Raw genomic sequence first — 57671 nt, forward strand, 5'->3', positions numbered from 1 at the left:
TCGCAGTAGGCCAGGTAGAACTCCCAGATGTGCAGGAAGCGCTGGTCAAACCCGAGTTGCAGGATCTGCGCGCGCTGCGCCAGAAAGCGCTCGCGCCAGCGCTTGAGGGTCTCGGCGTAGTCCTGGCCAAACGCAAACTCGTCCACCACGCGCAGCCCTGCCGCCTCGGCCTCGCGGCGGAACTCGCGTGGGCAGGGCAGGCAGCCGCCGGGGAAGATGTACTGCTGGATGAAGTCGGTGGAGCTGATGTAGCGGTCAAACAGGCTGTCGTCGATGACGATGCTCTGGATGCAGGCCTTGCCGCCGGGCTTGAGCAGGCGGTTCACCGACTGGAAGTAAGTGGGCCAGTATTCGCTGCCCACGGCCTCGACCATCTCGATGGAGCAGATGGCGTCGTAGGGCCCGTCGTGGATGTCGCGGTAGTCCTGCAGGCGCAAATCTGCCTGGGCTTGCACCCCATGCGCCGCCATGCGCTTTTGCGCGAACGCCAGCTGCTCGGTAGACAGCGTCACGCCGGTGAGGGATGCGCCGAATTCGGTGGTCGCCATCTCGGCCAGCGCGCCCCAGCCGCAGCCAATCTCCAGCACGCGGTCGCCCGCCTGTACGCCGGCCATGCGCAGCGCGCGGCGCACCTTGGCGTGCTGGGCGGCGCGCAGGTCGCCGCCTGCATCGCCCTCGAACCAGGCCGACGAATAGTTCATCGTGTCGTCCAACCACAGTTCGTAGAAGGCATTGCCCAGGTCGTAGTGGGCGTGGATGTTCTTCTGGCTGTTGGCGCGCGTGTTGCGGTTGAGCAGGTGCTTGATGCGGTACAGCAGCCGCCCGGCCCAGGTGCCGTAGATCACGCCTTCCACCTGCTGGCGGTTGGCGATGAAGAGCTTGATCAGGTCGGTGAGGTGCGGCGTGGTCCAGTCGCCGGCGATATAGCTTTCGGCAAAGCCGATGTCGCCCGACCGGAGCGCGGCGCTGCACACATTCCAGTTCTTGAGCGTGATGGCGGCCAAGGGGCCGTTGCCGTGCCCGAAATGCTGCAGCGTGCCATCGGGCAGCTGCACCGTGAGGTGGCCGTGCTGCAGCCGCTGCAGCAGCTTGAGCGCCGTGCGGGCGGCGGCCGGCGTGCCTGCGGGCAGGGCCTGTGCATTGCGGCCTGAGCGGGTTGCGGTGGTGGAGTTCATGGCGGCGGTCTCGCGGGGCTGGAACGGCATGGAGATCAACGGGTCACGATGGAGGCGGGCGCCTTGGGCTTGCGATGGAAACGCACGCGCTTGAGCCACAGCCGCAGCGCGTGCCAGTGGATGCGGGCAATGATGGCCAGCGTCATGGCGGGGTAGCCCCAAAGCGCGCGGCGCAGGGTCTGGGGGGTGATGGCGTGCAGGGTTCCGCTCACGCTGGTCAGGATCAGCGGGCCGCTGTCGTCGTCGTGGTCGATGCGCACCACGGTGCGGCCTGCGTCCTGTGCGCCGGCTGCCGTGCGCAGGAAACGGAACCGGTAGCCGCCACTCACCTCGCAGAACGGCGACACATGAAACACCTTGCGCGCCTGCTGTTCCACGCCGTATTGCGGCGCATCGAGCAGATAGCAGTGACGCTCGCCAAAGGTGTTGTTCACCTCCACCACGATGGCGCGCAGGCTGCCGTCGGCGCGGTGGCAGTACCAGAAGCTCACGGGCTTGAAGGTGTAGCCCAGCACGCGCGGGTAGCAGTGCAGCCAGACCTCGCCCGTGGCGTCGGTGATGCCTTCGGTGCGCAGCAGCTCGTCCAGCCAGGCCAGCGCCCCGCCTTGCTCCACGCTGCGGCCGTCGCCATGGTCCGCATCATGAAAGCTGATGGCGCCGCGCCGGTTGATGGCCAGCGCGCCCGGCGCATCGGGTAGGCTGCGCATCGGCAGCATCAGGAAGAATGTGGTGTAGGCAAACGCATGCCACTGGGGCCGAAGCCGCGTGTGGCGCACCTGGCCAAAGCCGATCAGGGGCACAGCGGGCGCGGCGAGCTTCGTCATGCGGCCTCCGCCAGCGGTGCGGGCCTGGCGGCCAGCAGTTGCTCGGCCACGGCCAGGCCCGATTTGAGGCCGTCTTCATGAAACCCATAGCCCGTCCAGGCGCCGCAAAACCAGGTGTGCTGCTGTCCTTGCAGCTTGCCCACCTGCTGCTGCGCGCGGATGGCCGCCATGTCAAACACCGGGTGGGCGTATTCGTAGCTGCCGATGACGTGCTCGGGCGCAATGTCGCGCACCGGGTTGAGCGACACCACCACGGGCTGGGCAAAGGGCACGGGCTGCAGCTGGTTGATGAGGTAGTGCAGGCACACGCGGGCCGACTCGCGGCTGCGTTGCTGGGCGCGCTCGTAGTTCCACGCGGCCCAGGCAGCGCGGCGCGCAGGCAGCACCGAGGTGTCGGTGTGCAGCACGGCGCGGTTGGCCTGGTAGCGGATGGAGCCCAGCACGGCGCGCTCCTGCGGGGTGGGCTGGGCCAGCAGCGCGAGTGACTGGTCCGAATGCGTGGCCAGCACCACCTTGTCAAAGTGCTCTGTGTGGCCTGCGGTCACCACGCGCACACCGGCTGCATCGCGTTCGATGCGGTGCACAGGGGTGTTCAGGCGCTTGTCGGCGATGCCTGCCACGATCTTGTCCACGTAGTTGCGCGCACCACCGGCCACCGTCCACCACTGAGGGCGGTTGCTGACCTGGATGAGGCCGTGGTTGTGGCAGAACCGAATCATGGTGGCCACGGGGAATTTGAGCATCTGGTCGGTGGGGCAGCTCCAGATGCAGCCGAGCATGGGCAAGAAGTACCAGTCGCGGAAGGCGTCGTCAAAGCGGTGCTGCTGGAGGAAATCGCCCAGTGGCTGCATCAGCGCGGCGTCGGCCTGCTTTTCTGCAATGCGCGTGCACAGCTGGTTGAAGCGCAGCAGATCGCGCAGCATGCCCAGAAAACGCGGGTTGAGCAGGTTGGAGCGCTGGGCAAACACGGTGCTGAGGTTGGTGCCGCTCCACTCCAGCGTGCGGCGGCCACCTGTGCCTCCTAGCGCGCCCGGTACCTGCACCGAGAACGACATGTCAGATTGGGCGGTTTCCACGCCGAGGTCTGCCAACAGGCGGATGAGATGAGGATAGGTGCGCTCGTTGAACACCAGAAACCCGGTGTCCACGCCATGGGTGACGGGGGCCCCTGAAGCATCGGGCAGCGTGACATCCACGGTGTGGGTGTGGCCACCAAAATAGTCGCCCGCTTCATACAGGGTAACGTCCGCCTGGCCGCGCAACTGGTGCGCAACCGAAAGGCCGGAGATGCCGGAGCCAATGATGGCAATCTTCATGGCCGGCCCCCTCTGGCCGGCGCCTGGAATAAAAGAGTTGCGAAGCGTCCCGAAACGAATAAGAGAGGGAGGGAGGAGAAGCGCTTCAGGAGGTCAGTCGGAACCCGGGGGCCTGAAAGGCTTCGCAACGTCAAACAGGTAAGGCGCCCAATGCGCTCTTGCAATCTACAGAGTGGGGTTATACCGCCAAAGTTCCAGCCCCTGTTGTGAAAAAAAACGGCAAAGCGTAACGAGGTCATGGAAGTCACCGGGGTTGGGGAGCCGCGAGCTGCTGTTCGATGGCGCGGACCAGGCCCTTGCTATCGGGTGCCGTGAGGCTGGAATAACTGTCCACTAGCTGGCCGTTGCGCCCCAGCAGGTATTTGTGAAAGTTCCAGCGCGGCGCGCTGCCCGACAACTGCGCGAGCTGGCGGTACAGCGGCGAAGCTTCGGGGCCCTTGACGCTGCTCTTGGCGAACATGGGAAATTTCACGCCAAAAGTGTTTTCGCAAAAATCGGCAATCTGCTGGTTGCTGCCGCTTTCCTGGGAAAAATCGTTGGATGGAAACCCGAGCACCACCAGGCCCTTGTCCTTGTAGCGGGCATAGAGCTCCTCCAGCCCCTTGTACTGGCCGGTGAAACCGCAGTAGCTGGCGGTGTTGACGATCAGCACCACCTTGCCACTGTACTGGCACAGCGACTGCGGCTTTTCGTCCTGCAGCCGCTCGAAGGTGTGCTGCAGCGTGGCCGGGCAGGCCTGCGCCTCGCCCGCATGCGCCGCTGCGCCCGCCAGCATCAACCCGGCGATGCCCGCAGCAGTACGCAAGGCCTTCGAGAGGCGAGAGAACGATGGCGTGGTGGGTTTCATGGTGGGCCTCCAGACGGTTTTGACGATTACATCACATTTTACCCCTGCTGGTCGTTATTTATACTACACGGTATGCGCGGCGTACAACCATTGAATGCGTTTGCGTGCAAAAAATGTCCCGATGTCGCGGTTGGTTGAACCCTAGCGTCCGTGGGCCGGGCCTGTGCAGGGCGACCGGTGGTCCTGGTGGGGGCCATGGTGCTGCAGAACCTACGGCAGATCCATGGCGGGCGCTCGGCGATGTTGCTGGTGCGCAGTCGGGGCGCCCTGGATGCACCGGGAAAGATTCAGGGTGGCGATGGGGCTGAGCGGCGATCGGGCCCGCCGTGTCGCGAGCGCGGAGCTACACCAGGGCCAGCAAGCGGTCCAGGGGCAATTGCACCCGCACGTCCCGGTAGGCCACGACACCGGCAATTTTCCAGGCGGCTTGCGAGGTATCGCGCGGAATCATCTCGCCGGTGGGCATACCGTCACGGTTCATCACCACAGCCACGCGGGGCGTGGTGGCCGTTGCGCCGCGACGCAGCACCACCGCCACTTCCTGGGTGATCAGACGGACAAAAGCGCCCGGCGGGTAGACGCCGAGCGTTTTCACCAGCGCGGCACCCGCCTCGTCCACCTGGTGCTCTTCGTCGTAGTAGCTGGCCTGCATGGCAGCCGTGACCGGCATGGGTGAGCGCGCCACGCGGGGGCCAGGCGGGCGCCAAAGATGTCGGCGCGCTGCAACAGGCGCGCCATTTGCTGCGCCTCGGACTTCTTCGCCAGCGGGCCGGGCAAGCGGTGGTGATGGCACAGCACCGCTTCCAGCCACACCGGGTCGGCCACCCCCTGCCGGCGAAGCAACTGCTCGGAGCGGCTGGCATGGTCTTCGACCGCCACGATCTGCTGGGCCGTGAGTGGCTGCGACTGCTGGGCCAACTGGTCCTGCAGCTCGGTCATGGCGATGTTCATGGTGAGCGCTGCGCTGCCCAGTTGGAGCACCCGCGCGTCGGGCCAGCGCAGCATCTCGCGCGCCACCACCATGCAGACGCAGCTCACCAGCATGGCGTGGGTGGCGCTGTACATGCGGGTTTCCTGCGCCGACAGATAGATCAGGGCCAGCAGCGTGGCATCAGGCGCTTGCTCGCAATTGCGGCTCAGTTCACCGTGCAGGGCCTGAAAACGTCCCTCAAAATCGCCCGCCAGTGGTGCGCGCAGCAACTGGGTGGCGCGCAACTGCAATTGAGGCCAGTCCGGCACATATTTGCCACCGCGTTCACGGCCAGACTGCATGCCTGCCTGGATCTTCATCGCCGCAATCTGACCCAGGGAGGTGTCGGACAGCAGCATTTTTTGCAGCTGCGCGAGGTAAGCGCGGTGACTTTCGCCCGACTCATCCGTGTCCACGCACAGCTTCAGGCCGCGCGCATCCAGCGACTCCAGTTCGGCGCGGGTACGAATGACATAGCCTTTTTGCGCCAACAACGCTCCATCCGCACCACGCAGCACAAAAGGCAGCGGATGACCCAACTGGATGGACTCGATGTTCAGGGCAACAAGATTCATGGCTCTCGTTACATTATCTAACAACCACCGCGCTGGCAAGGGCCAAAAAACCCGTGCAATGGCTTGCTGTTTGCCAGACCACGACCTGGCCGAGCGGGCCGGCCCGCCCACTGTTCAAACCAGGATAACGTCGCTGGATGGCCTATGGACGCCATGCGCCATGCATTTACCCGCACCGGCCTGAAAACGGGACGCGCGCAGTTGCGCGCCGCGCGAACCCCCACTGCCCGCTCACGGGCACTTTGTTTCAGGTCGCGGCACGCACCGGGCTATCGCCAAAAACCGCCTGCCAGAGCGCCAGCACTGCGCGCTGCTCTGCCTGCAGCGCGGGGGGCGCCACCTCGGTCGGCACCTCGTCGAGCCGTGCCCGGTGCTGCACACGCCGCAGCTCGCGGTAGGCGTCGGCCGCCGCCTGGCCCACACCGGCAGGCAGCAAACCCACCTGTTCGGCGCGCTGCAGCAATGCGATATTCCCTACGTTGCCCACCAGTTCAGGGTGTTGGGCCGAATGCGCCAGCACGAGGTACTGCACGGCAAACTCGGCATCCACCATGCCGCCCGGACTGTGCTTCACGTCAAACTGCCCCTCGCGCGTGCGATGGGCCGAACGCACGCGCTCGCGCATGGACACGATCTCGGCGCGCAAGGCGACGGGATCGCGCGGCGACGTGATCACGGCTTCACGCACCGCATCAAACCGCGCCTGCAAGGCGGCACTGCCCAGTACAAAGCGCGCCCGCGTCATTGCCTGGTGCTCCCAGGTCCATGCCGTGTTGCTGCCGCGTTGCTGCTGGTAGGCCGCGTAGGCATCGAAACTGGTGACCAGCAGGCCGGAATTGCCGTTGGGCCGCAGGGCCGTGTCGATTTCGTACAGATCGCCCTCGCCCGTCTTGACCGTGAGCCAGTTGATGAGCTTGCGCACAAACGCGGCATAGATCTCGGGGGCCCGTTCGTCGTCATCGTCGAACACGAAAACGATGTCGAGATCGCTGCCATAGCCCAATTCCTTGCCACCGAGCTTGCCATAGCCAATGATGGCAAACTGCGGCGTTTCGCGGTGCCGGTTTTTGAGACGGCTCCAGCACCACTGCGCGGAAATGCGCAGCACGCTGTCTGCCAGCGCGCTGAGGTCATCGGCAACCTGCTCTACCGTGATCCGGTGCTCCACATCGCGGGCCAGCGTGCGGAAGGTTTCCGCGTGCTGCGCGCGGCGCAACAGGTTGAGCAGGGTTTCGTCGTCGTCCTCTCCGGTGGACCGTAGCGACGCCAGCCGCAGGGCCAGTTCGCGCTCGAAATCCGCCACCACAAAGCGCTCGGCCAGCAGCGCGTTGCCCACCAGCTCATCGATGACACCCGGGTGTTGCAGCAGGTAGCGAGCGGGCCATCGGGCGGCGCCCAGCAGGTGCAGCAGCTGCTCATGCACCGAGGGGCGCTCCAGCAGCAAGGCCAGATAGCTTTCGCGCCGCAGCAGGGGCTCGAGCCAGTTGACGAGGCGCACGGCCGCTTCTTCGGTGACGCGGCCTTCGCCCAGCCACTGCGCCGTGCGCTGGATCAGCCGGAACAGCCGCGCGCGGGCCTCGTCGCGCAACGCGATCACGCGGGGATGGGTGCGCCACTCGGCCACCCGCTCGCGAAAACCGGCAGGCAACTGTTCGAGCAAGCCTTCCAGCTCGGGCGGGGGCGCGGTGACCGCACGCGGCCCGCCACATCCGCCGCCATTGCATTCCCTCTTGCCATTGCCACCCAAGAGCGTGTCGAACTCCTGCGCCACCAGTTCACGGTGGGCATCGAGCTCATGCAGAAAACCGCAGCTGTCGCCATAGCCCATGGTGCGGGCAATCCAGGCCAGATCGTCGTCGCGCGTGGGCAGCACATGGGTTTGCTGGTCATCCAGGTACTGGATGCGGTGCTCCACACGGCGCAGAAACACATACGCCCGCGCCAGCGCATCGGCTGTTTCCTGCGGCATGAGCCCGGCCTGCGCAAGGCGCTGCAGGGCATCCAGCGTGGGCCGGCGACGCAGTTCGGGAAACTGCCCGCCGCGCACCACCTGCAGCAACTGCACGGTGAATTCAATTTCGCGGATACCGCCACGCGACAGCTTCACATCGTTGGCGCGCTCCGGATGGCCGGCGCTGCGCTTGGCAGCATGTTCGCGGATCTGGCGGTGCAGGGTGCGCAGCGCATCAAACACGCTGTAATCCAGATAGCGGCGGAATACGAACGGCAGCACCACGCTGCGCAGCGCCAGCACCTCGGCACCGCCAATGCAGCTTTGCGGTGCCACCACGCGGCTCTTGAGCCAGGCAAACCGCTCCCACTCGCGCCCCTGCACCTGCAGGTAGTCCTCCAGCGCGGCCAGCGACACGGCGGCGGGACCGGAATTGCCATGGGGCCGCAGCGCCAGGTCCACCCGGAAAACGAAACCGTGCTCGGTGGTATCGCCCACCAGGCTGTAGATGATCTTCACCGCATGGGCAAAATACTCGTGGTTGGAGATGCGGCCGCGCCCCTCCGGGTTGCCGGCTGTTTCGCCGTCCTGCGCATAGACGTAGATGAGGTCGATGTCGCTGGACACGTTGAGCTCCCGCGCGCCAAGCTTGCCCATGCCGATCACCCACAGCGGCACCGGCTGTCCGTCGGGTGCGAGCGGAGCCCCATGGCGGCTGTCCAGTTCGCGGCTGGCGTGAAGGCACGCCCGGTCCAGCGCGAACTCGGCCAGTTCGGTGACGGCGCGGGTGATGTCCGACAGCGGGGCCTGGGCTTCGCAATCGAGCCGGATCAGCCGCTCCATGACCAGCTGGCGCAGCACGCGCAGGGCGGTTGCTGTGTCGCACCCGCGCTCCTGCAGCGCCGCAAAGGCCTGTTCCATGGATGCTTTATCAGGCGCCCCTGCCGGCAACAAAGCCAGATCCTGTGCGTAGCGGCGGTGCAGGCGCTGAAAAAAACGCGAGTACCCGGCCAGGCCGGCCGAGTCAGGGGCGGAACCCGAAAATTCAGTGGAAGAGGTGGACATGGCAGGGGGCGCGGCGGGCCGCTACATACATAAGGACACCGGTTTTCACTGAACCCACCCCGGGGTCGCGGGTCATAATTCCTGCCACATTCAAGCCCACCAATGATCGATCCATTAAATCGCCCCACACGCCTGTTGCGATTCGTCGCCGGGTTCGCGCGATGGTCGCTGGGTTGCCTGCTGGTCCTGTGGCTGCTGCTGGCCGTCGGGTGGGGAGCTTTGCATGGCTGGATTGTGCCGCGTATCGGCGAGTTTCGCCCGCAACTGGAGGCGCAGGCAGCGCGGGCGCTGGGGGTACCGGTGCGCATCGGGTCCATCACGGCGCGTTCCGAAGGGTTGATCCCCTCCGTCGAGCTTCTGGACGTGGCGCTGCTGGATGCCCAAGGGCGAGCCGCGCTGCAACTGCCGCGCGTGGTGGTGGCACTGTCTCCGCGCTCGCTGCTCAACCGGGGGTTCGAGCAGCTCTACATCGAACGCCCCGACCTTGACATCCGCAGGCAGGCGGACGGCCGCATTGTGGTGGCGGGCCTCACTTTCTCGGAGACTGCGGGCGCGGACAACGCCGCCGCAGACTGGCTGTTTTCGCAGGGCGAAGTCGTCATCCAGGGTGGCACGCTGCGCTGGACCGACGAGCTGCGCGGCGCACCCGAGCTGGCGCTGGAAGAGGTCGATGTGCTGCTGCGCAACAGCAGCTGGCAGCACAACATGCGCATCGCGGCCACGCCACCGCCGGCCTGGGGTGAGCGGTTCACGCTGACCGGGCGGTTTCGCGCGCCGCTGCTGCGTGCACGCGATGGCAACTGGCAGCACTGGAGCGGCCAGCTGTTTGCCGATTTCTCGCGCGTGGATGTCTCCCGCTTGCGCCACCATGCCGATGTGGGCTTTGAGGTGGCGCAAGGCCGTGGCGCCGTTCGCGCCTGGGCCGACGTTCAGCGCGGCCGGATTGTGGGTGGCACCGCCGACCTGTTGCTGACCGACGTCAACGCCACGCTGGGGCCCCAGCTCAAAGCCCTGGCGCTGCCCTCCATCGAAGGCCGGCTGGGCGGCCGGCGGCTGGAAGGCGGCTTCGAGTTTTATACCGAGGGCCTGCAGTTTGTGACCGACGATGGCCTGGTGTGGCCAGGGGGCAACCTGCGCCTGCACTACACGGGGGCCGCGGGCAAGGCACCCGCCCAGGGCGAGCTGCGCGCGGACCGCCTGGATCTTGCCGCGCTGGCCCAGATCGGCAGCCGCCTGCCACTGGGAAAGGCCGCCCACACCGCACTGCAGACCTACACCCCGCAGGGGCTGGTCAACGAAGTACACACCACCTGGCGCGGCCCGCTGGATGCCTTGCAGCAATACCAGGTGCGCGGCAAGGTCACGGGGCTGGCCCTGGCCGCCGGCGAACCGGATGCGGGCAACAGCGTTCCCGGTCTGCGCGGCGCCAGTGTGGACATCGACATGACGCATGCCGGCGGCAAGGCCAGCCTGGCCATCGCGTCGGGTGCGCTGGTTCTGCCGGGGGTCTTTGAAGACCCTGTGTTGCCGCTGGACCAGCTGAGTGCGGAGCTGCGCTGGCAAGTGGATGGGCAACGCCTGGCGGTGCAGGCCAGCAATGTGCGGTTTTCCAACGCGGACGCTCAGGGCGAGCTGCGCGCCAGCTGGCACACCAGCGACGCCAGCCAGGCCCCCCGTTTTTCACGCTTTCCCGGCGTGATGGACCTGACGGGCACACTGGTGCGCGCCGACGGCACCCGCGTGCACCGCTATCTGCCCCAATCCATCCCGGCCGAATCGCGCCACTATGTGCGCGATGCCATCCTGTCGGGCAGCGCCAGCAACGTGCAGTTCCGGGTAAAGGGCGACCTGCACGACCTGCCTTTCAACGATCCCCGGCAGGGAGATTTCCGCATTGCAGCCCGCGTCAAGGATGTGACCTACGCCTACGTTCCACCCCGGCTGCAACCCGGCGGCGCGTTGCCCTGGCCGGCGCTGACGCAACTGGCGGGCGAACTGGTGTTCGAGCGCTCGTCCATGCAGGTGCGCGGCGCCACCGGTGGTTTTGCCGGCACGCCGGGCGTGCGTCTGGCCAAGGTGGAGGCGCAGATTCCCGATCTGTCCCACTCCGTGGTCGCGGTCAACGCCGATGCGCGCGGGCCGCTGTCCGAACTGCTGACCATCCTGCGCACCTCCCCGCTATCGCGCATGACAGGCCATGCGCTCGATCAGGCCAGCGGCACGGGCAATGCCGATTTGCAGCTGCGACTGAGCCTGCCGATCAGCGATATCGAAAAATCCAAAGTGCAGGGCAGTGTGGTGCTGGCGGGCAATGAGGTGCAGATCACACCCGAAACGCCCCTGCTGTCGCGCGCACGCGGCATCGTGCAATTTACCGACACCGGGTTCTCCGTGAATGGCGTGCAGGCGCGCGCGTTGGGTGGGGACTTGCGCCTGGAGGGCGGAATGCGTGCGCTGGCGGCCGGCGCTGGCCCAACCGAGTCCGCCGTGCAAGTGCGGGCGCAAGGCACGGCCACTGCCGAGGGGCTTCAGCAGGCGCGGCAGCTGGGCATGCTTGCGCAGCTGGCGCGCAGCGCTACCGGCAGCGCGCCCTACACACTTGCGCTGGCTTTTCGCCGGGGCATTCCCGAGATACGGGTCACCACCACCTTGCAGGGAATGGGCCTCACGTTGCCCGCACCGCTGGCCAAGACCGCAGATTCCCTGCTGCCAGTGCGCTATGAGACCCAGGTGGCCCGCGAATCCTTGGCCGCGGTCATGGCAGGTACGGCCCCGCCGCCCCTGCGCGACCAGTTGACCCTGGACCTGGGCTCGCTGGGATCGGTCAGCTACCAGCGGGAGCATCAGGGCAACCAGACGCGCGTGGTGCGTGGTGCCATCGGCATCGGTCTGGCCGCCGGCGAATCCGCGCCCATGCCGATGGACGGCGTGGCGGCCAACATCCGCGCGGCACACGTTGACGTGGACGCCTGGGAAAAGGTGCTGACACAGGCAACCACCACCGACGCCGGCACCCCTGCCACCGCCACCCAGGCAGACAGCGCGGCGCAAGACTATCTGCCCACTACCGCCGCCGTGCGCGCGCAGACGCTCACTGTGCAGGGGCGCGCATTGCACAACCTGGTCGTTGGCGGCTCGCGGGACGGCTCCACCTGGCGTGCCAACCTGGACGCCGATGAGCTCAACGGCTATCTCGAATACCGGCAGGCCGGCACCCGTGACAACCCGGCGGGCCGCGTGTTTGCCCGGCTGGCGCGCCTGAAGCTGCCCCAAAGTACCGCCACGCAGCTCGAAGCACTGCTGGACGAGCAACCCGGCACGATGCCCGCGCTGGACATCGTGGTGGACGACTTTGAGCTGCGCGGCCGCCAGCTCGGGCGTGTGGAGATCGAAGCGCAAAACCTGGGCGGGGATGTGGCCCAGCGCGAGTGGCGGCTGGGCAAGTTCAACATCATGACGCCGGAAGCCACCTTCACCGGCAGCGGCAACTGGGCGTTGGTGGCGGGCAGCGAACGGGCGCCGCGCCGCCGCACGGTCATGAACTTCCAGCTCGACATTCGCGATTCCGGCGATCTGCTGGCCCGTTTTGGCATGGAAAAGGTGGTGCGCCGCGGCAAGGGGCGCATGCAAGGGCAGGTGGCCTGGATAGGTGCGCCCATGAGCCCGGACTACCGCTCCATGACGGGGCAGATCAACCTGAATGTGGAGTCTGGCCAGTTCCTCAAGGCCGATCCGGGGCTTGCCAAGCTGCTCGGTGTGCTCAGCCTGCAGTCGTTGCCACGCCGCCTGACGCTCGATTTCCGCGACGTCTTCAGCGAGGGTTTCGCGTTCGATTTCGTGCGGGGCGACGTGCGCATCGAGCAGGGTGTCGCCATCACCAACAACCTGCAGATGAAGGGGGTCAACGCAGCCGTGCTCATGGAGGGCAGTGCCAACATCGACCACGAAACCCAGGACCTGCATGTGGTGGTCGTCCCCGAAATCAATGCCATGACGGCTTCGCTGGTCGCCACCGCCATCAATCCGGTCATCGGACTGGGCAGCTTTCTGGCCCAGGTTTTTCTGCGCGGTCCGCTGATCGAGGCCGCCACCCAGGAATTTCAGATTGGGGGCACCTGGACGGATCCGAATATCGTGCGCATTTCGCGGCGCAGCCGGGAATCGGGCAGTGCCCCCGTGCCCTCGGGGGCCGCACAATTGCCCGGCAAGACGCCTGCGCCCCCCGCGGCCGGAGAACCCTCATGAAAGTGGCAGCCCTGCAGATGGTCTCTGGCACGCAGCGCAGCGACAACCTGGCCATGGCCCGCCGCCTGCTGGAGCAGGCCGCCGCGGCAGGGGCCGAACTGGCCGTGCTGCCCGAGTACTTTTGCACCATGGGCCTGCGCGACACCGACAAGCTGGCATGGCAGGAAACCCCGGGCGATGGGATTGTGCAGACGTTTCTCGCCCTGGCCGCACAGGAGCTGCAGATGTGGGTGGTAGGCGGCACATTGCCCATGCAGACCGCCGATCCGGCGCGCGTGCGCAACACCACGCTGGTGTATGCGCCCTCGGGCCACTGCGTTGCGCGCTACGACAAAATCCACCTTTTCCGGTTTGACAACGGACACGAGCATTTTGACGAGGGCCGGGTGATCGAGGCCGGGGCCACGCCGGTGCAGTTTGACCTGCCATCGCGTACCGGCCACACCTGGCGCATCGGGCTGAGCGTTTGCTACGACCTGCGCTTTCCCGAGCTGTACCGCCTGCACGCCAGTGCAGGAGCCGACCTGCTGCTGGTGCCCAGCGCCTTCACCCACACCACCGGGCAGGCCCACTGGGAACTGCTGCTGCGCGCGCGCGCAGTGGAGAACCTGGCCTATGTGCTGGCCCCTGCGCAGGGCGGACTGCACGAAAACGGTCGCCAGACATGGGGGCACAGCATGCTGGTCGATCCCTGGGGGCTGGTCGTCAACGCACGGGCGCAGGGCCCGGGCGTGGTGCTGGGAGAGCTCGATGCCGGGCGCGTGCGCCAGGTACGCGCGCAGCTGCCCGCACTGGAGCACCGCGTCCTGTGAGCAGTCTGCCGCCACGCACCCGCACGCCCTGGCAGCGCTGGCGCAGCGCGTGGCGCCGGTGGTCGCTCTGGACCCTGCTGGTGGTCCTGGTGGCATCGATGCTGGTCACGCTGGTCTGGCTGGCCGGGCGCTACGAGGCCAGCCAGGTGCAATCCCGGCTGGAGCGGGACACCGCGGACGCGGGCTCCGACATCCGCACTGCGCTCTCGCGCAACGTGCAGAGCCTGCAGGCACTTCAGGCAGGTGACCCGGGCCTGCTGGCCTGGGAAGTCAATGCGACCGAATTGCTGCGCCAACGCCGCGAACTGGTGCGCATCGAGTGGCGGGACGCCAACCTGCGCTTGCGCGCCTATGCCCAGACCCCTTACCGCCCGGTGGCGTGGGACGCCGCCAGCCGTGAAGGCGCGCATTCCGATGCGGCGCTGGCCTGCACCAATGCCCGCCGGCTGGGTGCCCCCGCCTATTCGAGCAGCTATTTCCAGCCGCATGGCGACGGCCTGGGCTCGGAGATGATGGAGCTGTGCCTGCCCCTGAACCGCGCCGGGCGCCCCGCGGGCTTCGTGGTGGCCACCTACGCCCTGCAGGAAATGCTGGTGGACCTGGTGGGGCACAACCTGACGCGCAGCCAGGAGGCCTCGTTCACCGAGGCCGATGGCACCCGGCTGGCCGTGCTGGGCGCAGCCCGGCGCGGCACGCGCATGTTCACGGCCCAGCAGCTGCTCGACCTGCCGGGCACCACGCTGGTGTTGCGCATGGACAGCTGGCATGGCGCACCCAACCTCTTTCCCAACGTGCTGACCGCGCTGGTCACCGCCATGTCGATTGCGCTGGTAACCGTGATGGTGGTGCTGGTGCGGGACAACCGCCGCAGGCTGCAGGCAGAGCGTGACCTGGCAGACGCCCTGGCCTTTCGCAAGGCCATGGAAGACTCCCTGGTGACCGGCCTGCGCGCACGCGACCTGCAGGGACGCATCACCTACGTCAACCCCGCGTTCTGCGCCATGGTGGGGTTCAGCCCGCAAGAGCTCCTGGGGCAAAGCACCTCAGCGCCCTACTGGCCGCCCGAACTCGCCGAAGAATACCGGCAGCGCCAGGCCACGCGCTTTGCCGGCGGGATGCCGCCGCGCGAGGGCTTCGAATCGGTCTTCATGCGCAAGGACGGCACGCGCTTTCCGGTGCTGATCATCGAGGCGCCACTGATCAATGCCCAGGGGCTGCACACCGGCTGGATGAGTGCGTTTCTGGACATCAGCGAACAGCGCCGCATCGAGGAGCTCTCGCGCGCCTCCCAGGAGCGCCTGCAGGCCACGGCCCGGCTGGCCACCGTGGGCGAAATGGCCTCGCTGCTGAGCCACGAGCTCAACCAGCCGCTGGCGGCCATTTCGAGCTATGCCACCGGTTCGCTGAACCTGCTCGATTCCAGCGCCCCCGGCGCGGTCCAACCCGGCGACATGCAGGACGTGCGCATGGCGATGCAACACATTGCCCGCCAGGCTGAGCGCGCCGGACGCGTGATAAAAAGCGTGCACGACTTCGTGCGTCGCCGCGACCAGACCCGCGAGGCCGTAAACCCCCAGGAACTGCTCGACGCCATCCTGCCCATCATCAGCCTGCAGGCCCGCAAGCTCGGCGTGCGCGTACAGACCTCGGTAGAACCCGATCTGCCGCGCACCCTCTGCGACCGCACCATGGTCGAGCAGGTGCTGCTGAACCTGGCGCGCAATGCCATGCAGGCCATGGACGATCCGGCCATCCACCCCCGCATCCTGGCCATCCGGGTGCGGCGCGGCGCGTCCAATGCCTACAGCGGTTGGCTGGAGTTTTCGGTGACCGATGGCGGCGTCGGTATCGCGCCCGAGGTGGCGCAGCAACTTTTCACGCCGTTCTTCACCACGCGCGCCGAAGGCATGGGACTGGGCTTGAGCATGTGCCGCACGGTGGTCGAGCAGCATGGCGGCTTCCTGGCCTACGAACCCCATGCGCCGCGTGGTACGGTATTCACCTTCACCTTGCCTGTTGTCAGCCAACCTCCCGCACCCTGATGGAACCCATATCCGACGCCCTTGTGTACATCGTGGACGATGACGCGGGCGTGCGCGAAGCGCTCGCCTGGTTGCTGCGCTCACGCCGCCTGCTCAGCGAATCGTTCGACAGCGCCGAGGCTTTTGACGCAATGCGGCAAGCCCGCCCCGCGCCGAACCAGCCATGCTGCCTGCTGCTGGACGTGCGCATGCCGGGCCTGAGTGGGCTGGCCCTGTTCGACCTGCTGCTGGCGCGCGGCGACCTGGCAGCCATGCCGGTGATCTTTCTGACCGGCCATGCCGATGTGCCCACCGCCGTCGATGCCGTCAAGCGCGGGGCCTTCGACTTCTATGAAAAGCCGTTTTCCGACAACGCACTGGTCGATCGCATCGAGCAGGCGCTGGCGCAGTCGGCCGCGCACCTGGAGCAACTGCGCCAGCGCAGCAGCCTGCAGCTGCGCCTGCAGGATCTCACCGAGCGTGAGCGCGATGTGATGGACCTCGTGGTGGCCGGCCTGCCCAACAAGCTGATTGCCGATCAGCTGGACATCAGCGTGCGCACCGTCGAGGTGCACCGCTCGCGGGTGTTCGACAAGATGCAGGTCAAGTCAGCGGTGGAGCTGGCCAACCTGCTGCGCACCGGCCCGTGAAACCGCTTCGGGCCGCTGCGCAAGTGCCTGCGCTTTAGCCCCGGGGGCGCTCGCCTACATAAATCTCGACCCGGCGATTGCGGCTGCGGCCTTGGGCAGTGTCGTTGGTGGCAATGGGCTGGCGTTCGCCCATGCCTTCGATGGAAATGCGCCGCCCGTCCACGCCCCGGCCCGTGAGGTAATTGCGCGTGCTGGCCGCACGGTCCAGCGACAGCGGGTTGTTCACGGCATCGCTGCCGGTGTTGTCGGTGTGGCCGATGATGCGCACGTCGGTGTTCGGGTTGTTGCGCAAGCCCTCGGCGAAACGGTCCAGCACCGGTGCGAAGTTGGACTGGATGTCCGAGCGGCCCACGGCAAAGGAAATGTCGCTCGGGATATCCAGCTTAAGCTGGTTGTCCTGCGTCTGCGTCACGGCAATGCCCGTGCCCTGCGTGGCCTGCTCCATTTCGCGCTTTTGGCGCTCCATGTTCTGCGACCAGATGTAGGTGCCCAGGGCGCCCACACCGGCACCCACGACGGCGCCGGTGCCCGCGCGGCCACCCGTGGCCGAGCTGAGCACGGCACCGGCCAGTGCGCCCACGCCGGCGCCCGTGGCGGTGCGGCGCTGGGTATCGGTCATCTCGGCGCAACCGGTGGCCAGGACGACAACGGCGACGACGCCGGGAATAAAGTATTTGCGCATGGCTAGGCTCCTTGTAAATGATGGGACGGAATGAAAATCCGATGATGAGTCGGCAGTGTTCACTCTACGCCGGAACAAGGGTATCGGCCAGCAGGAAGGCGCCGTGTAGGACGAAAGCTTGCGAATTCGGCCCTGCGCTCATGGCGCGGGCGGCTCGGAGTCTTTGTCGGGCGGTGGCGTCAGTTCGCCGCGTTTGCGCCCCGAAAACATCGTCCACCAGACAATCAGCGCGAGCACCACCAGCGCCAGCAACGCTTCAAGCAAAATCAGCCCCATGAAATTGACACTCCTGCGCCTTGTGATGACGGCGCTGATTGTAGGAACGCTGGCTGCCTGCTCCACCGCGCCGGCGCCAAGCCCCGCGCGGCCAGGGGCCATCCCTGTGCCGTCGACCCCGGGTGACACGGCCATGCCAGGCGATACCGGGCCACTGCCGCCGGCCATGGTGCAGCCCAAGAGCCGCTGGGTGCCGGTGCGCTGGGCCGAACTGCCCGGCTTTGCCGACGACGCCCTGCACGAGGCCTGGAACGCCTGGATCAAGGGGTGCGAGCGCCCCGCGCCCGCCTTTGCCCCCCTGTGCAGCGAAGTGCGCCAGCTCAGCATTGCCAGCGCCGACGAGCAGCGCGCCTGGATGGTGCGGCGCCTGCAGCCCTACCGCGTCGAAGCCGTCGACGGCAATGCCGAAGGCCTGCTGACCAGCTATTACGAGCCCATGATCGACGCCGCACGCCAGCCCGGCAACGGCTACACCGTGCCGGTGTACGGCCTGCCCGCAGGGCACGGTGCGCGCAAGCCCTGGTTCACGCGCCAGCAGATCGACACCCTGCCCGAGGCCCAGGCCGCGTTGCAGGGGCGGGCGATTGCCTGGCTGCGCGATCCGGTCGAATCCATGGTGCTGCACATCCAGGGCTCGGGCCGGCTGCAAATCACCGAGGCCGACGGCCGCATCACCACCGCGCGGGTGGCCTATGCAGGCACCAACGATCAGCCTTACCAGAGCGTGGGCCGCTGGCTGCTCGACCAGGGCGCAACGCGCGATGCCACCTGGCCCGGCATCCGCGCCTGGCTGGCACAAAACCCGCAGCGCACCAACGAACTGCTGTGGAGCAACCCGCGCTACGTGTTCTTCCGCGAAGAGCCCTTGAGCCCGCTGGACGCCCAGTTCGGCCCGCGCGGCGCGCAGGGCGTGCCCCTCACGCCCGGCCGCTCGATTGCGGTGGATCGCCAGAGCATTCCCTATGGCACGCCGGTGTGGCTGGCGTCCAGGGGCCCGCAGGTGTCCATGCAGCGCCTGGTGATGGCGCAGGACACCGGCAGCGCCATCGTGGGTGCGGTGCGGGCCGACTATTTCGCCGGATGGGGCGCAGAGGCAGGCGAACTGGCCGGACGGCTCAAGCAGGGCCTGCGCCTGTGGGCCCTGTGGCCGCGCTGAGCGGGCCGCGTTGAAACGATGTCGTCCCTGGCATCGCGCTCCGCTGATTTGGATGAAAAACAGGCGTTTGCGCTTATGGGGTAAACGCAATCAGCTATTTTTTAGGAGCAAAATTCCAAGACGCCGGGCACCATGGCGATGTCAGCGCTCCATCAGGTAGCGCCGCACCTCAGGCGGCGATTCGCCCCGGTGGAACGCCAGTTTGCGCTCGCGCAGCGCCACATCGGACGCCGTGACCCGGTCAAAGCGGCGCAGGTGCTCGGTCCAGGACTCGTCCACGATCTGCTCCACATAGCGCGCCGGATCGGCCAGGTCGTGCAGCAAGTCGCACGACAGCGCCCCCTGGCGCAAGCGGCTGCGGCGGCTTTCCTGCATGAGGGCGCGAAATTCTGCGCCGCGCGCCGGGTCAACGGTGTATTCGATGGTGACCACCACGCGCCCGGCCTGCGGCGGCGTGGCCGCCACCGGGGCCTTGAAGGCTTGCGAGGGGCTGAGGTCTTCTTCCATGTGGCGGTCGGTCACCAGGCGCTGCACCAGGGCCATGGCGATCACGCCCGTCAGCGCGGCCAGCGCCAGGCTCAGGTGCACCGAGCTCACCGTGGCCACCTGCCCCCACAAGGCGGCGCCCAGCGCGGTGGCGCCCATGATGGCCATCTGGAAGATCGACATGCCCCGTGCGCGCACCCAGTTGGGCAGCGCCAGCTGGGCCGACACGCTGAGCGAATTGGCCGTGGTGATCCACGCCATACCAGCCAGCACCATGGCGGGCACGGCCACGTAAACATTGGGCGCAATGGCCATCGCCGCCATGGCGGCCGCCTGCAGCAGCGTGCCGCGCATCACCAGCACATCGCGCGCCATGGCCTGGCGCAGGCGCGGCAAAAACATGGCGGCCACGATGGCGCCCGCCCCCATGGAGGCCAGCAGCAGCGTGAACGTTCCCGCGCCCCCGCCGTCAAGCCCCTTGGCCACCAGCGGTAACAGCGCCATCAGCGCCGTGGCGTTCAGGAAAAACAGGGCGATGCGCCAGAGCACGGCCCGCATGCGCGGCGACTGGCGCACAAACTGCAGGCCCACACGCATCGCGCTGGGCAGTTTTTCACGCCCCAGCGGGCTGGGCACATGGGTGCGTTTCCAGCGCATGATCACCAGGCCCGAGGCCACCGACAACACGGCATTGAGCACAAACACCCAGGCGCTGCCAGCGCTGGCGATGATGGCGCCCGCCAACAGCGGGCCAATGATGCGCGAGGCGTTCATGGCCACGCCATTGAGCGCCAGGGCCGCCGGCAGTTGCGGGCGACTCACCAGCTCGGGCACGATGGCCGAGAACACCGGCCAGCGCATCGCCAGGCCGATGCCGTTGGCAAAAGTCAAGGCCAGCAGCAGCGGCGCCGTCATGCCGCCCACCAAAATGGCCGCGCACAGCACCAGCGCCACGGCGGCCACCCAGAACTGCGTGACGATGAAGTAACGCCGCCGGTCCAGGATGTCGGCCAGCGCGCCGCTGGGCAAGCCCAGCAAAAAGACGGGTAGCGTGGAGGCCGACTGCACCAGCGCCACCAGGATGGGCGAGGTGGTGAGCGTGGTCATGAGCCAGGCGGCCGCCACGTCGTTCATCCACATGCAGGTGTTGGCCGCCACCCAGGTCAGCCAGAGCATTCGGAAAACCGGCACCGACAGCGGCGCCAGGGGGGAAAGGGAAGCCCGCTGGGCGGTACTTTCGCTCAGCGTGGCGGCGGCTGCCTCTTCTGCACCGAGGGCGGCCGTCGCCGTATCGGCCGGCGACAGTGGGGACGCAGGCGGTGCGGCTGGAAAAGCGCTGTGGGCGCTGTCGTGGGGAGGCTGTGGGGGCATGCCCCGCCATTGTGCGTTGTCCGGCCCGCCAGCGCAGCGCCTGCCTTCGCGACCCGTAGCCGCCCATGGGCATGGCCCATAAAAACATGAGTCAAATCAGTCACCAGCGGTTTGCCAGCAAGCGCTATTAGCTATTTAATCAATAGCATCAAGGGCGGCCACGCGCCAGGTGTGTGAGTGGCAGGTCGCCGCTGGCTTTCACTTCGCCCAGCGAAAAACTCGTGTGCATGTCTTTCACATTGGGCAGGTTGAGTAGCACGTCGCGGGCAAACAGCGAAAAGCTGTCCAGGTCGCGCGCCACCACCTGCAACTCGAAGGTGCCGGTGCCGCTGATGTAGTGGCAGGACACCACTTCGGGGATCTGGCGAATGGCCTCTTCCATGGCCCGCGTCAGGTTGCCCGTGCTGCGGTCGGCGTCCAGCCGCACAAAGGCCAGCACACCGAGGCCGATCTTGTGCCGGTCGATCTCGGCGTGGTAGCCCTTGATGAAGCCTTCGTCTTCCAGCGCCCGCACGCGCCGCCAGCAGGGCGCAGCCGACAGGCCCACGCGCTGGGCCAGTTCGGCATTGGTCAGCCGCGCGTTGGCCTGCAGCTCGCCGAGGATGGCCAGGTCGTATTTGTCCAAATTATTCATGATCTGGCCATTTTAAGAAAGATCCTTTCTGAATCGAGGGTAAACGTGGCATGAAAACGAAAGCACATAGCGCGTCACAGTGCCTAAACTGCCCGCAGCCACCCACGAGGTTGCCCGGCACCGCCCACAAGGCGGCGGCTGTGAGCGCCCCACAACCGGAAACAGACATGAACGCCCCATTGCCCGAACACATCCGCAAGACCTTGGAAACCGTCTCGCTCGACGACAAATACACCTTGGGCGAGGGCCGCGCCTTCATGAGCGGCGTGCAGGCCCTCGTGCGCCTGCCCATGCTGCAACGCCAGCGCGATGCGGCAGCGGGGCTGAACACGGCCGGCTTCATCAGCGGCTACCGCGGCTCGCCGCTGGGCACCTACGATCAGGCGCTGTGGGCGGCCAAGAAGCACCTGGGGGCCAACAACATCGTCTTCCAGCCCGGCGTGAACGAAGAACTGGGCGCCACGGCCGTGTGGGGCACGCAGCAGCTCGATCTGTACCCGCAAAGCAAGAAGTTCGATGGCGTGTTCGGCATCTGGTACGGCAAGGGCCCGGGCGTGGACCGCTGCTCGGACGTGTTCAAGCACGCCAACATGGCGGGCACGGCCAAGCACGGCGGCGTGATCGCCATCGCTGGCGACGACCACATCAGCAAGAGCAGCACGGCAGCGCACCAGAGCGACCACATCTTCAAGGCCTGCGGCACGCCGGTATTCTTCCCGAGCAGCGTGCAGGAAATCCTGGACATGGGGCTGCACGCCTTTGCCATGAGCCGTTTTTCGGGCGTTTGGTCGGGCATGAAGACGATTCAGGAGGTGGTGGAGTCGTCCAGCAGCATCAACATCGACCCGGACCGCGTAAAGATCGTGATGCCCGAGGACTTTGCGATGCCGCCCGGCGGCCTGCACATCCGCTGGCCCGACGCGCCGCTGGAGCAGGAGGCGCGCCTCATGGACTACAAGTGGTACGCGGCCCTGGCCTATGTGCGCGCCAACAAGCTCAACTACAACGTGATCGAAGGCAAGAACGACCGCTTTGGCATCATCGCCAGCGGCAAGGCCTACAACGACACGCGCCAGGCGCTGGTGGATCTGGGCCTTGATGACGACACCTGCCGCCAGTTGGGCATTCGCGTGCACAAGGTCAACGTGGTGTGGCCGCTGGAAGCCACCATCACGCGCGACTTTGCGCAGGGCTTGCAGGAGATCCTGGTGGTCGAGGAAAAGCGCCAGGTCATCGAATACCAGCTGAAAGAAGAGCTGTACAACTGGCGCGCCGATGTGCGCCCCAACGTGCTGGGCAAATTCGACGAGCCCGAGGGCGATGCCACGGGCGGCGAATGGTCCATGCCCAACCCCAGCCAGAACTGGCTGCTGCGTGCCAAGGCCGACCTCACGCCCGCCATCATCGCCAAGGCCATCGCCAAGCGCCTGAAGAAACTGGGCGTATCAAACGACATCATCGCCCGCATGGATTCGCGCATCGCCATCATCGAAGCCAGCGAACGCGCGATGACAGAGCTGAAGGTGGACACCGGTGAGCGCGCCCCGTGGTTCTGCAGCGGCTGCCCGCACAACACCAGCACCCGCGTGCCCGAGGGTTCGCGCGCCGTGGCCGGCATTGGCTGCCACTACATGACGGTGTGGATGGACCGCAGCACCAGCACCTTCACGCAGATGGGCGGCGAGGGGGTTTCGTGGGTGGGCCAGGCGCCCTTCACCAAAGATGCGCATGTGTTTGCCAACCTGGGCGACGGCACCTACTTTCACAGCGGCCTGCTGGCGATCCGCCAGAGCATCGCGGCCGGTGTCAACATCACCTACAAGGTGCTCTACAACGATGCCGTGGCCATGACGGGCGGCCAGCAGGTGGGCGAGCGGCCCGAGGGCCACTCTGTGGCGCAGATCGCGCACAGCCTGCGCGCCGAAGGCGTGGTCAAACTGGTCGTGGTGACCGACGAGCCCGAGAAATACCACGGCCGCACGCACCGGCTGGACAGCAGCGCCGTGCGCGCCGGCCACCCTGAACTGATCAACGACCTGCCGCCTGGCGTCGAGGTGTTCCACCGCGACGAGCTCGACCGCATCCAGCGCGAGTTCCGAGAACTTGAGGGTTGCACGGCCATCATCTACGACCAGACCTGCGCCACCGAGAAGCGCCGCCGCCGCAAACGCGGCTCCATGGTCGACCCGGCCAAGCGCGTGGTGATCAACGAGCTGGTGTGCGAGGGCTGCGGCGACTGCTCGGTGCAATCGAACTGCCTGTCGGTCGAGCCCGTGGAAACCGAGTTCGGCCGCAAGCGCCGCATCAACCAGAGCACCTGCAACAAGGACTACTCCTGCCTCAAGGGCTTTTGCCCGAGTTTCATCACGGTGGAGGGCGGCCAGCTCAAAAAGCCCAAAAAGGAGAAAAAGGGCGACCTCGCCAGCCTGCCCGCCATCCCCGAGCCCGCGCTGCCCGTGGCCGAAACCGCCTGGGGCATCGTGGTGGGCGGCGTGGGCGGCACGGGCGTGATCACCATCGGCTCGCTGCTGGGCATGGCAGCGCACCTCGAAGGCAAGGGCGTGGTCACGCAGGACGCCGGCGGCCTGGCGCAAAAGGGCGGCGCCACCTGGAGCCATATCCAGATTGCCAACCGGCAGGACGCCATCTACACCACCAAGGTCGACACCGCCAAGGCCGACCTGGTGATCGGTTGTGATTCCATCGTGGCGGCCCACAAATACACGCTGGCCGTGATGCAGCCAGGCCGCACCTTCGTGGCGCTCAACACACATGGCACGCCCACGGCGGCCTTCGTGACCAACCCCAACTGGCAGTTCCCTGGCGCCAACTGCGACAGCGCCATCGCTGCGGCGGTGGGCGCGGGCGGTGTGGGCAGCTTCGACGCGGAACAGGTGGCCGTGCAACTGCTGGGCGACAGCATCTACACCAACCCGTTGATGCTGGGCTACGCCTGGCAAAAGGGCCGCGTGCCCCTGAACCTGGCCTCGCTGATGCGTGCCATGGAACTCAATGGCGTGCAGGTCGACAACAACAAGGCGGCGTTTGAATGGGGCCGGCGCTGCGCGCACGACCTCGCCGCGGTGCAGGCGCTTTTCAAGGCGGCTCAGGTCATCGAGTTTGTGAAGAAACCTTCGTTGGCCGAAATGGTGGCCAAACGCGTCGACTTCCTCACCGGTTACCAGAATGCCGCCTATGCCGCCGACTACCAGGCGTTTGTCGACAAGGTGAAGGCGGCCGAAGCGAAGCTGGGCACCACCACCCGCCTGTCCGAAGCCGTGGCGCGTTACCTGTTCAAGCTGATGGCCTACAAGGATGAGTACGAAGTGGCTCGCCTGCACACCGACAAGGCGTTCACGGACAAGATCGCCTCGATGTTTGAAGGCGACTACAAGCTGGTGCACCACCTGGCGCCACCCATGACGGCCAAGAAGAACGACCAGGGCGAACTGGTCAAGCAGCGGTTTGGCCCCTGGATCCGCAGCGCCTTTGGCGTGCTGGCCCGCATGAAAGGACTGCGCGGCACCGCATTGGACATCTTCGGCAAGACGGAGGAGCGCCGCACAGAGCGCGCCCTGATCGTGGAGTATCGCGCCTGCATCGACGAGTTGCTGGCGGGCCTCACCCCCGAGAAGCTGCCGTTGGCTGTGGAAATTGCCAGCCTTCCCGAGGGCATCCGCGGCTACGGACATGTGAAGGAGCGCCACCTGAAGACAGTGCGCCCGAAATGGACCGGCCTGATGGCGCAGTGGCGGGGCGGCGCGGCGACCGCGCCCCAGCGCCAGGCGGCCTGAGCAGCGGTGCATGGACCATCGCGCCATGAAAGTTGGCACCGCCGCATGGGCGAATGCTATTAAATAAATAGCTTCAAGCGCTTATCCATTAAGCGCTGCAGGCTGATTTCATCCATCTTTCCAACGTCCACCGGGCAGATCACCGGGCGCGGCAAACACCCGCCGTCGGCCTGGGTTTTAGACCTTGGGCGCGGCGCAGGGCCCCGCATACAATGGCCAGTTCCGCCCCGGCCGGCGCTTGTGAGGCTGCCTGCGGCGCGTTATGTGTTTTGCCTATCCATTGTGGAGTCCTGTCCGTGTTTATTTCTTCTGCTTTTGCCCAGACCGCTCCTGCCGCCGCCACGGGCGGTGGTGACATCATGTCCTCGCTCACGGGCATGCTGCCCCTGGTGCTGATGTTCGTGGTGCTGTACTTCGTCATGATCCGCCCCCAGATGAAGCGCCAGAAAGAGCATCGCGCCATGATCGACGCCATCGCCAAGGGCGATGAAGTGGCCACGGCCGGCGGCATCATCGGCAAGGTCACGCGCCTGTCCGAAGGTTTCCTGCACATCGAAATCGCCAGCGGTGTGGAAGTGCAGGTCCAGCGCAGCGCCGTGGCGCAGGTGCTGCCCAAGGGCACGGTCAAGTAACGATGAACATCCCCCTGAGCGGCTGCGCCGCTTCCCCCTTCTCTCGCGCAACGCGCGGGACGGGGGACGATGCCGGTGGCCTGGCAAAGCCAGTTCCACGGCATCCCTGGCAGGGGCTGGCGCCATGCGCCATGGACAACTGATAAGAGCGCGATCATGAACCGTTACCCGGTCTGGAAGTACGCGATCCTGGTGATCGTGCTGCTGGTAGGTGCCCTGTACACCCTGCCCAATTTCTTCGGCGAAGCGCCTGCGGTGCAGGTTTCGTCGGCCAAGGCCACCGTCAAGGTGGATCTGGCCGTGCAGCAGCGCGTAGAGGAAGTGCTGAAGGCGGCGGGTGTCACGCCCGACATGGTGACGCTCGATGGCGGCTCGGTGCGTGCGCGCCTCGATACCCCGACAACCAGCTCAAGGCCCGCGACGCCATCCAGAAGGCGCTGGTGCCCGACCCCGCGAATCCCTCGTACATCGTGGCGCTGAACCTGGTGTCGCGTTCGCCCGCCTGGCTGACCGCCCTGCATGCGCGCCCCATGTACCTGGGGCTGGACCTGCGCGGTGGCGTGCACTTCATGCTGCAGGTGGACATGCAGGCCGCGCTGACCAAGAAGGCCGAGTCCTATGCTGGCGATATCCGCACCGCACTGCGTGACAAGAACATCCGCCATGGCGGCATCAGCCGAGACGGCCAGACCATCGACATCAAGGTGCGCGACGAAGCCACGCAGACGGCCACGCGCAACCTGATCTCCGACCAGTTCACCGACCTGCAGACAACCAGCCAGCCCGACGGCGGCGAGTTCCGGTTGCGCGCCACCATCAAGCCCGAGGCCACGCGCCGCGTGCAGGAGCAGGCGCTCAAGCAGAACATCGTCACGCTGCACAACCGCATCAACGAACTCGGTGTAGCCGAGCCGGTGATCCAGCAGCAAGGCCTGGACCGCATCGTGGTGCAGCTGCCGGGCGTGCAGGACACGGCCAAGGCCAAGGACATTCTGGGCCGCACGGCCACGCTGGAAGTTCGCCTCGTGGACGAAGGCACCGAAGCGCGCTCCGCCGAAATGGGCCGTGGCCCCGTGCCGTTTGGCTCCGAACGCTATCTGGAACGCAGCGGCCAGCCCGTCATCGTGAAAAAGCAGGTCATCCTGACCGGCGAAAACCTCACGGATGCCCAGCCCGGCTTTGACGGTCAGACCCAGGAACCCACCGTCAACCTGACGCTGGACGCCAAGGGCTCGCGCATCTTCCGCGACATCACACGCGAAAACATCGGCAAACGCATGGCCATCGTGCTGTTTGAAAAGGGCAAGGGCGAAGTGGTCACGGCCCCCGTCATCCGCAGCGAAATCGGTGGCGGCCGCGTGCAGATCTCCGGCCGCATGACGACGGCCGAAGCCAACGACACCGCACTGCTGCTGCGTGCCGGCTCGCTGGCCGCACCGATGGAGATCATCGAGGAATTCACCATTGGCCCGAGCCTGGGCGCCGACAACATCGAGCGCGGCATCCATAGCGTGGTCTGGGGCATGTTGGCCGTGGCCGCCTTCATGTGCGTGTATTACCGGCTGTTTGGCGTGTTTTCCACCCTGGCGCTGTCGGTGAACGTGCTGCTGCTGCTGGCCATTTTGTCGATGCTGCAAGCCACGCTGACCCTGCCCGGCATTGCCGCCATGGCGCTTGCGCTGGGCGTGGCCATTGACTCGAACGTGCTGATCAACGAGCGCATCCGCGAGGAATTGCGCGATGGCCTGTCGCCGCAGGCGGCCATCCACGCGGGCTACGAGCGAGCCTGGGCGACCATTCTGGACTCCAACGTGACCACGCTGGTCGTGGGTCTGGCGCTGCTGGCGTTTGGCTCCGGGCCCGTGCGCGGCTTTGCGGTGGTGCACACCATCGGCATCCTGACCAGCATGTTCTCGGCTGTGTTCTTCTCGCGCGGCGTGGTGAACCTCTGGTATGGCCGCCAGAAAAAGCTCAAGAGCGTGTCGATCGGACAGGTCTGGAAACCAGACGCCGGCACCGCCGTGGTCAAGACCAACTAAAGGAGGAAGACCATGGAATTCTTAGTTCCAGCATCACCCGCGCTGCGCGCACATGAGCTTCCTCTGAAAACTCCAACCAAGGAATAGAAATCATGGAGTTTTTCCGCATCAGAAAAGACATCCCCTTCATGAAGCACGCGTTGGTTTTCAACGCGATTTCCTTCATCACCTTTGCGCTGGCAGTGTTCTTTCTGCTCACGCGCGGCCTGCACCTGTCGGTGGAGTTCACCGGCGGTACGGTGATGGAGGTGGCTTACAGCCAGCCGGCCGAACTGGCGAAGGTGCGCGAGACGGTTTCCGGCCTGGGCTACGCCGACGTGCAGGTGCAGAACTTCGGCACCGCGCGCGATGTGATGATCCGCCTGCCCGTGCAAAAGGGCGTGACTTCTGCCCAGCAAAGCGAACAGGTCATTGCCGCGCTCAAGGCGGCCGATCCGGCTGTGACGCTGCGGCGCACCGAGTTTGTCGGGCCGCAGGTGGGCGAAGAACTGGTGCACGGAGGCCTCATGGCGCTGGCCATGGTGGTGGTGGGCATTGTGGTTTACCTGGCTTTTCGCTTCGAGTGGAAGTTCGGCGTGGCCGCCATCATCGCCAACCTGCATGACGTGGTGATCATCCTGGGCTTCTTTGCGTTCTTCCAGTGGGAGTTTTCGCTGTCGGTGCTGGCGGCCGTGCTGGCGGTGCTGGGCTATTCGGTGAACGAATCGGTGGTGATCTTCGACCGGATCCGCGAGGCCTTCCGCAAATACCGCAAGATGAACACGCACGAGGTGATCGACCACGCGATTACCAGCACCATGAGCCGCACGATCATCACCCACGCCTCCACCGAGGCGATGGTGCTGTCGATGTTCTTCTTTGGCGGCCCGAGCCTGCACAACTTTGCGCTGGCGCTGACCATCGGCATCCTGTTCGGCATCTACTCGTCGGTGTTCGTCGCAGCCGCCATTGCCATGTGGCTGGGCGTCAAACGGGAAGACCTCGTCAAGGCTGCCAGGAAGGATGAAGACCCGAACGATTCCAATGCCGGGGCCACGGTCTGACGCGCCACCACGCTACCATTGAGACATGCCCGCCCCTTCCCCTTCCATTCCGCCGCGCCGCCTGGCCCGCCAGGCGCGCCAGAAGTTTGTGGAAGGACTCTGCGCCGGGCTGCCCGATGTGGACAAGACGGTTCTGGATTTCCTGACCCAGCTGATGTCCCAGACCGGCACGCAGCGCGAGATGCAGTCGCGGCGAGATGCCTGGCAGCTCTATCAGCGACACCACGGCGACTGGGTGGCGCACCTGGACAGTGCACTGCGCGAGTCACTGGTCCCGCATATCAGCACGACACGGGATGCCCGGGCCAGTGGCGGCCACTTCGAGTTGCTCAGCGACGATGTGGTGGAAAACAAGATCGCCGCCTCCCGCATGGCGCTCACGATCACCGAACAGGTCAGCCACCAGCTCGACACGGTACGGCAGCGAACCCAGTCCCTGGAAGGCCAGGACCTCGACAGCAATGACATTCTTCGCCCAGAGGCCGTCTGCCTGATCGTTGTCGAGCAATGGTGCAAGGCCGGCCTGCCGCGCACCGACCTGATGACCGTGGTGGACCCCTTGCAGCGCGACCTGGCCAACCTGCTGCAAAAGGCCTACCAGGCTGTGAACGTGTTTTATGTGGAGCAGGGTGTCATCCCGCAAACCGATCTGCGCGCGCGTGTGCGCCGGACCGAGGGCGGTGCGGTGGCAGGCAGCGATGCGGGAGCGTCCGGATTGGCGTCACAGGCACTGACGCAAAGCCGGGAGGCGGTGGCTGCAGCACGCGGCGCCGCACCACCGAGAAAGGCCCAGCAACAGGGCATGGGAACGGGAACGGTTTTCGCCACCGGCATGACCCCGCTGTCGCGTGCACGCCAGCGCGCCCAGGGCGTCATGGGGCAACTGCGGCGGCTGCTCACCCAGCCCGCCACCGGCTTTGACCTGGTGAACGCACCACCCGCCTCGGCCGCGTTGGCACATGCCCTCACGGCCCACCGTGTCCAGGCTGACACCTATTACAGCGGCGTCGCCACGCTCATCGAAGACTACAGCCCGGCCGCTGTGGTGCAACTGGCGGGCGTGGTACGGGAGCGTTCCACCGAATTGAAGAAGAAGGCCTCGACGGCAGGAGAAAAGGCCATCATCGAGGTGGTGGCGCTGATGTTCCAGAGCATTCTGGCCGAGGACCGCATTCCACCTGCCGTGCGCGTGTGGTTTGCGCGCCTGCAGGTGCCGGTGCTGCGCGTGGCCCTGGCTGAGCCGGAGTTCTTCAGCAACATCGCCCACCCGGCCCGCCAGCTCATTGACCGCATGGGGGCGTGCGTCATGGGGTTTGATGCCACCACGATCAATGGCAGCGCCCTGGAGGCGGAAATTCGCCGTGTGGTGCAGGTGATCGAGCAATACCCCGAGACCGGACGACGGGTCTTTCAGCTGGTGTACGACGAGTTCGAAAAATTCCTGTCGAAGTTCCTGACCCAAAAGCAGGCCACTTCGCGCCTCGTCAGCGTGGCGCAGCAGGTGGAGCAGAAGGAAACGCTGGCCATCCAGTACACGATCGAGCTGCGCACCATGCTGCGCGACATGCCGGTGCGCGAAGAAATCCGGGAGTTCCTTTTCAAGACCTGGGCCGAGGTGCTGGCGCTGTCGGCCGTGCGCGAGGGGCCGCAGCACGCCGATACCGTCACCTTCAAGCGCACGGCCGCCGATCTGGTCTGGGCGGCCAGCGCCAAGCCCAATCGCAGCGACCGGGCGCAGGTCATCCAGAGCCTGCCCGGCCTGCTGCAACGCCTGCGCCAGGGTCTGGCGTTGATGGGGATCGACGGAGCAGCCCAGGACGCCCAGATCAAGGTGCTGACCGATACCCTGGCCGATGCCTTCCTGTCCAAGACGGCTTCCATTCCGCAGGCGCACATCGACGCCATGGCCAAACGCCTGGCCAACCTGGAAGACTTCATCGGGGATGCCACGCTGGGCGACATGCCGCTCAATGCCGACAACATCGAAATGATGCTCGGCATCGATGCGTCCTCCATCCACGTCATTGCCGACAACGGGGCGCCGGTGGACGATGCCATGGTGGCCTGGGCCCAGGAACTTCAGCGGGGCACATGGTTCACGCTGGACCACAACGGAGCGTCGGCGCAGGTGCAATATGCCTGGCAGAGCCAGCGCAAGCAGTTGCACCTCTTTGCCGCCACGGACGGCAGCAGTTATCTGATCCAGCTGCGCCGACTGGCGGCCTACCTGCAATCCGGGTTGCTGGTGGCACAGGACGAGGAAGGCCTGACCCTGCGCGCCACCCGCGATGCACTGGCCAAGCTGGACGCCAACCCGGAACGGCTGCTGGGTTGATCTCGGCCGAGCCGGCCGGTCCGCAGACCGGCTCCGTTCAGGCGCTTCCCATGCGCTGAAACAGTCCGCCCGCCAGCCGGGCCACAACACCGGCCAGTTCCAGCTCCAGCAGCTCCACCTGCATGGCGGCGGTGTCCATGCCCGTGCGCGCCATCAGGGCATCAAGGCCCACCGGATCAAACCCCATTGCCTGGAGCAGCGCACTTTCGGGTGGCTCCGACGGGGTCGTGCCGGGGGTGGTCGGCGCTGCCTCTGGAACAGGAAGCTGAAGTTCTTCCAGCACGTCCTGCGCTGATTCCACCAGTTTGGCGCCTTGCCGTATCAGGGCGTGGCATCCGCGCGACTGGGGCGCGTGGATGGAGCCCGGAATGGCAAACACCTCACGCCCCTGCTCCACCGCGAGCCGGGCCGTGATCAGCGATCCTGATGCCAATGCCGCTTCCACCACCAGCGTCCCCTGCGAAAGACCCGCAATGATGCGGTTGCGCTTGGGAAAATTCGCCGCCAGGGGCGGCGTGCCCAAGGGATATTCGCTGATCAGGATGCCATGGGTGGCAATGCGCCTGGCCAGTGCCAGGTTCTGACGGGGGTATACCCGGTCGAGCCCCGTTCCCACCACCGCAATCGTGGCGGGAACGGTGGCGCCCGCTACGGCGCTTTCCAACGCCCCCTCGTGCGCCGCCGCATCCACCCCCAGCGCCAGCCCGGACACGATGGTGAGCCCCGCCGCATGCAGTGCGCGCGCGAATTGCCGCGCGTTGTCCGCGCCCTGTGCCGTGGGTTGCGGCTGCCCACGATGGCCAGACACCGACCGGCTGGAAAAGGATTGACGGCCCACAGCGCTGGCGGACCGATGCCATACAGCACCAGAGGCGGGTCTTCTGTTTCAAGCAGGGCTTGCGGGTAGCGCGCGTCGCCCAGCGTCAGCAAGACCCGTGCGGCGCCCTCGGGCGCCGCACCCTGGAGCCACGCCCAGGTGGTCTCCAGCTGCTGCGCCAGACCCGGCGGCACCTGGCACAGGGCCTGCGCCTGGGCGGACGTCACGCACTGCGCCAGCGTGCCCTCGGACTGCCGGAAAATGGCAGGAGGAAGGCCAAAGGCCGCCAAAAGGCGGCGGGCGGCACCGTTGCCAACGCCGGGGGTCAGCGTCAGCCGCAGCCAGCCGGCAAGCTCATCGCGTTCCATGGGAGCGCCGGGTTAGAGACGGATGCGTGCCCGGGGCAACCGCGCCGGCTCCAGTCCCATTGTTATTCGGGGTTGACCAGGCGATCACCCACCCGCACGCCCGTGCGGATTTCCAGAATCAAGGCGTAGGAGACACGGTCGAACGTGCGGAACACCATGACGTGGCCATTGCGCTCGCTGGGCAGTTTGATCACGGTCTTGGCGGCGTCCGTTGTATCCTTCAGGAGATCGCCCTTGGTCATGATGTGGAGCACCTGGCCAGCTTCCATGCCGTCCCGCGTACCCCGGTTGATCGCAATGACCTGATTCTGCGCTGCGTAGGAAACCGAGTTGCCGCCATAAATCGAGACCACCCGCGCATCGACCTCCATCTGGGGGGCGCGCGGCGTGTAGCTGACAAAGGCGCGCGCTGGCGCTGGCAGCAGCCGGTCGCCGGCGCGAACCTCTTCCTTGGTCGCCGACAACTCCACGGTGGCGGGCACATAGTCGTAGGCGATACCGCCCTTGCCATTGGCCGTTTCCTCCACCGACTCGCCGCGCACCAGCTCGGCCTTGCCAACGTACTGCGCCTCGTAGCCCAGGATTTCCCCGGTCAAGGGATCCTTGAGGGCAATCGCATCCCGGAAAACGCGGTAGTGGCGGGGCGTGCCCGGCTCCACCCGCAGCGGGCTGGAGGCGTCGCCTCGCGCATAGGCACGATCGCCGTCGGCCATGAGCACGCGCTCATCCACCGTAGCGACAATGCGCGGTGCGCGCTGCAGCACTTCGGCGTCCACCACCAGGGGCTCCACCAGGAACGGCTCGATGAGATGCGGCTTGAGTGTCGGCAAGGCGGTATCGGCCAGGCTGTCGCTGCGCGTGCGCGGCGACACCCGCACCGTGTCGGGCGTGCCGCGGGCGCTGGTGCGCAGGCGTGCATAGCCGCCATCTTTTTCGAGATACAGCGTCTGCCCCGGAAAGATCAGATGAGGGTTGGGCAGGGCCTTGAGGTTCATGCCCCACAGCTCGGGCCAGCGCCATGGGCGCTTGAGGTACATGCCGGAAATACCCCACAGCGTGTCGCCCCGCTTGACGACATAGGTGTCGGGAGCGCCCGGCGCCAACTCGGAAAGAGGAACGCCACGTTCTGCGACCTGTTGTGCCGTGGCGCGCTGGCCACTGGACACCGGAAAGTTCTGCGCCTGGACGGGTACGGCAAGCAAAGCGCCGGCAAGTACTGTCAATGCGCCCAGGGCGGTTCGCCGCACGCTGGTGAATGCCGTCATGTTGTTCCTTTTTTGATGCATTGTGAAACGCCCCCTCTCTGGCGCCGCGGTCGATTGCGACAAGCAATCCGCCGCGCAGATACGTTACAAACCTTCTTAGATTCTCGGCTCAAGCCCTTGATTGGGCAACGAATATTGCCGTTGGGGGCTGCAGCGCGGGCCAAAAGTGGCGAAAATAGCGACACATATCACCTTCATCCATGGCAATTCTTCCCATTCTCTGTTACCCGGACCCTCGTCTTCACAAGGTCGCCCAGCCGGTTCAGGCCGTGGATGCCCGCATCCAGGCGCTGGTATCGGACATGCTCGCCACGATGTACGACGCCCACGGCATTGGCCTGGCGGCGACGCAGATCGACGTGCATGAGCGCATCGTGGTCATCGACGTCTCCGAGGAACGCAACGAACCCCTGGTGCTGATCAACCCCGAGATTGTCTGGGCCAGCCCGGAAAAGAACGTCGGCGACGAAGGCTGCCTTTCGGTGCCAGGCATCTACGACGGCGTCGAACGCGCAGCGGCCGTGCATGTGCGTGCCCTGGACGCCAACGGACAGTCACGCACGCTGGAGGCCGAAGGCCTGCTGGCCGTCTGCATCCAGCACGAAATGGACCACCTCATGGGCAAGGTGTTTGTGGAATATCTCTCGCCGCTCAAGCGCAACCGCATCAAGACCAAGATGCTCAAGCAGCAACGGGACGCGCGCGAGTGAGCACCGTGCGCCGCTTGGGCATCGGCGCCAGTGCGCTGGTTTTGGCGGTGTTGCTGTCGGCCTGCGCCTCGCCCGACCGGGAAAAGCCCGGAGCCTACCGCGCCGAGGTGCTGGCGCGGCTGGGCGTGCCGCACAGCGCGACTGCCCTGGAGGGCCACCGCGAGCGCCTGCTCTATTCCACCCTGCCGGCCGGCCGCCGGGTATTTCACCTCGACTTCGATGCCACCGGGCGCCTTGAGCGCGTCGAGCAGGTGCTGAATTTCGCCCGCTTTTCGGGCATCGCGCTGAACCAGTGGACCCGGGCCGATGTGGAGCGTACCTTCGGCCCACCGGCGCTGGTGGAGCGGGTTGCCCGCTTTGACGGCGACGTCTGGACCTACCGGTTCATGGACGGCTATGAACCGCGCATGGCGCACATCCATATCGACCGCGCCGGCACGGTGCGCCAGCTGGCCTTCACCGATGACCAGCCGCCGGGCGATGACCGGGACCACTGACCGCCGCCGCCCAACCCTCGTTCATGAAAATCATCTTTGCCGGAACCCCTGAATTCGCCCGCGTGGCATTGCAGCGTCTGCTGAGTGCGGGGTTTACCGTGCCCCTCGTTCTCACGCAGCCCGACCGCCCGGCGGGCCGGGGCATGAAGCTGCAGGCGTCGCCCGTCAAGCAATGCGCACTCGAGCATGGCATTGCGGTGGCCCAGCCCCGCAGCCTGCGCCTGGACGGCAAATTCCCCGAAGACGCCGCTGCCGCCCGTGCGGCGCTGCTGGCCGCACAGGCCGATGCCATGGTGGTGGCGGCCTACGGCCTGATCCTGCCGCAGTGGGTGCTGGACCTCATGAGCGCCGCTCGGCCGCCCGAAGGCGCGAAGGCCCCCTCGGGGGCAGCGAACCACGCGCAGCGGGGAGCGTGGGGGCCCATGGTCTGGGCTGCCTGAACATCCATGCCAGCCTGCTGCCACGCTGGCGCGGCGCCGCTCCCATCCACCGCGCCATTCAAGCGGGAGATGCCGAGACGGGCGTCACCATCATGCAGATGGACGCGGGCCTGGATACCGGCGCCATGCTGCTGACCGAAAAACTGCCCATTGGCCCCCGCGACACCACCGCCTCGCTGCACGACCGCCTGGCCGACCTGGGCGGCCGGCTGATCGTGGAAGCCCTTGAGCTGGCCGCCTGCGGTGGTCTGCAGCCCGTCCAGCAACCGGAGCAGGGCGTGACCTATGCCCACAAGATCGAAAAATCCGAAAGTGCGGTCGACTGGTCGCTGCCGGCGCAGGTGATTGGCCGGCAGATCCGCGCCTTCGATCCCTTTCCTGGGGCCAGCACCACGCTGGGCCCAGAGACCATCAAACTCTGGGACTATGAAATTCATAGCTGTCAGCGCTCGCCAGACAAGCGTTGTGGACAGATTTTGTCTATAGACCCCACCGGCGTTCTCGTGGCCTGCGGCGAAGATGCCCTGCGCCTGACCACCCTGCAGCGGGCCGGCGGCAAGCGCTTACCGGCCTCGGAATTCCTGCGCGGCTTCCCGCTGCAGCCCGGCATGGTGCTGGGGGCCGAGCAAGCCCCCGGCACCACCGGCGCGCCGATCGCGCCATGAGCCTGCAGGCGGTCCGCCAGACCGTGCGGCACCCGGCGTTCCGTCTGGCCATCACCGACATGGCCGGCACCTCGCTGGGGCTGGCCGCCTGGGCCATGGTGACCGGTGTGGCCATGGTGAAAAGCGGCATGTCTGTTTCCATGGCCATTTTCATGTCGCTGCTGGTGTATGCCGGCAGCGCCCAGCTGGCCGTGATACCGCTGCTGGCCACCGGCGCGCCGCTGTGGGTGGTGTGGCTCACGGCGTCGTGCGTGAACCTGCGCTTCGTGATCTTCAGCAGCCTGTGGCGCAGCTATTTTGCGCACCTGCCCCTGCGCCAGCGCCTGACCATTGGCTACTTCAGCGGCGACGTGATCTTCGTGGCCTTCATGAAGCGGTTTCCCGAGCCGCAGCCCGCACCTGACCAGGTGCCCTATTTCTGGGGCGCCGCCAGCACCAACTGGCTGGCCTGGCAGGTGCCGTCGATTGCCGGCATCCTGCTGGCCAACGCCGTGCCCCTGTCGTGGGGGCTCGGGTTTGCCGGCGTGCTGGCGTTGCTCGGTGTGCTGCTGTCGCTGCTGTTCGACCGTGCCACCTGGCTGGCCACGGGGGTGGCCGCCACGGCGGCCATTGCCGCGTTCGCCCTGCCGCTGAAGCTCAACATCCTGGTGGCCATTGCCGCTGCGGTCACCGTGGGCCTGCTGATCGAAGCCGTGGACCGGCGCCGCCACCACCCCGAGGTGCTGCTGGTGCCGGCGGACAGCATGATCCCTGCGGACGAGCTGGAACAGGTCGAGGCGGGCGACGCGGTGGCATTGCGCGAGGAACTGCATCCATGAGCTGGGATTGGCTCGAACCCTTTGTTGCCGTGGCGGGGCTGGCCGTGCTCACCCTGGTGACGCGCTCCTTCTTCATGATCCCCGAGCGCGAGCTTCCCATGCCCGACTGGCTCAAGCGCGGGCTCAAATATGCGCCGCTGGCAGCGCTCACGGCCGTCATTGCGCCCGAGATCCTCATGTCGCACGGCGAGTTCATCACCACGCTGAAAGACGCGCGCCTGCCCGCCGTGCTGTGCGCCGTTGCCTACTACTTCTGGCGCCGCGGCATTCTGGGCACCATCGTGGTGGGGATGCTGGTGTACCTGCCACTGCACATCGGCTGGGGCTGGTGAACATCGTGCTCCCCCTGAGCCGCTGCGCGGCGTCCCCCTGAGGGGGACGCCGCCAGTGGCCTGGCAAAGCCAGTTCCACGGCGTCCGCTGGCCTCGGGCACGCCAGATCGAAGGGCTCGCTCACTAGAATGGTGGCCCTCATTCCATTCCCTCCCAACCGCTGACGCCCACCTCCATGAACATCTTGCGTTTTTCCGATCTGTGCGCCCAGGGCAAAGTCCAAGGCCAACGTGTTTTCATCCGCGCCGACCTGAACGTGCCGCTGGATGCCACCGGCCACATCACCGAAGACACGCGCATCCGCGCCTCGATTCCGTGCATCCGCATGGCCCTGGACGCAGGCGCCGCCGTCATGGTGACCAGCCATCTGGGCCGTCCCACCGAAGGCGCGTTCCAGCCCGAAGACTCGCTGGCCCCCGTGGCCCGGCGCCTGTCCGAGCTGCTCGACCGCGACGTGCCGCTGCTCGCCAACTGGGTGGACGGCGTGACCGTGGCCCCGGGGCAGGTGGTGCTGCTCGAAAACTGCCGCGTCAACGTTGGTGAAAAGAAGAACAAGGAAGAGCTGGCCCGCAAGCTGGCCGCCCTGTGCGACATCTTCGTGAACGACGCCTTTGGCACGGCCCACCGCGCCGAAGGCACCACCTATGGCATCGCGCAGTACGCCCCCATTGCCTGCGCCGGCCCGCTGCTGTCGGCCGAAATCGACGCCCTGACCAAGGCCCTGGCCCACCCCCAGCGCCCGCTGGCGGCCATCGTGGCGGGCTCCAAGGTGTCCACCAAGCTCACCATCCTGCAGAGCCTGGCCGACAAGGTGGACCAGCTCATCGTGGGCGGCGGCATTGCCAACACCTTCATGCTGGCTGCCGGCCTGCCCATCGGCAAGAGTCTGGCCGAGCCCGACCTGCTGGACGCCGCCAAGTCGGTGATGGCCGCCATGAAGGCGCGCGGCGCCGAAGTGCCGATTCCTACCGACGTGGTCACCGCCAAGACTTTCGCGGCCGATGCGCCCGCCACCATCAAGGCCGCCACCGATGTGGCCGAGGACGACCTGATCCTGGACATCGGCCCCGAAACCGCCGCGCGGCTGGCGGCGCAGCTCAAATCGGCCGGCACCATCGTATGGAACGGGCCGGTGGGCGTCTTCGAGTTTGCGGCCTTTGAAAATGGCACGCGCACGATTGCCCAGGCCATTGCGCAATCGCCCGCATTCAGCATTGCCGGCGGCGGCGACACGCTGGCGGCCATTGCCAAATACGGCATCGAGCAGCAGGTGGGCTACATCTCCACCGGCGGTGGCGCGTTCCTCGAAGTGCTTGAAGGCAAGACCTTGCCGGCGTTCGAAATTCTCGAAAAGCGGGCCGCCACCGCATTCTGAAGGCGCGTGCCGGTTGCCCGCAGGCGGACCGCGTTCCAGGAATCGCCGCTGCGTGCCCGCAGGGGCGTTCAGGCAAAGGCCGTTTCGACGGCCTTTTTTCATCGCCGGGCCGCCCCAAGATGAAAAGCGCCCCTCGGGGGCAGCGACCCGCGCAGCGGTGGAGCGTGGGGGCCATCTTTCATCGCCGGGCCGCCCCAAGATGAAAAGCGCCCCCTCGGGGGGCAGCGACCCGCGCAGCGGTGGAGCGTGGGGGCCATTTTTTTCATGGGCGTTCTTCATGGGCATTTCGTGCCCTCCATGGCGCCGCCTAAAATTGCGCCCCATGACCTTTCTCGACATGCTGCGCGATGCATCCACCCAGAACAACTCGATGCTCTGTGTGGGCTTGGATCCTGAACCCACCCGGTTTCCCGCCGGCCTGCGTGGCGACCCGCGCAAGATCTACGACTTTTGCGCCGCGATTGTCGACAGCACGGCCGACGTGGCGTGCGCCTTCAAGCCCCAGATTGCCTACTTTGCGGCCCATGGCGCCGAAGACCAGCTCGAACGCCTGATGCAGCACATGCGCTGCAACGCGCCCCAGGTGCCGGTGATCCTCGACGCCAAGCGCGGCGACATCGGTTCCACCGCCGAGCAATATGCCAAGGAGGCCTTCGAGCGCTATGGCGCCGACGCGGTCACGCTCTCGCCGTTCATGGGGTTTGATTCCATCGAGCCCTATCTGGCCTACCACGGCAAGGGCGCCTTTTTGCTGTGCCGCACCTCCAACCCCGGCGGCGACGACCTGCAAAACCAGCGCCTGGCCAGCATCGAAGGCCAGCCCCTGCTCTACGAGCATGTGGCGCGCCTGGCGCAAGGCCCCTGGAACAAAAACGGCCAGCTCGGCCTGGTGGTCGGCGCCACCTACCCCCAGGAAATCGAGCGCGTGCGCAGCATTGCACCCACGCTGCCCCTGCTGATCCCCGGCGTGGGCGCACAGGGCGGCGATGCCGTGGCCACCGTGCGGGCCGGTCTGCGCGCTGATGGCCCCATCATCGTGAACTCATCCCGAGCCATTTTGTATGCGTCGGGCGGCGACGATTTCGCCACCGCCGCACGCCATGAAGCGCTGCGCACCCGCGCCGTGCTGCAGGCAGCGTGCGGCTGACACGCAACAGCCATTCAGCGTATTTGCTATTCAATAAATAGCTGCTTGCACTTTGCAGACAAGCGCTGCAGGCCTATTAACCTAGAAACGGTAGTTGGATGCGTCTGCCGGTGCTGTGATCGGGGTGCCAGGCAAGGCGGGACGACGCGGCGGGCTCATGCCCGCAAGGAGGAGCAACGCCGCATGGCGCACCGAGCGCGGTGCTGGCGGGTGCATAGCGCTCTCACTCACAAGAAGAACGCCATCGAAGCCGTCAAACGTCGATTTCATGCGGCTTGGCCAAGGATACGAAGCGGTCAACTGCCGTTTCTAGGTTTAACGCCCAAGGCGCGGCCCCAGCACCACGCACACCAGGGCCAGCACCACGCAGGCCACGCCCGCCCATTGCCAGGCCGTGATGGCCTCGCCCAGCACCCCCATGCCTGCGGCAATGCCGACCAGCGGAACGCCCAGGCTGAAGGGCGCCACCCGGTTGGCCGGGTAGCGCGTGAGCAGGGTGGTCCACATCCCGTAGCCCAGCACCGTGGCGGCCCATCCCAGGTACGCCAGTGACAGCCAGGCCACCAGCGGCACTGCGGCCCAGGCGGCAGGATCGAGCCAGTGGCTCGCATCGGGGTCCAGCCAGAACGACAGCAGGGTGAAGGGCAGCACCGGCACCAGACTGCTCCAGACCACGAACGAGAAGGGGTCGTAGCCCGGCGAGGCTTGCTGCGCCAGACGCGAAACGATGTTCGACGCGGCCCACCAGGCCGCTGCGCACAGTGTCAGCAGCAGGCCGGCCAGCGTGGTGCCGGCCACGACATCGCCCGGTTGCACATAGTTCATGGCAAAGCACAGCAGCCCCAAGCCCGCCAGCATGAGGCCCAGCACCAGCGGCCGACCGGGGCGCTCATGCAGCACCGCAAAACCGAACAGTGCCGTGAAGAACACCTGCGTCTGCAGCAGCACGCTGGCCAGCGAGGCCGTCATGCCCATCTGCAGTGCCACAAACAAAAAGCCGAACTGCCCCACGCCCTGGAAGCTGCCAAACAGCAGCACCCACCGCCAGTGCAGGCGCGGCGCCCGCACCAGCAGCACCAGGGGAACGGCCGCGCACAAATAGCGCAAGGCGCCCAACTGAAAGGGCGTGAAGCTGCGCAAGCCCCATTTCATGGCCACAAAGTTCACGCCCCAGAGCAGCACCACCGCCAACGCGGCCAGAAGATCACGGGCCCGCATGGGCCCTGCCAGAGGCGCCATGGGTTTGCTCACTGGGCAGCGTGTTCGGCGTCGATGTGGCCCTTGACGCGCTGGGCCAGTGCAATGTCGCCGGGGGTCTCGGGCGTCCAGGCGTCCACCGCACGGGGCTGGCCTTCGTCATCCACGGCCGCGTACACCGCCACGCAATGGGTCACGGGCTGCAGTTCCCCGCTCTGGATGCTGCCAGCCCGCACCTCGATGGCCATGCTCATGCTGCTGCTGCCGGTGTAGACCAGGCGGGCTTCCACCTCCACCAGATCACCGTGGCGGACGGGCCGCAGAAAGCTCGTGCTGCCGACAAAGGCCGTCGTGCAGGCGCAGTGCGCCCAGGCGCTGGCGCAGGCCAGGCCGGCTTCGTCGGCCCAGAGCAAGACCGTTCCGCCCTGAATGCGACCGAATGCTGAAGGCGCGGCGCTGGCGGCCAGAAAGCGCAAGGTGATGGAATGCATGCCGGGGAATCTCCACGAAAGGGACGGCGGTCATTATTCACCAGCCCCTGCACCCGCCAGACAACCCCCAGCCCCCATCCAACTGGCAGACACCCCACACGGTCGTGGGCCACGGACCCCCCGACACGCCGCCGTCATAACTTGATTTGAGTCAAAACCACCTTGCGCGAGTGTCCGTACATTGCGTTACAGATTGTGAGGCTCCGCATGGGTTTGCAGTCTGAACGTAGCCGACATCCCGGTTCGGCCTTTGTGTTTTCTCACGACCTGCGCGCCTGTGCGCCTTTTGCCATGTCTCTCCTCCACCGCCTTGGCCTGCTGCATAAATTCATGATCCTGGGAACCATTGGGCTGATGATGAGCGCCCTGCCCATGTTCCTTTACGTAAGCAAATCACTGCAGTCGATTGCGGCGGCGCGGCATGAATCCGTAGGCGCAGCGCCCGCGCTGGTGCTGAACAAGGTGGTGCAGCTGATGCAGGTGCATCGGGGCCTGTCTGCGGGCATGCTGGGCGGTGACGAGGCACTGGCGGCACGCCGCCCTGCCGCCCGCGAAGCCCTGGAAAAGACCATGGGCGAAGTGGCGGCCAGCTTTGCCGCCGCCCAGGTGCCCGCCGCGCAAACCAGCGCATGGGCACAGGCCCAGCAGACCTGGAAGACGCTGGAGCAGGCCGTGGCCGCACGCAGCCTGCAGTCTGGGCAAAGCACGGCGCAGCACACGCAACTCATTGCCTCCATCATGCTGATCAACGAGGGCCTGCTGCACGCCTACGGCCTGGAAACCGACCCCGATGCAGACACCCATGCGTTGATCCAGGCATCGCTGGTGCATGCGCCGATGCTGGGCGAAAAACTGGGTGTGCTGCGCGCACAGGGCTCGGGTTTTCTGGGGCGCGGCGAGCTGCCCGCGCAAGACAAGGGACAGCTGTTGATGCTGCGCCAGCGTGTGACCGAGCTGCAGGTGCAAACGATGCGCAGTTTTGACCGGGCGCTGGAGCTGAACCCGCAGTTTCGCCAATCGCTGGGGGGCAAGACCCAGGAGCTGCAGGGCCTGATCACGCAGTCGCTGCAACTGCTGGAGGGCGAGGTGATCAACGCCACCGAATTCAAGCTCCCGGCCAAGGACTATTTCGACCATTTCACCCGCACCATCGAAGCGCTCAATGCACTCAACACGCAGGCCGCAGGCAACCTGACGCAGGCCTTGAACAACCGTGTGGCCGATCTGCAGCAAAGCCTGCTGTGGGTGGCGGTGGCCCTGGTTGCAACGCTGTCGCTCACCACCGGCATGGCCCTGGTGTTCGTGCGCTCCATGACGCAGCCGCTGGCGCAGGCCGTGCAGCTGTCACGCGCGGTGGCGCAGGGCGACCTGAGCGGCGGCCCCATCGCCCACGGCACCAACGAGGTCGGCCAGTTGCTGGCGGCCCTGCTGCAGATGCGCCAGCAACTCACAGACGTGGTGCGCAATGTGCGCGGCGGCTCGGAGAGCGTGGCCACCGCCAGCATCCAGATCGCCCAGGGCAACACCGACCTGTCGGCCCGTACCGAAAGCCAGGCCAGCGCGCTCGAAGAAACCGCTGCGTCCATGGAGCAACTCAACGCCACCGTGCGTCAGAACGCCGAGAGCGCCCAGCAGGCCAGCCAGCTGGCTGCCAGCGCCAGCACCGTGGCCGTGCAGGGCGGCGAGGTGGTGGCGCAGGTGGTGGACACCATGCACGGCATCAACGCCTCGTCGCAGAAGATCGCCGACATCATCGGCGTGATCGATTCGATTGCCTTCCAGACCAACATCCTGGCGCTCAACGCCGCCGTGGAAGCCGCCCGCGCCGGCGAGCAGGGCCGGGGCTTTGCCGTGGTGGCCAGCGAAGTGCGCAGCCTGGCCGGGCGCAGCGCCGAGGCCGCGCGCGAGATCAAGTCGCTCATCAGCGCCAGCGTGGAGCGCGTGGCCCAGGGCAGCGCCCTGGTGGACCGCGCCGGCGCCACGATGAGCGAGGTGGTGGGCGCCATCCGCCGCGTGACCGACATCGTGGGCGAGATCAGCGCAGCCAGCCACGAGCAGTCGCTGGGCGTGGCCCAGGTGGGCGAGGCGGTGACGCAGATGGACCAGGTCACCCAGCAAAACGCTGCGCTGGTGGAAGAAATGGCCGCCGCCGCCAGCAGCCTCAAGAGTCAGGCCCAAGACCTGGTGCAGGTGGTGTCGGTGTTCCAGCTGGAAGAAGAATTTGGCGGCAACCGCCCGGGCCAGGCAACGCTGCAGCGCGCACGGCCATCACTGCAAATTCAATAGCTGCTTGCGCTTGCTGGATAAGCGCTAAAGGCTGTTTTGACCACAAATTCTCCTTGACCCGGTAGTGGCAGGCTGCTGGATGCAGCCGCCTGCCCTCACGCCAGATAGCGCGCGAGGTATTGCCCCGTGTGGCTGGCCGGGTTGGCGGCCAGTTCCTCGGGCGTGCCCACGCCCACCACGCTGCCGCCGCCCGCGCCGCCTTCGGGGCCCATGTCGATAAGCCAGTCGGCCGTTTTGATGACGTCCAGGTTGTGCTCGATGATGACGATGGTGTTGCCCGCGTCGCGCAGCTGGTGCAGCACCTTGAGCAGCAGGTCGATGTCGGCAAAGTGCAGGCCGGTGGTGGGCTCGTCGAGGATGTAGAGCGTGCGGCCGGTGTCGCGTTTGCTCAATTCCTGCGCCAGCTTCACACGCTGCGCCTCGCCGCCCGAGAGCGTGGTCGCGCTCTGACCCAGGCGAATGTACGACAGGCCCACGTCCAGCAGCGTCTGCAGCTTGCGCGCGATGGTGGGCACGTCCTTGAAGTAGGCGGCTGCGTCTTCCACCGTCAGCTCCAGGATCTGCGCGATGTTTTTGCCCTTCCACAGCACTTCCAGCGTTTCGCGGTTGTAGCGATGGCCGTGGCAGATGTCGCAGGGCACATACACGTCGGGCAGAAAGTGCATCTCCACCTTCACCACGCCATCGCCCTGGCAGGCCTCGCAGCGGCCGCCGGCCACGTTGAAGGAAAAGCGCCCGGGGCCGTAGCCGCGCTCCTTGGCGGTGTTGACCTCGGCCATCAGCTCGCGGATGGGTGTGAACAGGCCCGTGTAGGTGGCGGGGTTGCTGCGCGGCGTGCGGCCAATGGGGCTCTGGTCCACATTGATGACCTTGTCGAAGTATTCGATGCCCACGATCTCTTCGTGCGCTGCGGGCTCGTCGTGCGCGCGATAGAGCTGGCGGGCCACGGCTTTGTACAGCGTGTCGTTGACCAACGTGCTCTTGCCTGAACCCGACACGCCCGTCACGCAGGTGAGCAGGCCGACGGGGAAGTCGACCGTTACGTTCTTCAGGTTGTTGCCCGTGGCGCCCGCGACGCGCAGGGCCTGCACGGCGCCCTGGCGCGCGTGGTGCTCGGCCATGCGCTCGGCGCGGCGTTTGCTGGCTTCGGTTTGCGGAAAGCGCGATTTGGCTTTGGCCTCCACCACGGGCGCGGCCTGCTCCAGCACCGGCAGCCAGGGGGTGCGGCGCCTGGGCACGGCAATCGATCGCGCGCCCGAAAGATATTGGCCGGTGAGCGACTGTGCATTGGCGCGCACCTCGTCGTACGTGCCCTGCGCCATCACGCGCCCGCCGTGCACGCCGGCGCCGGGGCCCATGTCGATCACCTGGTCGGCGGCGCGCATCATGTCTTCGTCGTGCTCGACCACGATCACGCTGTTGCCAATGTCGCGCAGGTGCTGCAGCGTGGCAATCAGCCGGTCGTTGTCGCGCTGGTGCAGGCCGATGCTGGGCTCGTCGAGCACATACATCACGCCCGTGAGGCCCGAGCCGATCTGGCTAGCCAGGCGGATGCGCTGCGCCTCGCCACCGCTGAGCGTCTCGGCGCTGCGGTCCAGGCTTAAATAGCTCAGGCCCACGTCGTTCAGAAACTGCAGGCGCGTGGCGATCTCGCGCACCACCTTGTCGGCGATCTCGGCCTTGGCGCCGCTAAGCTTCAAGTCGTTGAACCAGGCGTGCGCCGCGCTGAGCGTGGCGTGGCTCACCTCATAGATGGCGCGGGCCTGCTCGCCCTCGCCCAGCTTCACATGGCGGGCTTCGCGGCGCAGGCGCACGCCGTGGCATTCGGGGCAGGGCTGGGTGCTGCGGTAGCGGGCCAGGTCTTCGCGCACCACCACCGAGTCGGTCTCGCGGTAGCGGCGCGCCATGTTGGGCAGGATGCCCTCGAACGCATGCTTTTTGACGACGGCTTTGCCCTTGGAGGCGCCGCTGTCCATGATGTAGCTGAACGCGATTTCTTCCTCGCCCGAGCCGTGCAGGATGGCGTGCTGCACCGGCGCGGGCAGCGATTCGAACGGGGCTTCGATGTCGAATCCGTAGTGTTTGGCCAGGCTTTCGAGCATGGCAAAGTAGTAGCCGTTGCGCCGGTCCCAGCCCTTGATGGCGCCGCTGGCCAGGCTCAAGCTGGGGAAGCCCACCACGCGCGCCGCATCGAACACCTCGCGCTGGCCGATGCCATCGCACGCCGGGCAGGCGCCCATGGGCGAGTTGAAGGAGAACAAGCGCGGCTCCAGCTCGGCCAGCGAGTAGCTGCACACCGGGCAGGCGAACTTGGCGCTGAACAGGTGCTCCTGGCCCGTGTCCATCTCCAGCGCCAGCACGCGGCCATTGCCCTCGTTGCCGCCCACGCGCAAGGCGGCTTCGATGCTCTCGGCCAGGCGCTGCTGCATGTCGGCACGCACCTTCAGGCGGTCGATCACCACGTCGATGTTGTGTTTCTCGGTTTTCTTGAGCGCGGGCAGGTTCTCGTGCTCGACGATCTGGCCGTCCACGCGAAAGCGCACATAGCCCAGCGCCTGCATCTGCGCAAACAGCTCGGTGAACTCACCCTTCTTCTCGCGCGCCACGGGCGCGAGGATCATGAGCTTGGTGTCCTCGGGCAGGGCCAGCACTGCGTCCACCATCTGGCTCACGGTCTGCGCCGCCAGCGGCAGGCCATGGTCCGGGCAAAACGGGGTGCCCGCGCGGGCATACAACAGGCGCAGGTAATCGTGGATCTCGGTCACCGTGCCCACGGTGGAGCGCGGGTTGTGGCTGGTGGCCTTCTGCTCGATGGAAATCGCTGGCGACAGGCCTTCGATCAGATCGACATCGGGCTTATCGAGCCGCCCCAGAAACTGCCGCGCATAGGCCGACAGGCTCTCCACATAGCGCCGCTGGCCCTCGGCATACAGCGTGTCAAACGCCAGGCTGGATTTGCCCGAGCCCGACAACCCCGTGATCACCACCAGCTGGTTGCGGGGAATGTCCAGGTCGATGTTCTTAAGGTTGTGCGTGCGCGCCCCCCGGATGCTGATGCGTGCCTGCGCCAGGGCATGCCCCAGGTAACGGCCCGAGGGGCCCGAGGGGCCAGAAGGCTGATCGTCAGCAGAACGTTGGGGAAGGGAAGGGTTCACAGTGGGGCGCACGCCAGAAAAGCAGAAAAACCTACCATGATAGTGACGCGGGGCATTCCATGGGGGCGCCGCCCAGGTACCCCGCGCGCAGATCGCGGACAATCGAATGCTTTATCGCTTCTGCTGCCTCGGCCCCCTGGGCCAAACGGCCCTTTTGAGCGTGTCAGACACTACCGTGCCCCCCAAACCCCTTCGCCCACCCTTGCCGCCCCCGCCACGGCCATGACGCCGCTGGAACGCCGCTCCAGCATCAGCCTGGCGCTGATCTTTGCGCTGCGCATGCTGGGCCTGTTCCTCGTGCTGCCGGTGTTTGCCCTCGAAGCACGCAAATACCCCGGCGGTGACGACCCCGCGCTGGTGGGCTTGGCCATGGGCATCTATGGCCTCACCCAGGCCGTGCTGCAACTGCCGCTGGGCATGGCCTCCGACCGCTTCGGCCGCAAGCGCGTGATCGTGCTGGGCCTCTTGGTGTTTGCGGCGGGCAGCCTGCTGGCGGCGCTGGCCGATTCGCTCACCGGGCTGCTGCTGGGCCGCGCGCTGCAGGGCGCCGGGGCCGTGTCGGCGGCCGTCACGGCCCTGCTGGCCGACCAGACGCGCGACGCCGTGCGCACCAAGGCCATGGCGCTGGTGGGTGGCAGCATCGGCCTGATGTTTGCGGTGGCGCTGGTGGCCGCCCCGCTGCTGACGGCCCATATCGGCCTGGCCGGCCTGTTTGGCCTGACCTGCGCGCTGGCGCTGGCGGGTGTGGCCGTGGTGCTGTGGTGGGTGCCGGCCGAGTCGGCCGCGCACAAAAACGCACCGCGCGGCAGCGTGGCCGATGTGTGGCGCAACCCCGATCTGCTGCGCCTGAACCTGGGCGTGTTCGTGCTGCACACCGTGCAGTTGTCGATGTGGGTGGCCGTGCCCGCCATGCTGGTGCAGGCCGGGCTTACCAAAGACCACCACTGGCAGGTGTATCTGCCGGCCGTGGTGCTGTCTTTTGGGGCCATGGGCGGCCTGTTTGCGCTGGAGCGGCGCGGGCGCCTGCGCGGCGCCCTGCTGGGCGCGATTGCGCTGGTGCTGCTGGTGCAGGTGGGCCTGGGGGTGCTGGCGGTCAGCGGCGCCATGCCCACGCTGTGGGTGCTGGGGCCACTGATGTTCTTGTTCTTTTGTGGCTTCAATGCACTGGAGGCCAGCCAGCCCAGCCTGGTGTCGCGCATGGCGCCGGCGCCCGTGCGCGGCGCAGCGCTGGGCAGCTACAACACGCTGCAGTCGCTGGGGCTGTTTGCCGGCGGCGCACTGGGCGGCGCGCTGGTGAAATGGGCCGGCGCCCCGGGCTGTTTGCCACCACCGCCGCCTTGACCGCCCTGTGGCTGGTACTGACCTGGCCCCTGCGCCCCGTGGGCCGCAACACCGGCGGCGGGCACTGAAATACTGCATTGCCGCAGGGGTTGGCGCCGCCCCCGGTTGCGGCACAATGCATCTTTTTGGCGCCTGGAATTCCCTCACATCCGGCGCTTTTCATCCTTTGAAGGCAAAGACAGCACCATGGCATCCATCAACAAAGTCATCATCGTCGGCAACCTGGGCCGCGACCCTGAAATGCGCACCTTTCCCAGTGGCGACCAGGTGGCCAACGTGACCATTGCCACCACCGACAAGTGGAAAGACAAGCAGACCGGCGAAATGAAGGAAGCCACCGAGTGGCATCGCGTGGTCTTCAACGGCCGCCTGGCCGAAATCGTGGGCCAATACCTGCGCAAGGGCTCGCAGGTGTATGTGGAAGGCAGCCTGCGCACCCGCAAGTGGACCGACCAGGCCGGCATCGAGAAATACAGCACCGAAATCCGCGCCGACCAGATGCAGATGCTGGGCGGCCGCCAGGGCATGGGCGGCCAGGGTGGCGGCCATGACGACGGCGGTGGCTATGGCGGTGACGCCGGCGGCGGCTACGACCAGGCCCCACGCCGCGCCGCGCCCGCACCCATGCAGCAACGCCCGCAGCTCCCGCACCCCAGCCCGCGCCGGCCCCCGTGGCGCAGGCGCCACGCGCTGCGTCGGGTTTTGACGATATGGATGACGACATTCCGTTCTAAAACGAACTTCGTTGCGTTTTTGTTGATACCGAGCCCGTTCTCCGAGAGGAGGCGGGCTTTTTTTGTGCTCGCCGCCTGGGTACGTCAGAGTCCAGAGATGAACAGGGGGACTTTCTGCATTCGACGTCACTGCATCCGCGGCAACAGAGACTACCTGTCGCGAAGTTTGTGGGACGCATGAAACCATTTACCGGCCAATTGCCAACAGATTCCGGGTTTTTCTTCTGCTCTATATAGTTTTTATCTATCAGAAAAAGTAACAGTTCGAACTCAATAGCCCGAAAATCACCTCTTATCTATCCAGCACATCCCACAATTTGTAGCAAAAACCAGGCAGCAAACATAGCCGCAGTCCTGCCCCGCCTTTCTGACGAACCCGCCTTTGGAGCGCCATTCGCTCAAAAACCAAAAACTTCGCTCTTCTTACTTCATTGCGGCTTTTTATGCAGGCTGAAAAGCTCCCTGCCTCCTTCTTTCACACGCTTTTGAGCACCCATGTCCGGCGCATTGAACTGGTGTTCTGGTGCTTGTCCGTGGCCGCGTTTATTTACCTGGCCCTAATCCCGACCACGCAGCACGCGCAGGTGTTGATTTCGTTGGCGCTGCTGGCGGTGCTGGGCGGATGTTATTGGCTTGGCCGCCGCGTACACGACCCCCGGCGAAAGCGCCTTGTCCGGCTGACCATCATCATGCTGTGCGCCTTCTTGTCGCTGCGCTACATGCATTGGCGTGCCACCGATTCGCTGCCCATGCAATTTGGCCTGCTCTCCATGGTGTGCGGCCTGCTGCTGTTTGCCGCCGAGGGCTACGGATTTGTGAACATGCTGTTTGGTTTTTTCATCAATAGCGAGCCGTTTGTACGTCATTCGATTCCGTTGCCTGATGACGAAGATGCATTGCCGCATGTGGATGTCTACATTCCCACCTACAACGAAGACCCGGACATCCTTAGGCCGACGGTGATTGCCGCTACCCAAATGCACTACCCGCGCCACAAGCTGCATGTATATGTGCTGGACGATGGCGGTACCATCCAAAAACTCAATGACGAGAACCCCGCCAAAGCGGCAGCAGCACGAGAGCGTGCTCTCGAACTGAAGGCCATCGCACACCAGTTTGGCGCTGGCTACCTCACCCGTGAACGCAACCTGCACGCCAAGGCGGGCAACATCAACAGCGCACTGTCGAGCACGCAGGGTGAGTTGCTGCTGATTCTGGACTGCGACCACATTCCGACCGCCGATTTTCTGCAACGCACGGTGGGTTTTTTTCTGACTGATCCCCAGCTTTTTGTGCTGCAAACCCCGCACAACTTCGTCAGTCCGGATCCGGTGGAGCGCAATCTGGACACCTTTGCAAACTCTCCCGCCGAGAACGAGCTGTTCTACGACGTGATGCAGCCGGGGCTGGATTTTTGGGGCACGTCGTTCTTCTGCGGCTCGGCGGCGGTGCTGCGGCGCAGCGTCATCGACCAGCTTGGCGGCGTGTCGGGGCAGACCATCACCGAAGATGCCGAAACCACGCTGGATGCGCTGTCGCTGGGCTACAAGTCGGCCTACTACAACCGGCCCATGGTCTCGGGGCTGCAGCCTGAAACCTATTCGGGCTTCATCGTGCAGCGCGTGCGCTGGGGCCAGGGCATGCTGCAGATTTTTCTGCTGAAAAACCCTTGGAAGCAACCCCGGCTGACATTCACGCAGCGCCTTCTGTACACCAATTTCGCCTTCTACTGGGGCTTTGCCGGCGCCCGGGTGGTGATGCTGCTGGCGCCGCCGGCCTACCTGCTGTTCGATATCAACCTGTGCGACACCACGGCCGTGCAACTGCTGGCTTATTCGGTGCCTGCGCTGGTGGCATCGCTGGTGTCCACCCAGTTTTTCTACGGCCGCGTGCGCTGGCCCTTCATGTCGCAGCTGTACGAAATCGTGCAGTCGGTCTATGTGCTGCAGGGCCTGGCGGAGGTGGTACGCAAACCGCGCTCGCCATCGTTCAAGGTGACGCCCAAGGGCGAGGTGCTCAGCAAGAATTTCATTTCCTCGCTGGCCTGGCCGTTTTACCTATTGCTGATCCTTAACGTCCTGGGGCTGGTCTTCGGAGCGCTGCGCCTGTCGAGTGAACCCTGGAACGTGGGGGCCATCGGCTTCGTGCTGTTCTGGGCCGTACTGGACGCAGTGCTGCTGCTGGGCGTGCTGGGCATCACTTTCGAGCGACGCCAGTTGCGCTCGGAACCCAGGCTGCGCCTTGAGGAGCCCGTGCGGATGCAAATCGACGGCAGGGTGTTCGATGGGTCAACCCACAACGCCTCCGCATCCGGCCTCGCGGTGCGGCTGCGGCTCGCACCCGGTGATGCGGCACCGGTGGTATCACCAGGCATGCCCGTGGAAATTACCCTGCTCAACCGGTCTGCCAAGCTGCAGGGCCACCTTCAATCGTGCAGGCGCACCAGTGGTGAAGAGTTGAGCCTTGGACTGAAATACAGCCACAGTACTGCGGCCCAGGAACGCCTGGCCATTGACCTGGCCTTCGGCTCCAGCGAAACCTTGGTCAAAAACAACCAGCGCCGGCACGCGGGCCGAAGTGTGCTGGGTGGACTGCTGGCCGTTGTTCGTTTTGCACTCACCAATGGCCTTGGCCATTTGGTCTTTCTGGTGCGACAGCAAACTCCTCGCACGCGTGCAGCCATGCGCATTCTGCTATCCCCAAAAAATTCTCCATGATGCATCCCCCAGCGCTTACTTTCATCCATCGCCATGCCTGGATAGCGACCCGTTTCGCCGTTGTTGTAATGCCCATGGCCCTGGCGCCGTGGGCCATGGCGCAGAGCCAGCCCTTGCGTGACCTGACTCCGGCAGTCACGCGTGAGCGAACGGAGGCTGCTCCATTCACGATTGCGCTGTCACAGCTGACAGGCAATGACAAATCCGTGCGACTTGCAGGCGTGGCCTCCAGCATGAAGCTGTCGCTGCCCCTGCCCGCGCTGATGCAGGCGCAGGAGGTGCGGCTGGAGTTGTCGGGCACGGCATCGCGCGCCTTGACGGCGTCGTCGCAACTGGAGGTGGCGGTCAATGGCCGTGTCATCCGGCAGTTGGGCCTGGGCGGGGGGGCAGAGGGTTTTCGCCAATCCATCCCCATCCCGCTGACTGTGCTGCGCGAGGGGTTCAATGAGGTGCAACTCACCGTCGCACAGCACTACGCTGCCAGTTGCGAGTACCCCATGGCCTCGCAGTTGTGGACCGACATCCATCTACGCGATTCGCAGTTCGTGGTCTCGGCCACGCCCAAGGCCCTGCCCGCCAGGCTCGACCGGCTGGACGCCTTGTTCGACAAGGCGGTGCTCGCCGATGCGCCACAGGTCAGCGTCTTCACCGCCAAAGCACCCGAGGGTGCCGTGCTCAGCGCGGCAGGGCTGGTGGCCCAGGGGGTGGGCCACCGCTACGACTATGTGCCGGTGCGCATCTCCAGCGCGCGTTTTCCGCCTGCGCTGGCGCAGCTGGGCGCCGCGTTGCCAGCCCAAGCCCGGGTGGGCGTGGTGCTGGGCACTTTTGCCCAGCTGGCGACGTACCTGCAGGGGCTGGGTGTGCCCACCGACGCCGGCCCCGTGGTGGCCGTGCGCGCTTTGCCGGAGGACCCCACCCGTTTTGTCGTCATGCTGGCCGCGGCCACCGAAGCAGATCTTCCTGTGGCAGCCACTGCCTTTGCCCTGCAGCGCATGCCTTGGCCAGGCCGGACATGGGTGGCGGTGCGCGACCTGCAGTTGCCAGCGCAGAAAGAGCTGCGTGAGGCCACCGATGCACAGGAGGCGCTGACGCACGCGCAGCCGTTGAGCGCGCTCGGATACGCCACCACCACCTACAGCGGCCTGCCCACCGGCAGCGCCACGCTGCGCTTTTGGAACTCCAGCTGGCAAGGGCGCGTACAGCTGCGCCTGCACCTGAACTACGGCAGCGGCATGTCAGAGCAATCGGCCCTGAACGTGGTGGCCAATGGGGTGGTTCACGGCTCGATACCGCTCAACAACCCGGCCGGCGGGGTGTACACCAACTATGCCGTGACCGTGCCCACCGGCTCCTTGCGCGTGGGCTGGAACACGCTGGAACTGCAGCCCGTGCTGGTGCCGCAAACCAACGGCGGCGAATGCAAACCCTTCTTCCCGGGCAATCTGATCGCCACGATTTACGACGACAGCACGCTGCAGACCTTTGGCGGTAGCCCGCTCACGCGCCCCGACCTGGGACTGCTTGCCCGCGACGGGCGCAATCCCCAGATCGCCCCGCTGGGCGAGGGCATGGCCGTGCAGCTGACCGATGCCGAGGACGCCACCGTGGGGGCTGGCCTGACGCTGATGGCCAAACTGGCCCAGGTGCTGCGCACCTCCTTGCTGCGCGCATCGTTCCAGGTGGGCCCGGACGAAAAAGCCACCAACCGGCTTTGGGTGGGCACGATGGAGCGCCTGCCCGAGCAGGTGCGTGAGCGCACCGGGCTCAACAGCGCAAACCAGCTGGTGCTGAACGTGCCGGTGATGCAATCGGTCAAAGTGCCTGTCATGCAGGCCAATGGCACTTTGTCGCAGCTACAGGCGCTGATCCTGCCCGCGCCCAAGCCGCCCTTGGTGCTGGCTGCCCAGGTCACGCTAGACGATGCCCCTTCGCACCATGCCATCGCTGCCACCGTTTTCGATGGCGATCACCCCCTCACTGTGTTCACGGCGGCCAGCTCGGCCGACCTACAGGCGGGTATGCACGATGTGATCGACTATGGCCAATGGGCCCGATTGCGCGGGGGCATGGCATTTTGGCGACCAGGAGAACCCGTCAGGGCAGTGATCTCCGAGGACATGCCCTTCAGTGCCTACACTTTGCGCGGCAGTGTCGGGCTATTGGTTTCGCAGTATCCCTGGTGGTCCCTGGGGATCGTGTTGTCCCTGATCGCCGCGCTGGTGGGGCTGACGCGCGCGGTGTTGGCGCGTTACCGGCGGCGCAACCTGCCTGCGCAAACCCCGCGTCCATCCAAGAGCACCGCATGAAACTGCACCCCCTCTCCACCACCCTTCGGTACGCATGGTTGGCCGCGCTGCTGTGCGCGGGCGGCCTGGCGCAGGGCCAGGAAACGCAAAGACTGTTCATTGGCGGCAGCCAGGCCTCTTCGGCGGGTAGCTACACCTATGCCGGGCAGATCGCCCCGCTGGAAGGCGCGCGCGTGGGTCAGGGCTGGTTCCACAAAAGCGTCGCCAGCTGGCTGACCTACCGCTACGACACCGACGTCCAAGGCCTGCCAGTCCAGGCCCGCGCGGGCGCTGCGGGATTCGAGACCGGCTGGGGCTATGCCTGGGATGGCGACCGGCTCCAGGGCGACGTGGCGCTGTCAGTGGGCCTGCGCCACACGCGCCTGCGCCCCGATGCCGTACGTGCGAGCGGCGAGCACGGCACCCGCATTACGCTGACGCCGCAGATCTCTGCCCGCTATCTGATCACCCCCCAATGGGATGCCGACATGCTGGCGTCGTACAGCGCAGGCACACGCAGCCGCTTTGCCCGCGCCCGTGTGGGATGGCGACCCGCAGACACCGCCTGGCGCGTGGGGCTGGAGGCCACCCTGTCGCAGGGCAAGGACTACCGCACCGAGCAAGCTGGCTTGTTTGCCGGGCACTCCATCGGTGCAGGCTGGTTTCTCGAGATCAACGCGGGCCAGGCAAAACCCAGAGATGGCAAAAGCACCCCTTACATCGGGCTGTCTGCGTCGCTGGTGCGCTAATAGCGGGGCAGCAGCGCCCCAGTGGGCCCGAACCGGTAGCGCCCTTCCAGCGCCCCTTGGCCGAACAAGGCTAGCACTTGGTCGTAATAGGTGGGTGGGTGGCCCAGCAAGGCCGTGGCAAAGCGCGATGCCGGGCAGCCGTTGGCAGCGCGGCCTTCGCCCGCCGCACGCGTGGAGAGCACCACGCGCGTCAACTGCGCTGCCAGCTGCTCTTTTGCGCCCAGCGCCTGCAGATAGGGCAGCAGCGCCGCAGAAAACCCCGGGGGCGCCACCCCGGTGCCAGTGCCGTCGCTGGTACGCACCTTCTGCGGAGGCTGCGCATGGCCCGCAGCCAGCCAGCGGCGCATACCGCCCAGCAAACGCAGCAGCTGCGATCGGGCCGGGTCGGCGCCATGCAACAGCCCCGCCCACAGATAACTGCGAATCGCGTCATAGCTGCCCAGCGCCGGGCTGGTGGCCGTGGCATGCCAGCCCTGCGCTTCGCTGTATTCGACCCAATCGGGCACCAAACCATGCGGCGCCACGGCGCGCAGCATGGCCAGCGTGTTGTCGGCCACCTCACGCCAGGGTCTATCCGCGCGCAAGCTGGCAAAGTAGCGCAACTGGTGCACGGGCAAATAGCTGGGGTTGAAACGCCAGCGCGCCGCGTCGGTCTGAAAGCCCAGCGGGCCCGGCAGCAGCATCCAGCCCAGGCCGGGCAGACGCACCAGCTCAGTGGCCTCGATGCGCGCGAGCAGCGCCTGCGCCAGCAGCCCGTAACTGGGCATGTCCCACAGCCGGGCTGCCTCGAACAAGGTATAGGCCAGCCACAGGTCGGCATCCGAGGCGGCATTGGCATCCACCAAAGACCACTCGCCGCTGTCATGCCGGCCCCAGCGCCAGCCCGGCAGGCGGGCCGTCAGGTCGCCGTCCGCCAGGTGGCGCTCGGTCCAGCGCAGCAAGGTATCAAAGCGACCGCGCTCGTTAGCCACCAGGCAAAAAAACAAGGCGTAGGCCTGGCCCTCGGACGTGGTGTAGCGCGTCTGGTGCTGGTCATCGATCACCCGCCCATCGGCCTGGACAAAGCGCTGCACAAAGGCCTGCCACAGCGGCCAGGCGGGACAGGGCAGCGCCGCCTGCGGTGCAGCGCGGGGCGCCGCTGCCGCCAGCAGCGGCCACAGCAGACCGGCCCCGGCCAGGCTGCGCCGGCGCAGGCCTGCGCCCTGTCCCTCCAAGGGCGCCAACACAGCGCCGCCACCGCAGTCCCCTGCGTCGGCAGACACTGAGGTGGCGCCTGGCATCACACCATGCCCGCAATCACGCCGCCGCCCAGGCAGACATCGCCGTCGTACAGCACGGCGCTTTGCCCCGGTGTCACGGCCCATTGCGCATCGGAAAAATCCAGCTGAAAACCCTGCTCAGTGGTCTGCGCCAGCGTGCAGGGCGCATCCTGCTGGCGGTAGCGCGTCTTGGCGGCATAGGCGCCGGGCGCGGGCGCATGGCCGGCGCACCAGCTGGCATCCTGCGCATCGAGGTGGTGTGACAGCAGCCAGGGGTGGTCGTGGCCCTGCACCACGCGCAGCACGTTTTTTTCCATATCCTTGCGCGCCACAAACCAGGGCGCGTGCTCACCCACGCCGCGCTGGCCCCGGTCCAGGGCCGCCTTCAGCTCGGCGCCCTTGGCCTTCACGCCGCCAATGCCCAGGCCCTGGCGCTGGCCCAGCGTGTAAAAACTCAGGCCCACATGCTTGCCCAGCGTGCGCCCCCGGTCGTCCTGGATGGGGCCCGGTGCATGGCTGATGTAGCGGTTCAAAAACTCGCGAAACGGCCTCTCGCCAATAAAGCAGATGCCGGTCGAATCCTTCTTCTTGGCATTGGGCAGGCCAATTTCCTCGGCAATGCGGCGCACCTCGGTCTTTTGCAGCTCGCCCACGGGGAACAGCGTTTTGGACAGCTGCGCCTGGTTCAGTCGGTGCAAAAAGTAGCTTTGGTCCTTGGACGGGTCCAGCCCCTTGAGCAGCTCGAACAGGCCCGATGCCGGGTTCTGCCGCACGCGCGCGTAGTGCCCCGTGGCGATCTTCTCGGCACCCAGGCGCATGGCGTGGTCCAGGAAGGCCTTGAACTTGATCTCGGCGTTGCACAGCACATCGGGGTTGGGTGTGCGGCCGGCCTGGTACTCGCGCAGGAACTCGGCAAACACCCGGTCTTTGTAGTCGGCCGCGAAGTTGACATGTTCGATCTCGATGCCAATCACGTCGGCCACGGCGGCAGCGTCCACGAAGTCGATGTTGGACGAGCAGTATTCGCTGTCGTCGTCATCTTCCCAGTTCTTCATGAAGATGCCGACCACCTCGTGGCCTTGTTGCTTGAGAAGGTGGGCGGTGACGGCGGAATCGACCCCGCCGCTCAGGCCCACCACGACGCGTTGCTTTTTCATGCGCAGGATTATCCGGCTATCGCCATACAACCGTGGTGTGCTATTAATATAGTAGCTATTGGCGCTTTATGAATATAGGTTGAAGGCTGTTTTAATCAAAAATTAGCAACAGATTTCCGCCCATGTTTGCGCAGGAGCCAGCGGCGGCAGGCAGAACCAGCCGCTGAAATTCATCCCTCAGGCTTTCTTCGGTCATGTGCCTTGCCAGGACAATCAAGGCCACCGAACTCATACCAAGGACGACGATGGCATTGCCCGATGGTCTGTACGACCTGTTGTTGACCGAGGGCGTGGCCCGATCTCTCGCTGTGCTGGACCCGTCTCGGGCCGATGTGTCGGAGTTGAAGGGTGGAGCGGCCGAGTTTCTGACCGACGCCATTGCACGGCAACTCGCGACCCTCCTCGACGACATGTCCGGTGAAGGTGCCGACAAAGTCAAAGCGCAACTGGAACTGGTCAATGGACTGCTGGTCATGCTGCGCCAGCGGCTGGCCGGTGGAGATGGCGCGGTGGTCACCGGTGCATCTGCGGATGTCATTGATTTGGTTGCGTCTCCGTTGCGGGTCCTCAGGGCAGTCCGGCGTGATCAACAGTTTCCGGCGTCGCCGGAAATTGGACTGGCGGTGCCCTGGCTCTTTACCGCCGGAAAAGGCTCACCTTCGTTGCTGCAGGAAATTCGCCGTGAATTGGCATCCAGCGACCAAGTGGACATCCTGGTCAGCTTCATCACCGTGTCTGGCGTCCGCAAGCTGCAGGATGTGCTACAGCAGATCACGGCCATGGGTGCTCAACAAAAGGCACCAACGCAACCCAAGACCCGCCTGCGCATCCTCACCACCACCTACACCGGCGCGACCGAGGCGCGTGCGCTGGACGAGCTGGCGCGCCTGCCTGGGTGCGAAGTGCGCGTCTCGCTCGATGGCCGGCGCACCCGTCTGCATGCCAAGGCCTGGCTGTTCCAGCGCAA

At 66.0% G+C, this 57671-nt stretch carries 36 protein-coding genes and 6 pseudogenes (2 of these 42 cut by a window edge); 24 read left to right on the forward strand and 18 right to left on the reverse strand.

Translation table 11 applies throughout. The features are described 5' to 3' along the window. The 6 genes and pseudogenes from CBP34_RS18740 to glnE form a co-directional block, all read right to left on the reverse strand. Positions 1–1175 carry the 5' portion of an SAM-dependent methyltransferase gene (locus tag CBP34_RS18740; protein ID WP_094099271.1) on the reverse strand. The gene continues 58 nt to the left of window position 1, outside the view, so the window shows 1175 of its 1233 coding nt (coding positions 1–1175); its start codon is at positions 1173–1175; the stop codon falls past the left edge of the window. A 35-nt stretch (positions 1176–1210) separates the two neighbouring features. After that, complete coding sequence (locus CBP34_RS18745; RefSeq protein WP_094098908.1) at positions 1211–1999, reverse strand: DUF1365 domain-containing protein; 789 nt, start codon at positions 1997–1999, stop codon at positions 1211–1213. Continuing rightward, positions 1996–3315 (reverse strand): NAD(P)/FAD-dependent oxidoreductase, encoded by a 1320-nt coding sequence (locus CBP34_RS18750; protein WP_094098909.1) that lies wholly within the window; start codon positions 3313–3315, stop codon positions 1996–1998. The genes CBP34_RS18745 and CBP34_RS18750 overlap by 4 nt, the downstream gene beginning before the upstream one ends. A 244-nt stretch (positions 3316–3559) precedes the next feature. Beyond that, positions 3560–4090: a glutathione peroxidase gene (locus tag CBP34_RS18755; RefSeq protein ID WP_208616406.1), complete on the reverse strand. Its 531-nt coding sequence runs from the start codon at positions 4088–4090 to the stop codon at positions 3560–3562. Positions 4091–4505: 415 nt separating this feature from the next. Further along, a pseudogene (locus CBP34_RS18760) lies at positions 4506–5707 on the reverse strand (HD-GYP domain-containing protein). Positions 5708–5954: 247 nt separating this feature from the next. Next, on the reverse strand, positions 5955–8723 hold the full coding sequence (gene glnE / locus CBP34_RS18765; RefSeq protein WP_094098911.1) for a bifunctional [glutamate--ammonia ligase]-adenylyl-L-tyrosine phosphorylase/[glutamate--ammonia-ligase] adenylyltransferase: 2769 nt from the start codon (positions 8721–8723) through the stop codon (positions 5955–5957). Between the two features lie 102 nt (positions 8724–8825). On the opposite strand from glnE, the gene CBP34_RS18770 reads away from it, so the two are divergent. From CBP34_RS18770 to CBP34_RS18785, 4 genes are read left to right on the forward strand one after another with little or no spacing between them, the layout of a single operon-like run. Then, positions 8826–12968, forward strand: coding sequence for a YhdP family protein (locus CBP34_RS18770; RefSeq protein ID WP_094098912.1), 4143 nt, complete (start codon positions 8826–8828; stop codon positions 12966–12968). Then, positions 12965–13780, forward strand: a complete 816-nt coding sequence (locus CBP34_RS18775) for a carbon-nitrogen hydrolase family protein (protein ID WP_094098913.1) — start codon at positions 12965–12967, stop codon at positions 13778–13780. Before CBP34_RS18770 ends, CBP34_RS18775 begins: the two co-directional genes overlap by 4 nt. Next, a complete protein-coding gene (locus CBP34_RS18780; protein ID WP_094098914.1) occupies positions 13777–15822 on the forward strand; it encodes a two-component system sensor histidine kinase NtrB in 2046 nt (681 codons plus the stop codon). Before CBP34_RS18775 ends, CBP34_RS18780 begins: the two co-directional genes overlap by 4 nt. Beyond that, positions 15822–16451: a response regulator transcription factor gene (locus CBP34_RS18785; RefSeq protein ID WP_094098915.1), complete on the forward strand. Its 630-nt coding sequence runs from the start codon at positions 15822–15824 to the stop codon at positions 16449–16451. The genes CBP34_RS18780 and CBP34_RS18785 overlap by 1 nt, the downstream gene beginning before the upstream one ends. A 34-nt stretch (positions 16452–16485) precedes the next feature. On the opposite strand, the gene CBP34_RS18790 is transcribed toward CBP34_RS18785, so the two are convergent. Beyond that, positions 16486–17133: a YiaD family glycine zipper/OmpA-like lipoprotein gene (locus CBP34_RS18790; RefSeq protein ID WP_086913771.1), complete on the reverse strand. Its 648-nt coding sequence runs from the start codon at positions 17131–17133 to the stop codon at positions 16486–16488. A gap of 138 nt (positions 17134–17271) precedes the next feature. Continuing rightward, on the reverse strand, positions 17272–17409 hold the full coding sequence (locus CBP34_RS19705) for a hypothetical protein (protein ID WP_167372740.1): 138 nt from the start codon (positions 17407–17409) through the stop codon (positions 17272–17274). On the opposite strand from CBP34_RS19705, the gene mltA reads away from it, so the two are divergent. Further along, the gene (gene mltA / locus CBP34_RS18795) at positions 17408–18565 is read left to right on the forward strand and encodes a murein transglycosylase A (RefSeq protein ID WP_236748468.1); all 1158 of its coding nucleotides are present in this window, start codon (positions 17408–17410) and stop codon (positions 18563–18565) included. The two genes, CBP34_RS19705 and mltA, sit on opposite strands and share 2 nt — an antisense overlap. A gap of 141 nt (positions 18566–18706) precedes the next feature. On the opposite strand, the gene CBP34_RS18800 is transcribed toward mltA, so the two are convergent. Next, positions 18707–20422 (reverse strand): MFS transporter, encoded by a 1716-nt coding sequence (locus tag CBP34_RS18800; RefSeq protein ID WP_094098916.1) that lies wholly within the window; start codon positions 20420–20422, stop codon positions 18707–18709. 148 nt (positions 20423–20570) lie between these two features. Continuing rightward, positions 20571–21056, reverse strand: coding sequence for an Lrp/AsnC family transcriptional regulator (locus CBP34_RS18805; protein WP_094098917.1), 486 nt, complete (start codon positions 21054–21056; stop codon positions 20571–20573). A gap of 167 nt (positions 21057–21223) precedes the next feature. Here CBP34_RS18805 and CBP34_RS18810 point away from each other — a divergent pair, with 167 nt between their 5' ends. The 5 genes and pseudogenes from CBP34_RS18810 to CBP34_RS18830 all read left to right on the forward strand — a co-directional run bounded on the left by CBP34_RS18810 (position 21224) and on the right by CBP34_RS18830 (position 30899). Then, complete coding sequence (locus CBP34_RS18810) at positions 21224–24850, forward strand: indolepyruvate ferredoxin oxidoreductase family protein (RefSeq protein WP_094098918.1); 3627 nt, start codon at positions 21224–21226, stop codon at positions 24848–24850. Between the two features lie 296 nt (positions 24851–25146). Then, the gene (yajC, locus tag CBP34_RS18815) at positions 25147–25482 is read left to right on the forward strand and encodes a preprotein translocase subunit YajC (RefSeq protein WP_086913767.1); all 336 of its coding nucleotides are present in this window, start codon (positions 25147–25149) and stop codon (positions 25480–25482) included. 156 nt (positions 25483–25638) lie between these two features. After that, positions 25639–27521: pseudogene (gene secD, locus CBP34_RS18820) on the forward strand (protein translocase subunit SecD). A 92-nt stretch (positions 27522–27613) separates the two neighbouring features. Next, a complete protein-coding gene (gene secF / locus CBP34_RS18825) occupies positions 27614–28564 on the forward strand; it encodes a protein translocase subunit SecF (RefSeq protein WP_094098919.1) in 951 nt (316 codons plus the stop codon). 25 nt (positions 28565–28589) lie between these two features. Beyond that, positions 28590–30899 carry a DUF1631 domain-containing protein gene (locus CBP34_RS18830; RefSeq protein ID WP_094098920.1) on the forward strand — a complete coding sequence of 770 codons (2310 nt, stop codon included), beginning with the start codon at positions 28590–28592 and terminating at the stop codon, positions 30897–30899. Between the two features lie 37 nt (positions 30900–30936). Here the strand turns inward: CBP34_RS18830 and CBP34_RS20500 are convergent, their stop codons facing one another. The 3 genes and pseudogenes from CBP34_RS20500 to CBP34_RS18840 form a co-directional block, all read right to left on the reverse strand. Then, positions 30937–31086 (reverse strand): DprA-like winged helix domain-containing protein, encoded by a 150-nt coding sequence (locus CBP34_RS20500; RefSeq protein WP_472231560.1) that lies wholly within the window; start codon positions 31084–31086, stop codon positions 30937–30939. 141 nt (positions 31087–31227) lie between these two features. Then, a pseudogene (gene dprA, locus CBP34_RS18835) lies at positions 31228–32084 on the reverse strand (DNA-processing protein DprA); the annotation flags it as partial. A 62-nt stretch (positions 32085–32146) separates the two neighbouring features. Then, the gene (locus CBP34_RS18840) at positions 32147–33349 is read right to left on the reverse strand and encodes a LysM peptidoglycan-binding domain-containing protein (protein ID WP_094098921.1); all 1203 of its coding nucleotides are present in this window, start codon (positions 33347–33349) and stop codon (positions 32147–32149) included. 200 nt (positions 33350–33549) lie between these two features. Between CBP34_RS18840 and def the strand changes: the two genes are divergently transcribed. The 7 genes and pseudogenes from def to pyrF all read left to right on the forward strand — a co-directional run bounded on the left by def (position 33550) and on the right by pyrF (position 39333). Then, on the forward strand, positions 33550–34059 hold the full coding sequence (gene def, locus CBP34_RS18845) for a peptide deformylase (RefSeq protein WP_094098922.1): 510 nt from the start codon (positions 33550–33552) through the stop codon (positions 34057–34059). Then, a complete protein-coding gene (locus CBP34_RS18850; protein ID WP_094098923.1) occupies positions 34056–34556 on the forward strand; it encodes a hypothetical protein in 501 nt (166 codons plus the stop codon). The genes def and CBP34_RS18850 overlap by 4 nt, the downstream gene beginning before the upstream one ends. A 23-nt stretch (positions 34557–34579) precedes the next feature. Then, a pseudogene (locus CBP34_RS18855) lies at positions 34580–35661 on the forward strand (methionyl-tRNA formyltransferase). After that, positions 35658–36479 (forward strand): AzlC family ABC transporter permease, encoded by an 822-nt coding sequence (locus tag CBP34_RS18860; protein WP_086913758.1) that lies wholly within the window; start codon positions 35658–35660, stop codon positions 36477–36479. The pseudogene CBP34_RS18855 and the gene CBP34_RS18860 overlap by 4 nt, the downstream one beginning before the upstream one ends. Then, positions 36476–36811 carry an AzlD domain-containing protein gene (locus tag CBP34_RS18865; RefSeq protein WP_086913757.1) on the forward strand — a complete coding sequence of 112 codons (336 nt, stop codon included), beginning with the start codon at positions 36476–36478 and terminating at the stop codon, positions 36809–36811. Before CBP34_RS18860 ends, CBP34_RS18865 begins: the two co-directional genes overlap by 4 nt. Positions 36812–36986: 175 nt before the next feature. Further along, positions 36987–38186 (forward strand): phosphoglycerate kinase, encoded by a 1200-nt coding sequence (locus CBP34_RS18870; protein ID WP_094098924.1) that lies wholly within the window; start codon positions 36987–36989, stop codon positions 38184–38186. Positions 38187–38508: 322 nt separating this feature from the next. Continuing rightward, positions 38509–39333, forward strand: a complete 825-nt coding sequence (gene pyrF / locus CBP34_RS18875; protein WP_086928459.1) for an orotidine-5'-phosphate decarboxylase — start codon at positions 38509–38511, stop codon at positions 39331–39333. Between the two features lie 315 nt (positions 39334–39648). On the opposite strand, the gene CBP34_RS18880 is transcribed toward pyrF, so the two are convergent. Both CBP34_RS18880 and CBP34_RS18885 read right to left on the reverse strand, forming a co-directional pair. Further along, a complete protein-coding gene (locus CBP34_RS18880) occupies positions 39649–40572 on the reverse strand; it encodes an EamA family transporter (RefSeq protein WP_094099273.1) in 924 nt (307 codons plus the stop codon). A gap of 8 nt (positions 40573–40580) precedes the next feature. After that, entirely contained in the window at positions 40581–41021 is a 441-nt protein-coding gene (locus CBP34_RS18885; RefSeq protein WP_094098925.1) for an acyl-CoA thioesterase, read from the reverse strand. Positions 41022–41312: 291 nt separating this feature from the next. Between CBP34_RS18885 and CBP34_RS18890 the strand changes: the two genes are divergently transcribed. After that, on the forward strand, positions 41313–43307 hold the full coding sequence (locus CBP34_RS18890) for a methyl-accepting chemotaxis protein (RefSeq protein ID WP_094098926.1): 1995 nt from the start codon (positions 41313–41315) through the stop codon (positions 43305–43307). A 95-nt stretch (positions 43308–43402) separates the two neighbouring features. On the opposite strand, the gene uvrA is transcribed toward CBP34_RS18890, so the two are convergent. Then, positions 43403–46462: an excinuclease ABC subunit UvrA gene (uvrA, locus tag CBP34_RS18895; protein ID WP_418134694.1), complete on the reverse strand. Its 3060-nt coding sequence runs from the start codon at positions 46460–46462 to the stop codon at positions 43403–43405. A gap of 222 nt (positions 46463–46684) precedes the next feature. On the opposite strand from uvrA, the pseudogene CBP34_RS18900 reads away from it, so the two are divergent. The 5 genes and pseudogenes from CBP34_RS18900 to bcsS all read left to right on the forward strand — a co-directional run bounded on the left by CBP34_RS18900 (position 46685) and on the right by bcsS (position 54288). Beyond that, a pseudogene (locus tag CBP34_RS18900) lies at positions 46685–47871 on the forward strand (MFS transporter). Positions 47872–47989: 118 nt separating this feature from the next. Beyond that, a pseudogene (ssb, locus tag CBP34_RS18905) lies at positions 47990–48537 on the forward strand (single-stranded DNA-binding protein). A gap of 485 nt (positions 48538–49022) precedes the next feature. After that, complete coding sequence (gene bcsA / locus CBP34_RS18910) at positions 49023–51254, forward strand: UDP-forming cellulose synthase catalytic subunit (protein ID WP_157896513.1); 2232 nt, start codon at positions 49023–49025, stop codon at positions 51252–51254. Continuing rightward, a complete protein-coding gene (locus CBP34_RS18915; RefSeq protein WP_094098928.1) occupies positions 51251–53560 on the forward strand; it encodes a cellulose biosynthesis cyclic di-GMP-binding regulatory protein BcsB in 2310 nt (769 codons plus the stop codon). The genes bcsA and CBP34_RS18915 overlap by 4 nt, the downstream gene beginning before the upstream one ends. Then, complete coding sequence (bcsS, locus tag CBP34_RS18920) at positions 53557–54288, forward strand: cellulose biosynthesis protein BcsS (RefSeq protein ID WP_094098929.1); 732 nt, start codon at positions 53557–53559, stop codon at positions 54286–54288. Before CBP34_RS18915 ends, bcsS begins: the two co-directional genes overlap by 4 nt. Here bcsS and bcsZ read toward each other — a convergent pair. Continuing rightward, positions 54285–55550: a cellulose synthase complex periplasmic endoglucanase BcsZ gene (bcsZ, locus tag CBP34_RS18925; RefSeq protein ID WP_236748469.1), complete on the reverse strand. Its 1266-nt coding sequence runs from the start codon at positions 55548–55550 to the stop codon at positions 54285–54287. The two genes, bcsS and bcsZ, sit on opposite strands and share 4 nt — an antisense overlap. A 17-nt stretch (positions 55551–55567) precedes the next feature. After that, complete coding sequence (gene mnmA / locus CBP34_RS18930) at positions 55568–56704, reverse strand: tRNA 2-thiouridine(34) synthase MnmA (RefSeq protein ID WP_094098931.1); 1137 nt, start codon at positions 56702–56704, stop codon at positions 55568–55570. A gap of 245 nt (positions 56705–56949) precedes the next feature. On the opposite strand from mnmA, the gene CBP34_RS18935 reads away from it, so the two are divergent. Beyond that, on the forward strand, positions 56950–57671 hold the 5' end (the start) of the coding sequence (locus CBP34_RS18935) for a DEAD/DEAH box helicase (protein ID WP_094098932.1). It continues 2458 nt past the right edge of the window; only the first 722 of its 3180 coding nucleotides appear in the window; the start codon lies at positions 56950–56952; its stop codon lies beyond the right edge, outside the window.

The sequence above is a fragment of the Acidovorax carolinensis genome (genome assembly GCF_002157145.1).
Classification (GTDB): Bacteria; Pseudomonadota; Gammaproteobacteria; order Burkholderiales; family Burkholderiaceae_C; genus Acidovorax; species Acidovorax carolinensis.

Bases quoted from the DNA above. Each gene is read 5' to 3' on its own strand.
- CBP34_RS18800 (WP_094098916.1), bottom strand. From the start codon at position 20,422: ATGCCCCCACAGCCTCCCCACGACAGCGCCCACAGCGCTTTTCCAGCC.
- CBP34_RS18840 (WP_094098921.1), bottom strand. From the start codon at position 33,349: ATGACGGCATTCACCAGCGTGCGGCGAACCGCCCTGGGCGCATTGACA.
- CBP34_RS18805 (WP_094098917.1), bottom strand. From the start codon at position 21,056: ATGAATAATTTGGACAAATACGACCTGGCCATCCTCGGCGAGCTGCAG.
- CBP34_RS18755 (WP_208616406.1), bottom strand. From the start codon at position 4,090: ATGCTGGCGGGCGCAGCGGCGCATGCGGGCGAGGCGCAGGCCTGCCCG.
- def (WP_094098922.1), top strand. From the start codon at position 33,550: ATGGCAATTCTTCCCATTCTCTGTTACCCGGACCCTCGTCTTCACAAG.
- CBP34_RS18745 (WP_094098908.1), bottom strand. From the start codon at position 1,999: ATGACGAAGCTCGCCGCGCCCGCTGTGCCCCTGATCGGCTTTGGCCAG.
- mnmA (WP_094098931.1), bottom strand. From the start codon at position 56,704: ATGAAAAAGCAACGCGTCGTGGTGGGCCTGAGCGGCGGGGTCGATTCC.
- CBP34_RS18890 (WP_094098926.1), top strand. From the start codon at position 41,313: ATGTCTCTCCTCCACCGCCTTGGCCTGCTGCATAAATTCATGATCCTG.
- bcsS (WP_094098929.1), top strand. From the start codon at position 53,557: ATGAAACTGCACCCCCTCTCCACCACCCTTCGGTACGCATGGTTGGCC.
- CBP34_RS20500 (WP_472231560.1), bottom strand. From the start codon at position 31,086: ATGGGGTTTGATCCGGTGGGCCTTGATGCCCTGATGGCGCGCACGGGC.
- CBP34_RS18785 (WP_094098915.1), top strand. From the start codon at position 15,822: ATGGAACCCATATCCGACGCCCTTGTGTACATCGTGGACGATGACGCG.
- CBP34_RS18770 (WP_094098912.1), top strand. From the start codon at position 8,826: ATGATCGATCCATTAAATCGCCCCACACGCCTGTTGCGATTCGTCGCC.
- CBP34_RS18790 (WP_086913771.1), bottom strand. From the start codon at position 17,133: ATGCGCAAATACTTTATTCCCGGCGTCGTCGCCGTTGTCGTCCTGGCC.
- CBP34_RS18865 (WP_086913757.1), top strand. From the start codon at position 36,476: ATGAGCTGGGATTGGCTCGAACCCTTTGTTGCCGTGGCGGGGCTGGCC.
- CBP34_RS18830 (WP_094098920.1), top strand. From the start codon at position 28,590: ATGCCCGCCCCTTCCCCTTCCATTCCGCCGCGCCGCCTGGCCCGCCAG.
- glnE (WP_094098911.1), bottom strand. From the start codon at position 8,723: ATGTCCACCTCTTCCACTGAATTTTCGGGTTCCGCCCCTGACTCGGCC.
- pyrF (WP_086928459.1), top strand. From the start codon at position 38,509: ATGACCTTTCTCGACATGCTGCGCGATGCATCCACCCAGAACAACTCG.
- CBP34_RS18810 (WP_094098918.1), top strand. From the start codon at position 21,224: ATGAACGCCCCATTGCCCGAACACATCCGCAAGACCTTGGAAACCGTC.
- secF (WP_094098919.1), top strand. From the start codon at position 27,614: ATGGAGTTTTTCCGCATCAGAAAAGACATCCCCTTCATGAAGCACGCG.
- CBP34_RS18915 (WP_094098928.1), top strand. From the start codon at position 51,251: ATGATGCATCCCCCAGCGCTTACTTTCATCCATCGCCATGCCTGGATA.
- CBP34_RS18750 (WP_094098909.1), bottom strand. From the start codon at position 3,315: ATGAAGATTGCCATCATTGGCTCCGGCATCTCCGGCCTTTCGGTTGCG.
- CBP34_RS18860 (WP_086913758.1), top strand. From the start codon at position 35,658: ATGAGCCTGCAGGCGGTCCGCCAGACCGTGCGGCACCCGGCGTTCCGT.
- CBP34_RS19705 (WP_167372740.1), bottom strand. From the start codon at position 17,409: ATGGGGCTGATTTTGCTTGAAGCGTTGCTGGCGCTGGTGGTGCTCGCG.
- CBP34_RS18880 (WP_094099273.1), bottom strand. From the start codon at position 40,572: ATGGCGCCTCTGGCAGGGCCCATGCGGGCCCGTGATCTTCTGGCCGCG.
- CBP34_RS18775 (WP_094098913.1), top strand. From the start codon at position 12,965: ATGAAAGTGGCAGCCCTGCAGATGGTCTCTGGCACGCAGCGCAGCGAC.
- mltA (WP_236748468.1), top strand. From the start codon at position 17,408: ATGAAATTGACACTCCTGCGCCTTGTGATGACGGCGCTGATTGTAGGA.
- CBP34_RS18870 (WP_094098924.1), top strand. From the start codon at position 36,987: ATGAACATCTTGCGTTTTTCCGATCTGTGCGCCCAGGGCAAAGTCCAA.
- CBP34_RS18885 (WP_094098925.1), bottom strand. From the start codon at position 41,021: ATGCATTCCATCACCTTGCGCTTTCTGGCCGCCAGCGCCGCGCCTTCA.